General features: G+C 73.2%; 53 protein-coding genes, 1 tRNA gene and 1 pseudogene. 15 read left to right on the forward strand and 40 right to left on the reverse strand.

Annotated features, from left to right (window positions below; translation table 11 throughout):
- Positions 1-99: 99 nt before the first annotated feature.
- Positions 100-174: transfer RNA gene (locus AB0K65_RS23245), tRNA-Val, on the forward strand.
- 54 nt (positions 175-228) lie between these two features.
- On the opposite strand, the gene AB0K65_RS23250 is transcribed toward AB0K65_RS23245, so the two are convergent.
- The 4 genes from AB0K65_RS23250 to AB0K65_RS23265 form a co-directional block, all read right to left on the reverse strand.
- Positions 229-516 (reverse strand): zf-TFIIB domain-containing protein, encoded by a 288-nt coding sequence (locus AB0K65_RS23250; RefSeq protein WP_361847457.1) that lies wholly within the window; start codon positions 514-516, stop codon positions 229-231.
- A gap of 40 nt (positions 517-556) precedes the next feature.
- Positions 557-1447, reverse strand: a complete 891-nt coding sequence (locus AB0K65_RS23255; RefSeq protein ID WP_365719646.1) for an aminoglycoside phosphotransferase family protein — start codon at positions 1445-1447, stop codon at positions 557-559.
- Between the two features lie 275 nt (positions 1448-1722).
- Complete coding sequence (locus AB0K65_RS23260) at positions 1723-1890, reverse strand: hypothetical protein (RefSeq protein ID WP_365719474.1); 168 nt, start codon at positions 1888-1890, stop codon at positions 1723-1725.
- Positions 1891-2078: 188 nt separating this feature from the next.
- Complete coding sequence (locus AB0K65_RS23265) at positions 2079-2312, reverse strand: hypothetical protein (protein ID WP_137990476.1); 234 nt, start codon at positions 2310-2312, stop codon at positions 2079-2081.
- 195 nt (positions 2313-2507) lie between these two features.
- Between AB0K65_RS23265 and AB0K65_RS23270 the strand changes: the two genes are divergently transcribed.
- The gene (locus AB0K65_RS23270) at positions 2508-3668 is read left to right on the forward strand and encodes a serine/threonine-protein kinase (RefSeq protein WP_365719476.1); all 1161 of its coding nucleotides are present in this window, start codon (positions 2508-2510) and stop codon (positions 3666-3668) included.
- Between the two features lie 83 nt (positions 3669-3751).
- On the opposite strand, the gene AB0K65_RS23275 is transcribed toward AB0K65_RS23270, so the two are convergent.
- From AB0K65_RS23275 to AB0K65_RS23310, 8 genes are all read right to left on the reverse strand, one after another.
- On the reverse strand, positions 3752-4570 hold the full coding sequence (locus AB0K65_RS23275; protein WP_365719478.1) for an RNA methyltransferase: 819 nt from the start codon (positions 4568-4570) through the stop codon (positions 3752-3754).
- Positions 4571-4658: 88 nt separating this feature from the next.
- Entirely contained in the window at positions 4659-5891 is a 1233-nt protein-coding gene (gene cobA, locus AB0K65_RS23280; RefSeq protein ID WP_365719480.1) for a uroporphyrinogen-III C-methyltransferase, read from the reverse strand.
- Positions 5892-6145: 254 nt separating this feature from the next.
- A complete protein-coding gene (gene cobT / locus AB0K65_RS23285) occupies positions 6146-9901 on the reverse strand; it encodes a nicotinate-nucleotide--dimethylbenzimidazole phosphoribosyltransferase (RefSeq protein ID WP_365719482.1) in 3756 nt (1251 codons plus the stop codon).
- A gap of 304 nt (positions 9902-10205) precedes the next feature.
- Entirely contained in the window at positions 10206-11492 is a 1287-nt protein-coding gene (gene cbiE / locus AB0K65_RS23290) for a precorrin-6y C5,15-methyltransferase (decarboxylating) subunit CbiE (RefSeq protein WP_365719484.1), read from the reverse strand.
- An 85-nt stretch (positions 11493-11577) separates the two neighbouring features.
- On the reverse strand, positions 11578-12213 hold the full coding sequence (locus tag AB0K65_RS23295) for a GNAT family N-acetyltransferase (protein WP_365719486.1): 636 nt from the start codon (positions 12211-12213) through the stop codon (positions 11578-11580).
- Positions 12214-12378: 165 nt separating this feature from the next.
- The gene (locus AB0K65_RS23300; protein ID WP_365719488.1) at positions 12379-13239 is read right to left on the reverse strand and encodes a MetQ/NlpA family ABC transporter substrate-binding protein; all 861 of its coding nucleotides are present in this window, start codon (positions 13237-13239) and stop codon (positions 12379-12381) included.
- A gap of 83 nt (positions 13240-13322) precedes the next feature.
- The gene (locus AB0K65_RS23305) at positions 13323-13991 is read right to left on the reverse strand and encodes a methionine ABC transporter permease (protein ID WP_365719490.1); all 669 of its coding nucleotides are present in this window, start codon (positions 13989-13991) and stop codon (positions 13323-13325) included.
- Complete coding sequence (locus AB0K65_RS23310; RefSeq protein ID WP_365719492.1) at positions 13988-15040, reverse strand: ATP-binding cassette domain-containing protein; 1053 nt, start codon at positions 15038-15040, stop codon at positions 13988-13990. The genes AB0K65_RS23305 and AB0K65_RS23310 overlap by 4 nt, the downstream gene beginning before the upstream one ends.
- A 632-nt stretch (positions 15041-15672) precedes the next feature.
- Here AB0K65_RS23310 and AB0K65_RS23315 point away from each other — a divergent pair.
- Positions 15673-16035 carry a hypothetical protein gene (locus tag AB0K65_RS23315; protein ID WP_365719494.1) on the forward strand — a complete coding sequence of 121 codons (363 nt, stop codon included), beginning with the start codon at positions 15673-15675 and terminating at the stop codon, positions 16033-16035.
- A 2-nt stretch (positions 16036-16037) separates the two neighbouring features.
- Positions 16038-16460 carry a hypothetical protein gene (locus AB0K65_RS23320; RefSeq protein WP_365719496.1) on the forward strand — a complete coding sequence of 141 codons (423 nt, stop codon included), beginning with the start codon at positions 16038-16040 and terminating at the stop codon, positions 16458-16460.
- A gap of 51 nt (positions 16461-16511) precedes the next feature.
- On the opposite strand, the gene AB0K65_RS23325 is transcribed toward AB0K65_RS23320, so the two are convergent.
- From AB0K65_RS23325 to AB0K65_RS23335, 3 genes are all read right to left on the reverse strand, one after another.
- Positions 16512-16994 carry a GNAT family N-acetyltransferase gene (locus AB0K65_RS23325; RefSeq protein WP_365719498.1) on the reverse strand — a complete coding sequence of 161 codons (483 nt, stop codon included), beginning with the start codon at positions 16992-16994 and terminating at the stop codon, positions 16512-16514.
- A 17-nt stretch (positions 16995-17011) separates the two neighbouring features.
- Positions 17012-17617, reverse strand: a complete 606-nt coding sequence (locus tag AB0K65_RS23330; protein ID WP_365719500.1) for a sigma-70 family RNA polymerase sigma factor — start codon at positions 17615-17617, stop codon at positions 17012-17014.
- Between the two features lie 277 nt (positions 17618-17894).
- A complete protein-coding gene (locus tag AB0K65_RS23335; protein WP_365719502.1) occupies positions 17895-19076 on the reverse strand; it encodes a glycerophosphodiester phosphodiesterase in 1182 nt (393 codons plus the stop codon).
- A gap of 211 nt (positions 19077-19287) precedes the next feature.
- On the opposite strand from AB0K65_RS23335, the gene AB0K65_RS23340 reads away from it, so the two are divergent.
- The gene (locus AB0K65_RS23340) at positions 19288-19959 is read left to right on the forward strand and encodes a lysophospholipid acyltransferase family protein (protein ID WP_365719504.1); all 672 of its coding nucleotides are present in this window, start codon (positions 19288-19290) and stop codon (positions 19957-19959) included.
- A gap of 152 nt (positions 19960-20111) precedes the next feature.
- Here AB0K65_RS23340 and AB0K65_RS23345 read toward each other — a convergent pair whose 3' ends face one another.
- Both AB0K65_RS23345 and AB0K65_RS23350 read right to left on the reverse strand, forming a co-directional pair.
- A complete protein-coding gene (locus AB0K65_RS23345; RefSeq protein WP_365719506.1) occupies positions 20112-21656 on the reverse strand; it encodes an MFS transporter in 1545 nt (514 codons plus the stop codon).
- Positions 21653-22204, reverse strand: a complete 552-nt coding sequence (locus AB0K65_RS23350) for a TetR family transcriptional regulator (RefSeq protein ID WP_365719508.1) — start codon at positions 22202-22204, stop codon at positions 21653-21655. Before AB0K65_RS23350 ends, AB0K65_RS23345 begins: the two co-directional genes overlap by 4 nt.
- Before the next feature lie 85 nt (positions 22205-22289).
- Here AB0K65_RS23350 and AB0K65_RS23355 point away from each other — a divergent pair, with 85 nt between their 5' ends.
- Positions 22290-22799 (forward strand): HAD domain-containing protein, encoded by a 510-nt coding sequence (locus AB0K65_RS23355; RefSeq protein ID WP_365719510.1) that lies wholly within the window; start codon positions 22290-22292, stop codon positions 22797-22799.
- Positions 22800-22815: 16 nt separating this feature from the next.
- Here AB0K65_RS23355 and argH read toward each other — a convergent pair whose 3' ends face one another.
- Positions 22816-24243 (reverse strand): argininosuccinate lyase, encoded by a 1428-nt coding sequence (gene argH, locus AB0K65_RS23360; RefSeq protein ID WP_365719512.1) that lies wholly within the window; start codon positions 24241-24243, stop codon positions 22816-22818.
- 234 nt (positions 24244-24477) lie between these two features.
- Between argH and AB0K65_RS23365 the strand changes: the two genes are divergently transcribed.
- The 3 genes from AB0K65_RS23365 to AB0K65_RS23375 are packed head-to-tail and all read left to right on the forward strand — an operon-like array spanning position 24478 to position 27266.
- Complete coding sequence (locus AB0K65_RS23365) at positions 24478-25839, forward strand: hypothetical protein (protein ID WP_365719514.1); 1362 nt, start codon at positions 24478-24480, stop codon at positions 25837-25839.
- A 43-nt stretch (positions 25840-25882) separates the two neighbouring features.
- On the forward strand, positions 25883-26479 hold the full coding sequence (locus AB0K65_RS23370) for a pyridoxamine 5'-phosphate oxidase family protein (protein ID WP_365719516.1): 597 nt from the start codon (positions 25883-25885) through the stop codon (positions 26477-26479).
- A 37-nt stretch (positions 26480-26516) separates the two neighbouring features.
- A complete protein-coding gene (locus tag AB0K65_RS23375; protein ID WP_365719518.1) occupies positions 26517-27266 on the forward strand; it encodes a L,D-transpeptidase family protein in 750 nt (249 codons plus the stop codon).
- 7 nt (positions 27267-27273) lie between these two features.
- Here the strand turns inward: AB0K65_RS23375 and AB0K65_RS23380 are convergent, their stop codons facing one another.
- The 6 genes from AB0K65_RS23380 to AB0K65_RS23405 form a co-directional block, all read right to left on the reverse strand.
- Positions 27274-27810, reverse strand: coding sequence for an arginine repressor (locus AB0K65_RS23380; protein WP_365719520.1), 537 nt, complete (start codon positions 27808-27810; stop codon positions 27274-27276).
- A 7-nt stretch (positions 27811-27817) separates the two neighbouring features.
- Entirely contained in the window at positions 27818-29017 is a 1200-nt protein-coding gene (locus tag AB0K65_RS23385; RefSeq protein ID WP_365719522.1) for an acetylornithine transaminase, read from the reverse strand.
- The gene (argB, locus tag AB0K65_RS23390) at positions 29014-29916 is read right to left on the reverse strand and encodes an acetylglutamate kinase (protein ID WP_365719523.1); all 903 of its coding nucleotides are present in this window, start codon (positions 29914-29916) and stop codon (positions 29014-29016) included. The genes AB0K65_RS23385 and argB overlap by 4 nt, the downstream gene beginning before the upstream one ends.
- Positions 29913-31079, reverse strand: coding sequence for a bifunctional glutamate N-acetyltransferase/amino-acid acetyltransferase ArgJ (gene argJ, locus AB0K65_RS23395; protein WP_365719525.1), 1167 nt, complete (start codon positions 31077-31079; stop codon positions 29913-29915). The genes argB and argJ overlap by 4 nt, the downstream gene beginning before the upstream one ends.
- Before the next feature lie 180 nt (positions 31080-31259).
- Positions 31260-32288 carry an N-acetyl-gamma-glutamyl-phosphate reductase gene (argC, locus tag AB0K65_RS23400; protein WP_365719527.1) on the reverse strand — a complete coding sequence of 343 codons (1029 nt, stop codon included), beginning with the start codon at positions 32286-32288 and terminating at the stop codon, positions 31260-31262.
- 75 nt (positions 32289-32363) lie between these two features.
- Positions 32364-33548 carry an MFS transporter gene (locus AB0K65_RS23405; RefSeq protein ID WP_365719529.1) on the reverse strand — a complete coding sequence of 395 codons (1185 nt, stop codon included), beginning with the start codon at positions 33546-33548 and terminating at the stop codon, positions 32364-32366.
- A gap of 125 nt (positions 33549-33673) precedes the next feature.
- On the opposite strand from AB0K65_RS23405, the gene AB0K65_RS23410 reads away from it, so the two are divergent.
- On the forward strand, positions 33674-34054 hold the full coding sequence (locus AB0K65_RS23410) for a metalloregulator ArsR/SmtB family transcription factor (RefSeq protein ID WP_365719531.1): 381 nt from the start codon (positions 33674-33676) through the stop codon (positions 34052-34054).
- Positions 34051-34791: a DUF2071 domain-containing protein gene (locus AB0K65_RS23415; RefSeq protein WP_365719533.1), complete on the forward strand. Its 741-nt coding sequence runs from the start codon at positions 34051-34053 to the stop codon at positions 34789-34791. The genes AB0K65_RS23410 and AB0K65_RS23415 overlap by 4 nt, the downstream gene beginning before the upstream one ends.
- A gap of 26 nt (positions 34792-34817) precedes the next feature.
- Here AB0K65_RS23415 and AB0K65_RS23420 read toward each other — a convergent pair whose 3' ends face one another.
- The 4 genes from AB0K65_RS23420 to AB0K65_RS23435 form a co-directional block, all read right to left on the reverse strand.
- Positions 34818-35993, reverse strand: a complete 1176-nt coding sequence (locus AB0K65_RS23420; protein WP_365719535.1) for a methyltransferase — start codon at positions 35991-35993, stop codon at positions 34818-34820.
- Positions 35994-36192: 199 nt separating this feature from the next.
- On the reverse strand, positions 36193-36768 hold the full coding sequence (locus tag AB0K65_RS23425) for a histidine phosphatase family protein (RefSeq protein WP_365719537.1): 576 nt from the start codon (positions 36766-36768) through the stop codon (positions 36193-36195).
- A gap of 83 nt (positions 36769-36851) precedes the next feature.
- Positions 36852-37301, reverse strand: a complete 450-nt coding sequence (locus AB0K65_RS23430; protein ID WP_365719539.1) for a GNAT family N-acetyltransferase — start codon at positions 37299-37301, stop codon at positions 36852-36854.
- 211 nt (positions 37302-37512) lie between these two features.
- Complete coding sequence (locus tag AB0K65_RS23435; protein ID WP_365719541.1) at positions 37513-38949, reverse strand: PLP-dependent aminotransferase family protein; 1437 nt, start codon at positions 38947-38949, stop codon at positions 37513-37515.
- On the opposite strand from AB0K65_RS23435, the gene AB0K65_RS23440 reads away from it, so the two are divergent.
- Both AB0K65_RS23440 and AB0K65_RS23445 read left to right on the forward strand, forming a co-directional pair.
- Positions 38948-39943 carry a DMT family transporter gene (locus AB0K65_RS23440; RefSeq protein WP_365719543.1) on the forward strand — a complete coding sequence of 332 codons (996 nt, stop codon included), beginning with the start codon at positions 38948-38950 and terminating at the stop codon, positions 39941-39943. The two genes, AB0K65_RS23435 and AB0K65_RS23440, sit on opposite strands and share 2 nt — an antisense overlap.
- A 141-nt stretch (positions 39944-40084) precedes the next feature.
- A complete protein-coding gene (locus tag AB0K65_RS23445; protein ID WP_365719545.1) occupies positions 40085-40279 on the forward strand; it encodes a DUF1918 domain-containing protein in 195 nt (64 codons plus the stop codon).
- Positions 40280-40321: 42 nt separating this feature from the next.
- On the opposite strand, the pseudogene AB0K65_RS23450 reads toward AB0K65_RS23445, so the two are convergent.
- A pseudogene (locus tag AB0K65_RS23450) lies at positions 40322-41431 on the reverse strand (family 10 glycosylhydrolase); the annotation flags it as partial.
- Positions 41432-41652: 221 nt separating this feature from the next.
- Between AB0K65_RS23450 and AB0K65_RS23455 the strand changes: the two are divergent.
- Complete coding sequence (locus tag AB0K65_RS23455; protein ID WP_365719547.1) at positions 41653-42513, forward strand: 3-hydroxybutyryl-CoA dehydrogenase; 861 nt, start codon at positions 41653-41655, stop codon at positions 42511-42513.
- A gap of 105 nt (positions 42514-42618) precedes the next feature.
- On the opposite strand, the gene AB0K65_RS23460 is transcribed toward AB0K65_RS23455, so the two are convergent.
- The 10 genes from AB0K65_RS23460 to infC form a co-directional block, all read right to left on the reverse strand.
- Entirely contained in the window at positions 42619-43149 is a 531-nt protein-coding gene (locus AB0K65_RS23460; protein WP_365719549.1) for an NUDIX domain-containing protein, read from the reverse strand.
- A 51-nt stretch (positions 43150-43200) separates the two neighbouring features.
- A complete protein-coding gene (locus tag AB0K65_RS23465; protein ID WP_365719551.1) occupies positions 43201-44541 on the reverse strand; it encodes a transcriptional regulator in 1341 nt (446 codons plus the stop codon).
- 269 nt (positions 44542-44810) lie between these two features.
- Positions 44811-45887, reverse strand: coding sequence for a PP2C family protein-serine/threonine phosphatase (locus AB0K65_RS23470; protein ID WP_365719553.1), 1077 nt, complete (start codon positions 45885-45887; stop codon positions 44811-44813).
- A 316-nt stretch (positions 45888-46203) separates the two neighbouring features.
- Entirely contained in the window at positions 46204-48717 is a 2514-nt protein-coding gene (pheT, locus tag AB0K65_RS23475) for a phenylalanine--tRNA ligase subunit beta (RefSeq protein WP_365719555.1), read from the reverse strand.
- A complete protein-coding gene (gene pheS, locus AB0K65_RS23480) occupies positions 48717-49844 on the reverse strand; it encodes a phenylalanine--tRNA ligase subunit alpha (RefSeq protein WP_365719557.1) in 1128 nt (375 codons plus the stop codon). Before pheS ends, pheT begins: the two co-directional genes overlap by 1 nt.
- 135 nt (positions 49845-49979) lie before the next feature.
- Entirely contained in the window at positions 49980-51104 is a 1125-nt protein-coding gene (locus AB0K65_RS23485; RefSeq protein WP_365719559.1) for an ATP-binding protein, read from the reverse strand.
- A gap of 82 nt (positions 51105-51186) precedes the next feature.
- Positions 51187-52026 (reverse strand): RNA methyltransferase, encoded by an 840-nt coding sequence (locus AB0K65_RS23490; RefSeq protein WP_365719561.1) that lies wholly within the window; start codon positions 52024-52026, stop codon positions 51187-51189.
- Between the two features lie 179 nt (positions 52027-52205).
- On the reverse strand, positions 52206-52592 hold the full coding sequence (rplT, locus tag AB0K65_RS23495) for a 50S ribosomal protein L20 (RefSeq protein WP_125652405.1): 387 nt from the start codon (positions 52590-52592) through the stop codon (positions 52206-52208).
- A 105-nt stretch (positions 52593-52697) separates the two neighbouring features.
- The gene (gene rpmI / locus AB0K65_RS23500; protein WP_019884943.1) at positions 52698-52892 is read right to left on the reverse strand and encodes a 50S ribosomal protein L35; all 195 of its coding nucleotides are present in this window, start codon (positions 52890-52892) and stop codon (positions 52698-52700) included.
- A 123-nt stretch (positions 52893-53015) separates the two neighbouring features.
- A complete protein-coding gene (gene infC, locus AB0K65_RS23505) occupies positions 53016-53738 on the reverse strand; it encodes a translation initiation factor IF-3 (RefSeq protein ID WP_365719648.1) in 723 nt (240 codons plus the stop codon).
- 319 nt (positions 53739-54057) lie between these two features.
- Between infC and AB0K65_RS23510 the strand changes: the two genes are divergently transcribed.
- Positions 54058-54426 carry a DUF1844 domain-containing protein gene (locus AB0K65_RS23510; protein ID WP_365719564.1) on the forward strand — a complete coding sequence of 123 codons (369 nt, stop codon included), beginning with the start codon at positions 54058-54060 and terminating at the stop codon, positions 54424-54426.
- A 175-nt stretch (positions 54427-54601) separates the two neighbouring features.
- Here AB0K65_RS23510 and AB0K65_RS23515 read toward each other — a convergent pair whose 3' ends face one another.
- A complete protein-coding gene (locus AB0K65_RS23515) occupies positions 54602-55342 on the reverse strand; it encodes an SseB family protein (protein WP_365719566.1) in 741 nt (246 codons plus the stop codon).
- Positions 55343-55359: the final 17 nt, after the last annotated feature.

Raw genomic sequence — 55359 nt, forward strand, 5'->3', positions numbered from 1 at the left:
AGCGGGAGAGCGCTTCCCTGACACGGAAGAGGTCACTGGTTCAATCCCAGTATCGCGCACGCAGCACAACACCTGGTTCCGGATGTCCGGGACCGTCCCGCGCGATTAGCTCAGCGGGAGAGCGCTTCCCTGACACGGAAGAGGTCACTGGTTCAATCCCAGTATCGCGCACCACACGAAGCCCCCGGCCGCCTCTCGGCGCCGGGGGCTTCCGCGTTCCGCTCCCCGTCAGGAGGAGAAGAGCATGCGACCGAAACCGCGCTGGCGGTAGTGACCACCGTGGTGCCCGCCGTGGTGCGGGGCGCCCCAGGCCGGGGCGGCGGGGGCGGGCTGCGCCGGGTAGGCGGGCGGGGCGGGGGCGGGCGGAGCCTGCTGGACCCACTGGGACTCGAGGCGGGTCAGGGCCTCCAGCTCGCCGTAGTCCAGGAATATCCCGCGGCAGCCGCTGCACTGCTCGATCTGGACGCCATTGCGGTTGTACGTGTGCATCGCTGCATGGCACTTGGGACACTGCATGCTCGGCTCAACTCCCTGCCGGTCGAATGGTGGCTTCACTCTAGGGGGACGCAGGCGGGGGCAACTCGGTTCGGAGTGAGCCGATTCGGACACAGGTGTCGATCATCACTTCCTCGACCTCGTCGAGGGGCCGCTCCTCGGCGGTGGACTTGGCGACCGCGAGAGCCGCGGTCTGGACGGTCAGGGCGCGAGCGGGGACGTCCAGTCGGGGCCACGGGTCCTCGGGGGTGACGGCCGGGCCGCCGGCGGCCCCGTACGCGCCGAGGAAACGGGACCAGACGTCCGGGGGGAGGATGCCGGCGGCGAACCAGGCCGCCGGGCGGGCCAGGTCCCAGGCCGGGTCGCCCACGCCGACGTCGTCGATGTCGATCAGCCGCCAGGGACTCCGGGGGACGCCCGGGGCGCGGACCAGCTGGCCGAGGTGGAAGTCGCCGTGGCAGAGGTGTCCGGCGACGGGTCCGCAGCTCGCGGGCAGGGTGTTCCAGGCACGCAGCACCGCCCGGGTCGCCGGGTGCCGCCCCGCCGCGCGCATGCGCTCGACGGCCAGGGCCACCTTGACGGGGGCGCGCATGGGCGGGAGACCGGCGGGGGCGGGTGTGCGGTGCAGCAGGGCGAGGAGCCGGGCCGCGTCCTCCCAGGGCGCCGCGTCGGGATCGGCCGGGTCGACGGGGAGGCCGTAGGGCCAGGCGGTGACGGGACGGCCGTCGACAGGAGCGCCGTCGGCGGGCGCGGGGGTCGCGAGGGGAGGGAGCAGGACCTCGCGGAGCAGGACGTCCGCCGCGACCGCCATCCGCGCGTCATGCGGCGGGCCCCCCGTGCCGGGCGCGTGCGCCTTGACGACGACCCCGCCGTGCCGGACGACGGTGCCGTCCTCCCGGTCGGCGAGAACGCCCTCGGGACAGGCGCAGACGGCCGGGGCCGCGCGGGCCAGGTGGCCGGGGTGGGCGGTGGCGCGTGCGAGGGTGCGCAGCAGGGAGAGGTCGTGGGCGTGCACCCCGGGAGCGTACGCCGCGGCCGGGCCGGCGCGGCGGGGAGAGCCCCGCGCGCCTTCCGCCCCCCCCGGCCGGGTCCCGTCGGGAAAGCGCGAGGGCCGGTCAGCTCCCCAGCTGACCGGCCACACGCTGCCGTCCGCCGCACCCCCGTCCCCACGGGGTTGTTGGCCGGATGTCCCCGACCCGGGCCGCTCTCCCGGGTCCGAGGCGCCGTTCAGCGCCCCAGCATCACGCCCACGGACGACGCCTGTGTGACCACCGCGTCCCAGCCGCCGAAGACGACCACGAGCAGGGTCGCGAGAGGGAGGACCATGGCGGTCGCCACCAGGGGGTGGCGACGGCCCGAAGGACGGGTGTTCATCCGCGGTGCCGTGTACGCCATGGGTCCTCTCCTGTCGTGTCTGACAGCGGCGGGTGTCTGACCTCGGGGGACGAGTACTGCACCCGCCGCTTGACCACAACATTAGGGACCGGGCACCGCCGGGACGTCATGCCCGCGTACCGACTTCCGGGCCTCCCGGAGGATGACCCGCCCCCTCACCGCGTACTCCCCTGGGTGGAGACGCCTCCTCAGGACTGAGGGTCTTCCCTGAGGGGCACCGGCTGCTCGACCAGGGCGAGGACCCGGCTGGCCATGAAACGGGCGGTCCGGACGACCACGCCGGTGCGGGTGACTTCGCTCACTTCCACCACCCCTCGGCGGACCGCCGTCTCCACCCTCCGGCCCGCCCGGCTTGCCACCACTTCGTACGTCCGTGTCGTGTCCCCCGCGTCCACGACTATCTCCACGCGATCACCCTTCATCGAGCCAATCCCCCTTCTGTGACCGGACATTGGGAAATCCCATGGCTTCGTCCGCGGCCGTTGGCCGCGTTCTGACCACCCCTCAAGTGTCCCCCTCAGCACTGACAATCGATCCGTCCGGGAGGGCGCGGCCTATGAGCACACCGGGGCGCCAATACGTAAGCTGTGCCACGTCGAACGGACGAGGGGACGGACATGGCGATGATGCGGCTCCGGCGCGAGGATCCGCGGATCGTCGGGTCGTTCCGGCTCCACCGCAGGCTGGGCGCCGGCGGGATGGGGGTCGTCTATCTCGGCTCCGACCGGCGGGGACAGCGCGTCGCGCTCAAGGTGATCCGGCCGGACCTTGCCGAGGACCAGGAGTTCCGCTCGCGCTTCGCGCGCGAGGTGTCCGCCGCCCGGCGGATCCGCGGGGGCTGTACGGCCCGCCTGGTCGCCGCCGACCTGGAGGCCGACCGCCCCTGGTTCGCCACCCAGTACGTCCCGGGCCCCTCCCTGCACGACCGGGTTGCCGAGGAAGGCCCGCTGCCGGCCGCCGACGTCGCCGCGATCGGGGCCGCGCTCTCGGAGGGCCTCGTCGCCGTCCACGAGGCCGGGGTCGTCCACCGGGACCTCAAGCCGTCGAACATCCTGCTGTCTCCCAAGGGCCCCCGGATCATCGACTTCGGCATCGCCTGGGCCACCGGCGCCAGCACCCTCACCCATGTGGGCACGGCCGTCGGCTCCCCCGGGTTCCTCGCGCCCGAGCAGGTGCGGGGCGCGGCCGTCACCCCGGCCACGGACGTGTTCTCGCTCGGCGCCACCCTCGCCTACGCGGCGATGGCGGACTCACCCTTCGGGCACGGCAGTTCGGAGGTCATGCTCTACCGCGTGGTGCACGAGGAGCCGCAGCTGCACGGCGTACCGGACGCCCTCGCCCCGCTCGTACGGGCGTGTCTGGCGAAGGATCCGGAGGAGCGTCCCAGCACCCTCCAGCTGTCCATGCGGCTGAAGGAGATCGCCGCGCGCGAGGCGCAGGGTCTGCCCGCCTCGCGCCCCCCGGCGCAGCGGGAGCGCACGGAGCAGTCGACGGGAACGGGCAGCCGGCCCACGGAGCGGTACACCGAGCGGGGGACGCAGGGCGGGCAGGCGCAGGGCCCGGCGTCGCGGCCGTCCGGTCCGCGCACGGGCGGCAGGCAGGCACCGCCGTCACGGCCGAACAGCCGCTCGACGGCGTCCCGGCCCGGTGCCCGGTCCACGTCCACGGGCCGCAGGCCCGCCAACCCGCGGCTGCTGCGGCAGCGGCTCTTCGTCTTCGTGGTGGTGACGCTGGTGGTCGCCCTGGGTATCGCCGCCGCCCAGGCCCTCCAGGGCTGAGGCGCCCGGCGGGGTCCCGGAGGGCGTCCCGTCGGCCGCCGCGACCCCGGCGCAGCCGGCACGACAGGACACGGCGACCCGGTTCAGTCCTGGGGGCGCCCGCTCGCGACGGCGTAGAAGGCGACCGCTGCGGCCGCGCCCACGTTGAGCGAGTCGACCCCGAGGGCCATCGGGATGCGCACCCACTCGTCGGCGGCGCGCAGAGCCTGCGCGGACAGGCCGTCGCCCTCGGCGCCGAGCATCAGCGCCGCCCGCTCCAGCTTGTGCGGGGCGGCCGCGTCGATCGGGGACGCCTTCTCGTCGGGGGTGAGCGCGAGCAGCCTGAACCCCGCCTCGCGGACCGCCTCCAGCCCCCGGGGCCACGTCTCCAGGCGGGCGTACGGGACGGAGAAGACCGCGCCCATGGAGACCTTCACCGAGCGGCGGTACAGCGGGTCCGCGCAGTCCGGGGAGAGGAGCACCGCGTCCATGCCGAGCGCGGCGGCGCTGCGGAAGATGGCGCCGATGTTGGTGTGGTCGTTGACCGACTCCATGACGGCGACCCTGCGGGCCGTGCGCAGGAGTTCCTCGGCCGTGGGCAGCGGCTTGCGCTGCATGGAGGCGAGGGCGCCTCGGTGCACGTGGTAGCCCGTGACCCGCTCGGCGAGGTCCGGCTGTACGGCGTACACGGGCGCCGGGACCTCGTCGATGACGTCGCGCATGGCGTCGACCCACTTGGCGGAGAGCAGCATCGACCGCATCTCGTAACCGGCCTGCCTGGCCCGGCGGATGACCTTCTCGCCCTCGGCGATGAAGAGACCCTCGGCCGGCTCGCGTCTGCGCCGCAGCTCGACGTCGGTCAGGCCGGTGTAGTCGCGCAGGCGCGGGTCGTCGGGGTCGTCGATGGTGATGAGTTCGGCCACGAGGTGATACTGCCTTGTCCGGGGTGTGGTGCCAATGTGTGCGGCGGGGGCGTGCGGAGGGGCGCGGGCGGCGGCCCGCCGCGCCCGGTCACCGCACGAGCTTGTCCGGGCCCTCGCCGACGACCTCGCCGATGACGATGACCGCGGGCGGCCGGACCTCCTGGGTCCTGACCGTCTCCGCGACCGTGGCGAGCGTCGCGTCGACCCGGCGCTGGGCGGCCGTCGTGCCCTCCTGGACCAGGGCGAGCGGGGTCCCGGGGTCCTTGCCGTGGGCGACGAGCGCCTCGGCGATCTTCCCGATCTTGTCCACGCCCATGAGGATGACCAGCGTGCCGGTCAGCTTGGCCAGCGAGGCCCAGTCGACCAGGGAGCGCGGGTCGTCGGGGGCGACGTGCCCGCTGACGACGGTGAACTCGTGCGCGACACCGCGGTGGGTGACCGGGATGCCGGCCGCGCCGGGGACGGAGATGGAGCTGGAGATGCCGGGGACGACCGTGCACGCGATGCCCTCGGCGGCGAGCGCCTGGGCCTCCTCCATGCCGCGTCCGAAGACGAACGGGTCGCCGCCCTTGAGGCGCACGACCGACTTCCCGGCCTTGGCGTGCTCGATGAGGGCGTTGTTGATCGCCTCCTGGGCCATGAACCGCCCGTAGGGGATCTTCGCCGCGTCGATCACCTCGACGTGCGGCGGCAGTTCGTCGAGCAGGTCACGCGGTCCGAGGCGGTCGGCGATCACGACGTCGGCCTCGGCGAGCAGCCGCCGGCCGCGGACCGTGATCAGGTCCGGATCGCCGGGGCCGCCGCCGACGAGGGCGACGAAGGGGGTACGGGCGCGGTGCTGCGGGGCCGCCAGGGAGCCGTCCCGCAGGCCCTCGACGATCGCGTCGCGCACGGCGGCGGAGCGCCGGGGGTCGTGGCCCGTGAGCACGGCGACGGTCACGCCCTCGCTGCGGCCGGTGGCCGGGGTCCACGCGGTGGCGGCCTCGGCGTCGTCGGAGCGCACGCACCAGGTCTTGGTCCGCTCGGCCTCGGCGGACGCGGCGGCGTTGGCGGCCGGGTCGCTGGTGGCGACGAGCGCGTACCAGGCGTCGGCGATGTCGCCGTCCTCGTAACGGCGCCGGACCCAGGTGATCTCGCCGGCCTCGGCCATGGCCTCGACGGACGGGGTCGCGGACGGGGAGACCAGGGTGACGTGGGCGCCGGCGGCGATCAGGGCGGGGAGCCTGCGCTGGGCGACCTGGCCGCCGCCGAAGACGACGACGCGGCGGCCGGAGAGGCGCAGTCCGACGGGGTAGGCGGGGTGCTCGGCGTGCTCGGCCATGGGCGTGCGGCTCCTCGGGAGGGGCGGGGCGTGTGCGGGGCCGCTGCGGCGGTGAAGCGGCGGGTGGAGCGGGCGGGTGCGCCGGCTGCGACGGTGAAGCGGCTGGTGGCGCGGCGTGTGTTCGACCTGGGCACACGATATCGGTCACCGGGGATGCGCGGCCTGTGACCCTTGTCCCTCCCCCGGTGCGGGGCCCTCGTTCCGCCGGGGAACGAGGGCCCGCACGCGCGGCCGGCGCGACCGGCCGGCGGCGGCTACTTCTCCGTCACGCCCGCCGAGTCGAAGGTCGCGACCTCGTGCATCGCCCGGGCGGCGCTCTGGACGATCGGGAGGGCCAGGAGCGCGCCCGTGCCCTCGCCGAGGCGGAGGTCGAGGTCGACCAGGGGGCGCAGACCCAGCTTGTTCAGGGCCGCCACGTGGCCCGGCTCGGCGCTGCGGTGACCGGCGATGCAGGCGGCCAGGGACTCGGGGGCGATCGCCCGGGCCACCAGCGCGGCCGCGCCCGTCGAGACGCCGTCGAGGACGACGGGCGTGCGCAGCGACGCCGCGCCCAGGATGAGGCCGACCAGCGCCGCGTGCTCCAGGCCGCCGACCGCCGACAGGACGCCGATCGGGTCCGCCGGGTCCGGCTGGTGGAGGTCGAGGGCGCGGCGGACCACGTCCACCTTCCGCGCGTGCATCTCGTCGTTGATGCCGGTGCCACGGCCGGTGACCTCGACCGGGTCGACGCCGGTGTACACGGAGATCAGCGCCGCCGACGCCGTCGTGTTGGCGATGCCCATCTCACCGGTCAGCAGCGCCTTGTTGCCGGCGGCGACCAGGTCCCGCGCGGTCTCGATGCCCACCTCGATCGCGGCGAGCACCTCCTCCCGCGTCATCGCGAGACCGGCGGTGAAGTCGCCCGTGCCCGGGCGGACCTTGCGGGGCAGCAGCCCCGGCGTGGCCGGCAGCTCGGAGGCGACGCCGACGTCGATGACGCAGACCTCGGCGCCGACCTGGTTGGCGAAGGCGTTGCACACAGCGCCGCCGCCGAGGAAGTTCGCGACCATCTGGCCGGTCACCTCCTGGGGCCACGCCGTGACGCCCTGGGCGTGGACTCCGTGGTCGCCGGCGAAGATGGCGACGGCCGCGGGCTCGGGGATCGGCGGCGGGCACATCCGGGACAGGCCGGAGAGCTGAGCGGAGATGATCTCCAGCATGCCGAGGGCCCCGGCCGGCTTCGTCATCCGCTTCTGCCGCTCCCACGCCTCGCCGAGCGCCTTCGCGTCCAGGGGGCGGATGGTGGAGATGGTCTCCTGGAGCAGGTCGTGCGGCTCCTCGCCGGGCAGCGCGCGGCGGCCGTACGTCTCCTCGTGGACGACCCAGGACAGCGGGCGGCGCTTGGCCCAGCCCGCCTGCATCAGCTCGGGCTCCTCCGGGAACTCGTCGACGTAGCCCACGCACAGGTACGCGACGACTTCGAGGTGCTCGGGCAGGCCGAGGGCGCGGACCATCTCGCGCTCGTCGAAGAAGCTGACCCAGCCGACGCCGAGGCCCTCGGCACGGGCGGCCAGCCAGAGGTTCTCGACGGCGAGGGCGGAGGAGTAGGGCGCCATCTGCGGCTGGGTGTAGCGGCCGAGGGTGTGCCGCCCGCCCCGGGTGGGGTCGGCGGTGACGACGATGTTGACCGGGGTGTCGAGGATGGCCTCGATCTTCAGTTCCTTGAACTGCTTCGCGCGGGCCTTGGGCAGCGACTGGGCGTACGCCTCGCGCTGGCGCTGGGCCAGTTCGTGCATGCTCCGGCGGGTCTCGGCGGAGCGGATGACGACGAAGTCCCAGGGCTGGGAGTGGCCGACGCTCGGGGCGGTGTGGGCGGCCTCCAGGACGCGCAGCAGCACCTCGTGCGGGATCGGGTCCGAGCGGAAGCCGTTGCGGATGTCGCGGCGCTCGCGCATGACGCGCAGGACGGCCTCGCGTTCGGCGTCGTCGTAGCCGGGGGCCGGGGTGCCGGCGGAGACGGGAGCCTCCTCGTGGCCGGCCTCGGCCTGGGGCTCCTCGGCCTGAGTGCGGGGCTCCGCCTCGGACGCGGCCTCGACGTCGGCCTCGGGCGCGACCACGGGCGCGACGTCGGCCTCGGGCGCGGGCTGGACCTCGGGCGCGGGCGCGACCTCGGGCGCGACCGTCGTCTCGGCCGCCGGCGCGGCTTCGGCGTCCGCTGCGGCCTCGGCCTCGGGCAGGGCTTCCGGCGCGGTCTCGGCCTCGGCGTCGGCGCCGGGCTCCTGCCCGCCCGCGGTCACGGGGGCGGCCACCGCGTCGGCCACGGACGCGGCCTCGGTTTCCGGAGCGGCCGCTGCCACGGGCGCGGGCTGCTGCTGCGCATCGGCCGACGGCCCGGGCCCGGCCGCGGGGGCGGCCGGGGCATCGGTCTCCGCCTGCGGCTCGGCCTCGGCCGGGAGCTCCTCCGGCGCGGGCTCGGGGGCTTCCGGGGCGCTCTCCGCGACGACCTGCTCGGGCGTCGGCTCCGAGTCGGCGACGGTCTCGACGACCTGCGACGGCTCGGACGCGGTCTCGGCGGCGGACGCGGGCACGGTCTCGACGACCTGCTCGGGCTGCGCTTCGGCGGCCGATGCGGGCACGGCCTCGGCGACCGGCTCGGACGCGGTCTCGACGGCCTGCTCGGGCTGCGCCTCGGCGGCCGTCTCCGGCTCGGACGGGAGGACGGGAGCGGCCGCGGGCGCGCTTCCGTCGCGCGGCGCGGGAACGGTCGCCAGGGGCTCCTCCGCCTGCGCCTCGGCGATGTCCCCGGGCTCGGCCGGCTCGGCCTCCGCGACGGCGGCCGTCTCCGCCGCCTCGGCGGGCTCCCCGACGGTCTCGGGAACGGGCGCGGCCTCGGGCGTCATCGCCGTCCCCGCCGCCGGCGTCGGTGCGAGGTGGGGCGTGGTCGGCAGCGTGCCCTCGACCGGAACGAACTGGCCGACCGTTTCTGCGGGCGCGACGGACTGCGGGGGCTGCGGGTCCCACGGCACGGCGCCCTGCGGCGGGATGTCGCCGATCTGCGGGCCGGCCTGCGCGGCGGGCCGCTCCTGCGCGTCCTGGGGGATGTCGAGGTACTCGAGGCCGGTCGTCTGCGGGCCGTCCGTGGAGACCGGCATCGGGCCGGGCGCCGTGGCGGCCATCGCGGCCGGGGCGGGCTCGGGGGCGGGCGCGGCGGCCGGGGAGCCGGCGGGACCGCGGTCGGCCAGCGAGCGCACGACTCCCCCGGTGTTGTCGGGGACCGGCGGACCCATGTGCAGCGGGCGGCGGGCGGGCGGCGGGGTCGGAGCGGCGGCCGGCGGCGGCATGCGGACGCCGCCGAGGTCGACGGAGCCGGAGTCCCGGCCGGCCGCCTCGTGGGCGCCGGTGTCCAGGATTCCCGGCTCGTAGCCGTGTTCCGTGGTGACCTGCGAAACCGGCACGCCGTGGGCCGGGGTGCCGAACCCTTCGGCGGAGACGGTGAGGCCGTGCGCGGGGGTGGCCGGGCCTTGGGCGGCGTACGGAGCGCCGTGGGCGTCGGCCGCCTGGCCGTCCGCGAGGGGGACGCCGTGCGCGGGCGTGGCGACTCCGTGGGCCGGTGCGCCCTGGCTCGCGAAGTGCCCGGACGTCTCGTCGGTCGGGACGCCGTGCGCCGGGGTGGACGGGTGGATCTGCCCCTGCTGTGCGGGCGGGACCTGGCCCATCGGCGACTGGGCCGCGAGCGCGTCGGCGAGCGGCCCGGCCAGCGGGTCGGTGAGCGGGTCCACCATCGGCGGCTGCCCCGACGTCTGGGCCGGGGCGTGCGGCGGCACGGCGACCGGCGGCGCCGCCACGGCGCCCGGCTGGTGCTCGCTCCACGCGCCCTGCGCGCCCGGCATCAGCAGGAGGTCGTCTTCTTCGGCTGCGCTCTCGGAGGGGTCCAGGAAGGTGTACGCGGCCGGGGCGGGGATGCCCGGCTGCTCGACCGTGCCTGCGTTCTCCGGCAGCCCCTCGCCCGGGACCTGGCCGGTGTCCGTCATGCGTACCCCTCGCCCATCGCTTGTGCTCCTTCAACCTGCGCCCGTCGACAACAACGAGCGTGCGCGTCGCGCGGCACGAATGACGCGCGGACACCCAAGCATTGTCGCGGCCTTCGGCCATCGTGGCAGGCAGATCCGCCACGGTGCGCTGTGGACTGCGCCACGTCGCGCGTCCCCCTGTTGCGTCCTCCCACGTGAGCGGCTCAAAGCCGCCGCTCTGTGCGGACATGGGCGAACAAAGCACCGAACGTCCTGGGGCGGTACAACGATCGGCCAGCCTACCTGGCCCTGCGCGGGCACTCGATCACGGGGCGCGATCGATCCTGCGGCCGGAGAGCAGGAACACGACCGAGCGTTCGCGTTCGGTCCAGTCGCCCGGGTCCAGGTCGACGCTCTGGAGCAGGGCGCACTCGAGGGTGTACCCGCCGTCGGAGAGGGCCGCGCCGAGGGCCTCGGCCTCGTCGCGGGTGGAGGCGTGGGTGACGATCCGTTCCGGCCTGCGGTCGGTGCAGGCCGTCACGACGGGGGCCCCGCCGCCGCCGATGCGTACGACATCGGGTTCGGGAAGTCGTTCCAGTACATGCGGGGCGCGGCCCGCGACGACGTGGAGCTGGACGCCGGAGCGCCGGGCGGCGGCGTCGGCGCGGGCGCAGGCGGCCGGGTCGGCGTCCACCGCGATCACGGCCGCCCCGAAGCGGGCGGCCTCGACGGAGAGCGCCCCGTCGCCGCAGCCGATGTCCCAGACGAGGTCGCCGACGCGCGGGCCGAGGCGGGCGAGCTGGGCGGCGCGCAGCGTGGGGGTCGCTCCGTTGCCGGCCCGGCGCGCGGTCCCGGCGTCGCTTCCGCTTCCCTTGCCGGTACCGGTTCCGCTTCGGGTTCCGGTCGCCCCGCCCTGGCCGTACTCCTCGTCGTCCGCGGCGGGCAGGGCCCAGCCGCGTACGGCCGGAGTCTCGTGACCCATGAGCCAGCCGCTTCCCTGACCGGTGGTGGATCCGCCGATGACGATGACGACGTTGGGGTCCCGCCAGGCGTGGTCGGCGGCCTTGTCGGAGGTCAGGACGCTGACCTGTTCCCGGTCGGTGCCGAGCGCCTCGCAGATGACGAAGGTGCGGTGGACGCCGTCGAGGAGGAGGGCGAGTTCGGCGGGTCCGGCTCCGGGCGAGGTGAGGACGGCGACCTTGGGGTGGGACCGGCAGACGTTGACCGCGCGGCGCAGGGTGCGCTGGTGGGCGACGACGATCCGGGCGTCGTCCCAGGGCATGCCGGCCCGGGCGAAGGCGGCGGCGACCGAGGAGACCGCCGGGACGACCTCGACCTCCAGGCCGTGCTCGGGGGCGCGCAGGGTGCGGACGACGCCGAAGAAGCCGGGGTCTCCGTCGGCGATGACGACGGCGCTGCCGCGGTGGCCGGCGATGCGGCGGGCGGCGAGGTCGACGCTGCCGAGGCGGATGCGTTCGGCGCCCGGGGGGACCTCCGGCAGGGCGAGGTGGTGGGCCGCGCCGGCCACGAGGGTGGCGGCCGAGAGCGCGGACCGGGCCGCTGCGGTGAGGGGCGAGCCGTCCCAGCCGATCACCGTGACCCGGTCGGCCATCGTCGTGTCTCTCCTGAGGTGTGTCGCCGCCGGTCGGCGGAGGTGTCGGGGAAGGTGTCGAGCGTACCCGGCGTCGTCCGCCGGCTCAGCTCCAGTCGGCGTACGAGGAGTATCCGGCCTCGGCCATCTGGTCGGCGACGCCTTCGAGGTCCTCGGGGAGGAGGCCCCACACGATGAAGTCGGTGCGCAGGTCGGTCCAGCCGCCGTCCTCGGTGCGGGTGCGGGCTATGCACGCGTTCCGCAGGACGCCCTCGCTGATGCAGCCGATCTTCTGCGCGACCTGCTGGGAGGCGGTGTTGTCCGCCGCCGTGCGCAGTTCGAGGCGCTCGAACCGCTGGTCGCCGAAGAGCCATTGGGCGGTGGCGAGCGCGGCTTCGGAGGCGTAGCCCTCGCCGCGGGCCCAGGGCGCGATGATGTAGGACAGCTCGGTGGAGCGGACGCGCCAGTTGGTCTTGCCCAGTTGGATCACACCGACCAGGCGCTGGGTGAGGAATTCGGTGACGGCCAGGTCGATGCCACGGCCGGCGGCGCGCTCGGTGGGCGCGTACTCGTTGATCCAGGTGAGGGCGGCCGCTTCGGTGAACGGCTGGGGCACCGCGGTCCAGGCGGCCACCAGTTCGTCGTTCATCATCTCGGCCAGAGCCGGGGCGTCGGCCTCCTCGAGCGCGCGCAGCACCAACCGGTCCGTGCTGATGGAGATGTCCGGAAACGTGGTAGTCATGCGCAGCTCCATGCCGAGGACCGTCCGAATCGACCGTGAACGCACAGCATGCAGCATGCAGCCGTCGGTGCGCATGGCCGGGTCCGCTGTGGGCGAGGGGCGACGAAGGCCCCGCGCACCGGACGGGATGCGGGGGCCTTCGTCACAAGGATCGTACGGCGGGCCTTACTTGGCGACGGCTCCGAAGGCCGGGACGACCGCGCCGTTCTTGTAGGTGTCCTCGATGTACTTCTTCACCTCGGGCGAGTTGAGGAGCTTGGCGAGCTTCTGCACGCGGGCGTCCTTCTCGTTGCCCTCCTTGACGGCGAGGAAGTTGGCGTAGGGGTTGCCCTCCGCCTTCTCCAGGGCCAGGGAGTCGGTGGCCGGGTTGAGCTTGGCCTCGATGGCGTAGTTGCCGTTGACCACCGCGGCGTCCACGTCGTTCAGGGCGCGGGGCACGGTTGCGGCCTCCAGCTCCTTGAACTCCAGGCCCTTCTTGTCGGTGATGTCGGAGAGCTTGGCGTTGGACCCGACGCCGTCCTTGAGGGTGATCAGACCGTTGTCGGCGAGGAGCTTGAGCGCCCGGCCGCCGTTGGTGGTGTCGTTGGGGACGGCGATGGTCTGGCCGGCCTTGATGTCCTTGAGGTTCTCGACCTTCTTGGAGTAGAGGCCGAGGGGCTCCAGGTGGACGTTGACCACCGGGACGATGTGGGTCTTGTTCTTCAGGTTGAAGTCGTCGAGGTACGGCTTGTGCTGGAAGAAGTTGGCGTCGACCTGGCCGGACTCGGTGGCGGTGTTCGGCAGGACGTAGTCCGTGAACTCCTTCACCTCCAGCTTCAGGCCCTCCTTCGCGGCGAGCTTGTCCTTGACGAACTCGAGGATGTCGGCGTGCGGCGTCGGGGACGCGGCGACGACGAGCGGCTTGTCGGCGGACGCGGCCGGGTCCTTGGACGAGGACGGGTCGGAGGCCGTGCCGCAGGCGGTGAGACCCAGGGCGAGCGCGGCGGTGGCGACGATACCGGCGGTGAGCTTGATGTTCTTACGCACGAAGAGTGCCTCTTTCAGGTGGTGCGGTGGACGCCTGGACAACAAGTCCGGGCTTTTTCTTCGAAAGGACGAAGTCTGGGTGTCTACGCGGTGCGTCCCCGGCGGGCGAGGAGCCGTACGGCGAGGTCGCCGATGACCTGGACGACGGTGACGATCGCGATCAGGACCACGACGGTGACCAGCATGAACTGGGTGTCGAAGCGCTGGTATCCGTAGGTGATGGCCTTGGAGCCGAGCCCCTCGCCGCCGACCGCGCCGGCCATCGCGGAGTAGCCGACGAGCACGATGACGGTGGTGGTGACACCGGAGACGAGCGAGGGCAGGGACTGCGGGAGCAGCACCTTGCGGATGATCGTCGGAACCGATCCGCCCATGGACTGGACGGCTTCCACGAGGCCGTGGTCCACCTCGCGCAGGGCGGTCTCGACGAGGCGCGCGAAGAAGGGGATGGCGCCGATGGCGAGCGGCACGATCATCGCGGTGGGCCCGATGAAGGTGCCGACGACGAACGTGGTGAAGGGGATCAGGGCGATCAGCAGGATGATGAACGGCAGCGAGCGGCCGATGTTCACGATCACGCCGACGACCTTGTTGACCACCGTGTTCTGCAGCAGTCCTCCCTTGTCCGTGAGGACGAGGAGGATCCCGAGCGGCAGCCCGCCGAGGACGGTGACGACGGTGGCCCACAGGACCATGTAGAGCGTGTCGACGGTGCCCTGCTCCAGCAGGGGCTGCATCTCCGACCAGGTCACTTGGCACCTTCCTTGACCAGCGCGGGCGCCGCCTCGGGCGCCGTGTCCTCGTCGACGACGTCGACCTGGAGGCCCTGCTCGCGCAGGAAGCCGACCGGGACGACGTTCTCCTCGTACCGTCCGGGGAGTTCGATCCGCATCCGGCCGATCTGCTTGCCGCCCACGGTGTCCATCGCCGCCCCGAGGATCGAGATGTCGACGTTGTACGTACGGGAGAGCTGGGAGATCACCGGCTGGGTGGCGGCCTCGCCGTGGAAGGTGACGTCGACGACCGTGCGGTCGGGGCCGGTGGCGGCGCCGCCGACCGGGAAGAGCTCGGCCGCCAGCTGGGAGCCGGGGGTGGCGAGAAGTTCGCCCACGGTGCCGGACTCGACGATCCGGCCCTTCTGCATCAGGGCGGCGGAGTCGCAGATCGTCTTGACGACGTCCATCTCGTGCGTGATCAGCAGGACGGTGAGGCCGAGCTGCCGGTTGAGGTCGCGCAGCAGCTGCAGGATGGAGCGGGTGGTCTCCGGGTCGAGGGCGCTGGTGGCCTCGTCGGAGAGCAGCACCTTGGGTTCGCCGGCCAGGGCACGGGCGATGCCGACGCGCTGCTTCTGACCGCCGGAGAGCTGCCCGGGGTATGCCTTGGCCTTGTCGGCGAGGCCGACCAGGTCGAGGAGTTCCAGGGCGCGGCGCGAGCGCTCGGCGCCGGAGACTCCGAGGATCTCGAGCGGCAGCTCGATGTTGTCCTTGACCGTGCGGGAGGACAGGAGGTTGAAGTGCTGGAAGACCATGCCGATGCTGCTGCGCGCCCGGCGCAGGTCCTTGCCGGCACGGCGGCCGCGAGCGGCCAGCGCGGTGAGGTCGACACCGTCGACCGTCACGGTGCCGGAGGTGGGGCGCTCCAGGAGGTTGACGCAGCGGATGAGCGAGGACTTGCCGGCGCCGCTCTGGCCGATCACGCCGTACACCTCGCCCTCGCGGACGTGGAGGTCGACGCCGTCCAGAGCGGTGACCTCGCGGCCTCGCGACTCATAGACCTTGGTCAGGCCCGAAGTGGTGATCACAGGGGTTTCCGTCACTGTCGAGTGCGCGGCGCGGGGTCCGCCGGGCACGGGGCATTCGTCGTTCGGACAGTCAGGCGCAGATCGGCTGGTTTCGGCGGGTGGCCGGGAGGCAGCTCGTGCGCGGGGCAGGGCACGGTCCGGCGCCGGATGGCGGGCGGATCGGCTCGACCGTCGGGTCTCGCTTCGGGGCGCGAGGCTCAGGCGGGGGCCCTCAGAAGGCGCACATTCGACACATACAACGAGCACCGGGCGTGCTGATCGCCTCGGTCGCAAGGGTGCGGCTGCTCGTCGTGGTCATGGCTGCAAGTAAAGCACGCAGGCGTTCGACACCCTTCAGGGTGTCCGAATAGCGGACGTGAACGTCACAGCATGCGGACGGAAGCAGGCCCCGTCCGCCCTGGGCGGCACCCGGCCGCGCCGCCCGTGGCCTGCGGGAACGCCTTAGCCCGCACGATCACGGCGCCCTCGGCCCGCCGCAGCGGGCGGGGCGCGCTGTGGTCAAGACCACGGTCATCTCCGGGCGCCCGGAGCGGTGCCCTGACGGCGGCGACCAGGTGCTCGGGGAGCCGGCGCGCGGGGATGCTCGGGGGGTGCGCGCGGCGGGTCTTTTGGACCGTAATACCCTCGGGCCCATGCTTGACGCCCTGACGGTCGCGGTTTCGGTGGCCGCGCTCGCCCTCGCCGCCTGGTGCGGCTTCGCCGCCTTCCGGGACCAGCCGACCAAGGACTGGCACTTCATCGGCATGGCCGTGGTGACCGTCCTCGCGCTGGCCCAGCTGGTGGTCGGCATCGCCCGGCTGGCGGGCGGCGAGAAGGCCGACGAGGGTGCGACGATCTTCGTCGCGTACCTGCTGGGGGCGCTCTGCGCCGTACCCGCGGCCGGTTTCATGTCGCTCGCGGAGCGGAGCCGGTGGGGTTCGGCGACGGTGGCGGCCGGCGCGGTCGTGCTCGCGGTCCTGGAAGTGCGCCTCTTCGACATCTGGACGGTGGACTGACCATGAGCGTGACGCGTGAGAACCGGACGCGGACGCGGCTCGTCCAGGGCCCCGGGATGCTGCTGGTCTGGCTGTACGGCGTGATGTCGGTGGGCGCGGTCTCGCGCTCGATCTATCAGATCGCGACCGAGTTCGACCGGGCGCCGCTCGCGTACGCGCTCTCGGCGGTGGCCGCGGTGGTGTACGCGTTCATCACCTACACCCTGGTGCGCGGCGGGGACACCGCCCGCAAGGCGGCGCTGGTGTGCTGCGCCGCCGAGCTGGTGGGCGTGCTGACGGTGGGGACCTGGACACTGCTCGACCCGTCCGCGTTCCCGGACGCCACGGTCTGGTCGGACTACGGCTACGGCTACATCTTCATTCCCGTCCTGCTGCCGGTGTCCGGGATCTGGTGGCTCCGCCGCTCCCGGGCCGCGTCCGTCTGAGTCCGGCGGCCGCCCGGGCGGGGCGACCGCCCGACCCGCGCTCGGGACGGGTCAGGCGGCCTTCTCCAGCGTCACGAGCGTGAGGCGCGGCCCGATCTCCCGGGTGCCGACGGCTTCGTACCCCTTGCGGCGGTAGAGACGCAGGTTCCCGTCGCTGCGGTGACCGGTGAAGAGCTGGAAGCGCTTGGCGGCGGGGACCGGGTCGCCGGCGAAGTGGCTTTCGATGGCGTCGAGCAGACGCCCGCCGAGCCCGTGGCGCCGCAGGCGCGGATGGACGATCAGCTTGGCGATCAGGACGGTGCCGGCCTCGTCGGCCCGGCCGCGTACGGAGGCGACGATCTCGTCCCCGAGGCGCGCCACGAGCGCGTGCCCTTCGGCGAGTTCGGCCCGCAGCGCGTCGAGCGTCTGGGTCAGCGGCTCGATGGACCAGTCGCCGTACAGCTCCGCCTCGCTCTGGTAACAGAGGTACTGCAGCTTGAGTATGTGCTCCGCGTCCTGCGCGTCTGCCGCTGAGATGGTCACGCTCATGCCCATGTGCGCACGCCTCCCGCTCACCTGGTCCGCCGGTCGGTTTCCCGCACCCTTCCCCTCGGGCGAGGCGCGGGAACCTCTGCCGCCAGCATTCTGCGCAAACATCCCAGGCACCGGGAACGCATCGGCCCCAGACTGCCCTGTGAGATACCCAACTCTCCTGCGATTTCGCGGTAGGTGGGGTCGGCGGGGTCGAGCATCGCGGTGAGCAGGCGGGGGCAGTGGCCGGGGGTACGGCGGACGGCGGCGCGCACGACGCGGCGCCGTTCGGCCACGAGCGCGGAGCCCTCGGGCGAGGCGTGGGGGTCGACGGCGTACGGCTCGGCGGTGTGCGGATCGGTGGTGTGCGGCCCGGCGGTCTCCTCGCCCTGAGGGGAGGGCTCGCCGTAGGGGCGCTCGCGCAGCGCGGCGCGACGGGCGCGGCGGGCCTCGGCGCGGACCGCCCGGCGCAGCCAGTCGGCGGGACGCTCGGGGGCCGCGTCGTCCTGGAGCCGCTCCAGGAGCTTGAGCCAGACGGCCTGTTCCAGGTCGCCCGGCTCGACACCGGCGGCGGGGGCCTCGGCGCGCGACTCGGCGGCGAGGAGGGGGGCGAGGGTGCGCAGGAGGTGCGGCTCGGGGAGGGTCATGCCCGCGACGATGCCGTGCGGGCGAGGGACGGTTGCGGAGCCGGGCGCAAACCACCCGGTCGGGGGTTCCGGCGGCGCGCCATGGTCGTGATCGCCGCCGGGTGGCGCGCCGCCCTCGTGGTTCCCCCGCATGCGCACGTCGTGGTTCCCGCCGGATGCCGCCGCCCGGGGCGGCTGCCGGCGCCCTGATGGCGCCACCGGCGACGGGCCCGGAGGCGGACGGCGTGGCGCCGTCGGCCAGGGGCCCGGAGCCTGACCGGGCGGCGCCACCGGCGAGTCAGCTCGCGGTGACGTCCGCCGCGGCGAGGAGGGCCGTGTCCGGGTTGTCGGAGAAGACGCCGTCGATGCCCGTCGCCAGATACGCCTTCAGGGCGCCGAAGGCGTCTCCGTAGGCGTTCGGGTCCGTGCCCCGGCGGAAGTCCGCGGGCAGGAAGGCGTTCTCGTTGCGCTGGGTGTACGGGTGGAGGATCAGCCCGCGCGCGTGGGCGTCGCGCACCAGGGTGGTCGGGGTGCCCAGCCGGCCCCCGGCGTCCCGCGGGATGACCAGGTCCAGGGTGGGGCCGATGCCCTGGGCGTACGAGGAGATCCAGCGCAGGCCCTCCGGGGTGACGAGGTCGGCGACCGTGCGGGGGTCGCCCGCCGCGACGAAGTCCCAGGGGCGGCTGCTCGCGCCCGAGAGCAGGACCACGCGCGGGGAGTCGACCAGCTTGGCGAGCCGCTGGACGCTGCTGGGCTCGAAGGACTGGAGGAAGACCGGCGAGTCGGCACGGTGCCGTCCGTACCGGCGCAGCAGCTTGGCGAGCCGCTCCTCCAGGCCGAGGCCGAGGGAGCGGAAGTAGGAGGGGTGCTTGGTCTCGACGTGCAGCCACACCTGCCGGCCCCGGCGGCGCCCCTCCCGCTCGGCCCAGCGCAGCACCTCCTCGAAGGTGGGGATCTCCCAGCGGCCGTCGTAGAGGGTGTTCTCCTGACGGGTGCCCGGAATCCGCTCCTTGGCGCGCAGGGTCTTCAGCTCGGCGAGCGTGAAGTCCTCGGTGAACCAGCCCGTGAAGGAGGTGCCGTCGACGGACTTGGTGGTCCTGCGGGAGGCGAACTCCGGGTGGTCGGCGACGTCGGTCGTCCCGGTGATGTCGTTCTCGTGACGGCATACGAGGTGACCGTCCTTGGTGGGGACGAGGTCCTGCTCGATCACGTGGGCGCCGAGGTCGAGGGCGAACTGGTAGGAGCCCAGGGTGTGCTCGGGGCGGTAGCCGCTGGCGCCGCGGTGGGCGATGACGGTGGGGACGGGAAGGGAGCGGTAGCCGTGACCCCTGCCCCTGGCCCCGGCGGCGTCCGCGGTTGCGGCGGCGTACGCGGTCCCGGCGGGCAGGACCGCCGAGGCGCCCAGCACGGCCGCTCCCGCCACTCCGGCCGCTCCGAGGACCGTCCGCCGTGCCGGGGTCCGGTCTGCTCCCTGTGTCATGAAGGCTCCTCCAGTGTGATGTCCCGCACCTGTCAATCGTGGTCCCGACCGTAGGCAGTCATCCCTTACCTGCGGCAGATGCTGGTCGAACATGGCGGAAACACGCGTCAACACTGCGTATCCGGTCCGTGAACCCGATGTGCGCACCGCGGTGACCCGCGAGTATCGTCGCGACCTGCACCGACCACCCGTCCCGACACCGGAGGAACCGTTGTCCCGTCTCGCACTCATCAAGGCAGTGCTCGGACCGATCCTGCGCCTGATGTTCCGTCCTCGTGTGGAGGGCGTCGAGAACATCCCCGGGACGGGTCCGGTGATCCTGGCGGGCAACCACCTCACGTTCATCGACTCGATGATCATGCCGATCTGCACGGACCGCCCGGTCTTCTTCATCGGCAAGGACGAGTACGTCACGGGCAAGGGCTTCAAGGGCCGGCTGATGGCCTGGTTCTTCACCAGTGTCGGCATGATCCCGGTGGACCGTGACGGGGGCCGCGGCGGTGTCGCGGCTCTGATGACGGGGCGTCGGGTGCTGGAGGAGGGCAAGATCTTCTCGATCTACCCGGAGGGCACCCGCTCCCCCGACGGCCGGCTGTACCGGGGCCGTACGGGCATCGCGCGCCTGACCCTGATGACGGGCGCGCCGGTGGTGCCGTTCGCCATGATCGGTACGGACAAGATCCAGCCGGGCGGCTCGGGGCTGCCGCGTCCCGGGCGGGTCACGGTCCGGTTCGGCGAGCCGATGGAGTTCTCGCGGTACGAGGGGATGGACCGCGACCGCTATGTACTGCGGGCGGTGACGGACTCGGTGATGGCCGAGGTCATGCGCCTGTCGGGCCAGGAGTACGTGGACATGTACGCCACCAAGGCGAAGGCGGCGTGACGCCGGTCCGCACGGTGTGAGACGAGCGGCGCCCCCGCACGGCGAAGGCCGTACGGGGGCGCCGCCGCGTTTCCGGGGCCCCGGCGCGGGCCGGGCCCGGAGCGCGAGAGACACCCGGGCGCGGCACGGCGCCCTCGGGCCGCCGGGTGGCGTCAGTGCTCGACGCCGCCCTCCAGCTTCTGGCCCCGCAGGAGGAACCAGGCCGCGACCGCCGTCGCGAGGAGGACCGTCGCTCCCACGCCCGCCGCGATGCGCAGGCCGTCGACGAAGGCCACCTGGGCCGCGGAGACCAGGGCGCTCGCCGTGTCGGGGGCGAGGCCCGCGGATGCCTCCACCGCGCCGCCGAGCGACTCGTGCGCGGCGGCGGCCGTCGCCGCGGGCACACCGGCCGGCGTCGCGAAGCCCTGGTACACGCCGGTCACGATCGAGCCGAGGAGCGCGATGCCGAGCGCCGCGCCCAGTTCGTACGCGGTCTCGGAGACGGCGGAGGCGGAACCGGCCTGCTCCTTCGGGACGCTGGAGAGGATCACGTCGGCGGTGACGGTGAAGGAGAAGCCGGCGCCGAGGCCGACGACCAGCAGCGCCCCTCCGAGGAGCGGATATCCGGTCTCCCTGTGGACCAGCGTGATGACCGCGAGCGCCAGGCCGATGGCGCCGAGGCCGCCGGCGACGACGCCGCGCACCGAGTACCGCCGGGCGTACCGGCCCGCGACCAGACCGGTGACCACGGCGCCGACGGCGGCGGGCAGTTCGGCCAGCCCGGCCTCCAGCGGGTCGCGCCCCTGGACGAGTTGCAGGAACTGGGAGAGGAAGAAGACCAGTCCGGACAGTCCGAAGACGGTGAGCAGGTCGGCGAGGACCGCGCCGGAGAAGCCCCGGTGCCGGAACAGCCGCATGTCGAGCAGCGGCGCGGTCAGCGCGTACTGGCGCCGGACGAAGGCGTGGAGGGCGACGGCTCCGATGACGGCGGCCGCGCCGGCCTCCCACGTCGGGCCGTGCGAGGCGACCTCCTTGACGGCGTAGACGACACCGATGACGCCGACGAGGGAGAGGCCGACGCTGGCAAGGTCCCAGGGACCGGCCACCGGGTTCCTGGACTCGGGCAGCAGCTTGATGCCGACGAGGACCAGCGCGGCCATCACCGGCAGGTTGATGAGGAAGACCGAGCCCCACCAGAAGTGCTGGAGCAGCGCACCGCCGACGACCGGGCCGACGGCCGCGCCGGCCGAGGCGGTGGCGCCCCAGATGCCGATGGCGAGGCTGCGCTCCTTGGGGTCGTGGAAGATGTTCCGGATGAGCGCCAGGGTCGACGGCATCAGCGTCGCGCCGGCGACGCCGAGGAGGGCGCGGGCGACGATCATCATCTCGGGACTGGTGGCATACGCGTTGAGCACGGAGACGGCACCGAAGGCGGTCGCCCCGATCAGGAGCAGCCTCTTGCGGCCGATCCGGTCTCCGAGGGAGCCCATGGAGACCAGGAGTCCGGCGATGACGAAGGAGTAGATGTCGCCGATCCACAGCAACTGCGTACCGGACGGCTCGAGGTCCTCGCTGAGCGCGGGCGTCGCCAGACCGAGCACGGTGGCGTCCACGGCGACCAGCAGGACGGCCAGGACGAGAACCGAGAGCGCGAGCCAGCGGCCGGGGCTCTTCACCTCCGTCCCCGTCGTCGGGCTCAGCTGCTGGGTCCTGCTCATTTCTCCACGCTCCGTCGTGCGCCACCGAGCAGCAGCTCGGTGATCATGTACTGAAAGTCGTTGGTCGCGACCCGTCCGTCCATCACGGACCAGGCACAGGCCGAGACGAGCCCGTAGAGGGCCTCGGTGAGCCAGGCGGGGCTCAGGTCGATCCGGAAGGTGCCCTCCTCCTGGCCGCGCCGGAAGAGGGCGCTGACCCTCGCGTCGAGCCGGGCCCAGCCCTCGTCGACGTCGTCGCCCTCGAAGAGCTGGTTCTCGGTGACGAGGAACGCCAGCAGCTGCGCGTTGGGCTCGGTCGCGGCGACGAGCCGCCGCAGCGCCTCGTCGGCCGGGCCCTCGTCGAGACGTGCGGCGTCGCACGCGGCCTCGAACTCCCGGAGACCCATCGCCTCGAGGGCTCTGACCAGCGCGTCCCGCCCGGCGAAGTGCCGGTGCAGGGTGGCGCGGCCGATGCCGGCGGCCCGGGCGACCTCGTCCATGGTGGCGGTCGATTTCCGGGCGAGCAGGGCGGCGGCGGCGCGGAGCACCTGGGTGCGGTCGACTGACATGAGACAACCATACACCGAATGAGACGCCAGTGTCTCATTCGGTAAATCGACGCCTCCGCTCATGGCGGCCAGGAATGCTGTGACCATGAAGAAGCCGTTGCTGCTGCTCGATGGGGACGGTCCGCTGAATCCCTATGCGGCCCAGCCCGAGCGCCGCCCGGAGGGGTACACCACGCACCGGATGCGACCGGGCGGCTGGCTCGGCAGGAAGCCGCTGCGGGTGTGGCTCGATCCCGCCCACGGCGGCGAGCTGCGGGCCCTCGCCGAGGCGTACGAGCTGGTGTGGGCGACGACTTGGAAGGGCGAGGCGAACCACTGGATAGCGCCGCGACTCGGGCTGCCTGAGCTGCCGTTCGTCGACTGGCCCTCGATGCACGGAAAGGCCCCTCGCGGGACCTTCTGGAAGACGCGGTACATCCTGGAGTACGCGGCGGGGCGGCCGTTCGCCTGGGTCGACGACGACATCACGTCGTACGACCACGCGTACGTGGAGCACCATCGCAGCGCCGCCGCCCTGTTGCTGCGTGTCGACCCCCGGCTCGGGCTGCTCCGGCCGGACTTCGACGCGCTCGCGGAATGGGCGGCGGCGCTGTGACGTGGGACGGGGAGGGCTACTTCCTCGCGGCGGCCCAGGCGTGCTGGATCACCAGGTCCGCCTTGACCTCCACCAGCTGGGCGGCGACCGCGGACGGGGCGGTGCCGCCGCGGCCGTCGCGGGAGGCGAGGGCGCCGGGGACGTTGAGGACGCCGCGCACCTCGGGGGTGAGGTGCGGGGAGATCTTCGCGAACTGCTCGTCCGTGAGCTCGTCCAGCTCCTTGCCGTCCGCCTCGGCGACCTTGACGCACTCGCCGGCGACCTCGTGCGCCACCCGGAACGGCACACCCTGCCTGACCAGCCACTCGGCGATGTCGGTGGCGAGCGAGAAGCCGGCCGGCGCCAGTTCCTCCATGCGCTCCCGGTTGACCGTGAGCGTCGCCATCATGCCGGTGAAGGCCGGGAGCAGGACCTCAAGCTGGTCGCAGGAGTCGAAGACCGGCTCCTTGTCCTCCTGGAGGTCGCGGTTGTAGGCGAGCGGCAGCGCCTTGAGCGTGGCCATGAGTCCGGTGAGGTTGCCGATGAGGCGTCCGGACTTGCCCCGGGCCAGCTCGGCGATGTCCGGGTTCTTCTTCTGCGGCATGATCGACGAGCCGGTGGAGAAGGCGTCGTGCAGGGTCACGAAGGAGAACTCCTTCGTGTTCCAGATGATGATCTCCTCCGCGATGCGGGAGAGGTTCACCCCGATCATCGCCGTGATGAAGGCGAACTCGGCGACGAAGTCACGGGAGGCCGTGCCGTCGATGGAGTTGCCGGCCGAACCGCGCTCGAAGCCCAGGTCCTTGGCGACCGCCTCCGGGTCGAGCCCGAGGGAGGAGCCGGCCAGGGCCCCGGAGCCGTACGGCGAGACGGCCGTGCGGGTGTCCCACTGGCGCAGCCGCTCGGCGTCCCGGGAGAGGGACTGGACGTGGGCGAGGACGTGGTGGGCGAAGAGCACCGGCTGAGCGTGCTGGAGGTGGGTCCGGCCCGGCATGGCCACGTCCGCGTGGGCCTCCGCGAGGCCGACGAGCGCGTCCTGGAGGTCGGCGATGAGGCCGCCGATGATCCGGGCGTGGTCGCGCAAATACATCCGGAAGAGGGTGGCGACCTGGTCGTTGCGGGACCGTCCGGCGCGCAGCTTGCCGCCGAGATCGGCGCCGAGACGCTCCAGCAGGCCGCGCTCCAGAGCCGTGTGCACGTCCTCGTCGGCGATCGTGCCGACGAACGAGCCGTCGGCGACGTCCGCCTCCAGCCGGTCGAGGCCGGCGAGCATCCGCGTCAGCTCGTCCTCGGTGAGGAGGCCCGCCTTGTGGAGCACACGCGCGTGGGCACGAGATCCGGCGATGTCGTACGGCGCGAGCCGCCAGTCGAAGTGGACCGACGCGGACAGCTTCGCGAGGGCCTCGGCGGGGCCGTCGGCGAAGCGGCCGCCCCAGAGCCGGACGTCACCGTTGTTGCTGCTCACAGCTGCTGCTCCTCAGGGCAAGGGTGGAGATGTGCGACCACCTTCCCGGGGTGGGTGGACGACCGGGGAGGCGGCTGTGGAACGACCGGGGGTCGCGCGAGGTCACGCCGGTGGCGGCCTTCGCGGAGGGCCTGACGTTGCGATAGGCATAACTATGCGGTCCTCCGTATGTTCTGTCAATTTCAGGACGGAACATCGGGAGCGCGCACCGGAGGCGACGCCTAGGCTCCCCCCATGCCGAGCAGGGACATCGAGCACGCCGTGGCACTGGCGCAGGGAACACCGATCACCGAGGCGATCGACGTCTTCGACGCGGCCCAGTGGACCGGACTCGACCGCGCGGTCCGGGAGGCGGCCGGGTACCGGCCGTCGAAGCTCCCCTCCTTCGCGTGGGCGATCGATCGTCCCGCCCGCCGGGTGACCTGGGCGTGGGACGCGCCCCTGCCGTCGGTGGACCTGTCACGCCGCCGTGTGCACCCCGCGCCTCCCGAGACCGAGGTCGCCCTCGCCCTGTGCCACCCCGACGGCCGGATACGGCAGGCCGCCCTGCGGCGGGCCAAGGGGCTGCCCGCCCTGCTCCCCCTGATCGCGATCCGTTGCGCGGACTGGGTGGAGCCGGTCCGCGCGGACGCGCGGAGCCTGCTGCGGGCCGCGCTGCCGGGCGTCGGCCACGAGGGGATCGTGGCCCTGGCCGCCGTCGTCCTGCGGATCTCGGGCCGACAGCGCGCGGACGTCGCCCTCGACCTCATGGAGACCGCCCTGGCAGCGGGCCCCGCATCCACGCTCGACGCCGTCCTCGCGAGCGGCGACCGGGCCGTGCGAAGGCTCGGACACCGGCTCGCCGCCGAACGCGGGCTCTTCTCCCCCGCTCGGCTGGCCTCGATCGCCGCCACGGACGAGGACGTGGTCGTCCAGGACCTCTGCGCGAGCGGCGTGCTCGCGGCGGTCGACGTCACCACCGGCGACGACGTCCTCCACCCGCTGCTGCGGTCCCCGTACCCGCGGGTGCGATCGGCCGGTGTGACGGCCTTGCGCCGCGCGGAGCGGCACGACGAGGCCGAGCCCTTCCTCACGGACCGGTCCGCGCTGGTGCGCGCCTGCGCACGCTACGTGCTGCGGAAGGCCGGGACCGACGCCGCCCCCCTCTACCGAGCGCTGTGCGCGGGCCCGGACGTGGCGCCCGGCGCGCCGATCGGGCTCGCCGAGTGCGGTTCGCGGGAGGACGCGGATCTGCTGTGGCCGCTGACCCGCCACCCGCGCGACGGTGTGCGCGCCCGCGCCGTGGCCGGCCTGCGGCTCCTGGAGACCGTGGATCCGGCACGGCTGACGGTGCTGCTCGACGACCCCGCGCCCGGCGTCGTACGGGAGGCGGCGGGCGCGCTCGTCCCGTGGGCGCACCGGCTGTGCCCGGCGGAGCTGACGGAGCGCCTGGCCGCGGACCGGCCACGGCACGTGCGGGCCGGAGCCTTCCGGCTGCTGGCCGCGCGGGGCGGGGAGGCGTACCTGGAGGCGGCGCGGCGGCTGAGCGGCGACCCGGACGCGAGACTGCGGGCGGGCGCGCTCGCGGTGCTGCGGCACGAGGGCACCACCTGGTGAGATGGTGCCGCCCCGCCTCTCCTGACGCGGGAGAATCGGCGGTATGGGAAAAACGCATGAGCGAATAGACGGACGACTCCGTGCCTTCATCGAGGCCCAGCCCCTCTTCTTCACGGCGACCGCTCCGCTCGACGGCGACGGCACCGTCAACCTCTCCCCCAAAGGGCTGACCGGCTCCTTCGCCGTGATCGACGAACTGACGGTCGCCTACCTCGACTTCGCGGGCAGCACCGCCGAGACCGTCGCGCACCTGCGGGAGAACGGCCGCATCACCCTCATGTGGTGCGCCTTCCAGGGGCCGCCGAACATCGTGCGCGTCCATGGGCGCGGCGAGCCCGTGTTCCGTGACGACCCGCGGTGGGAGGGGCTGCTGGCGCACTTCCCGGACATCGACGTCACCCGGCACGGCCTGCGCGCGATCGTGCTGGTCACCGCCGAGCTGATCCGGGACAGCTGCGGGTACGGGGTGCCGTTCATGGCGTACGACGAAGACCGCGACCTGCACGGGAAGCGGTTCGCGCGCGAGGACGACGCCTCGCTGAGCGCGTACTTCGCGAAGAAGGACCACATCGCGTCGAGCATCGACGGGCTGCCCGGGCTGCCCCTCCCGCTGCCGCCGCTCCCCCAGCCGGCCCAGTAGCGTGGCGGTGGGCGGCCGGCGCGCCTAGCGTCGCGCCATGCGCACCCTTCTCGCCGTCGGCGCGGTCGCACTCTGCCTGGCCGCCGCCCCCGTCCCCGCTCCCGCCCCCGTGGCCGGCTCGGTCTCCGGCGCCGTGACGTCCGGCCGGGTCGCGTCGTCCGCGCCGCTGCCCGAGCGGATGGCGGACACCGGCGGCGGGTCGCAGCTGATCACGGCCGAGGCGCCCGGCGCCGCGTCCACCACCGGAACCGTCACCTGGTGGGACCGGCGCGGCGGCCGGTGGGTGCGGACGGGCTCCGCGAGCGCCAGGTTCGGCGCCAACGGGCTCGTGGAGGCGGAACGGCGCCGGCAGGGGACGAGCACGACGCCGACCGGTCTGTTCGGCCTTCCGTACGCGTTCGGCATCGAGGCCCCGCCGTCCGGGACGTCCTACCGCTTCGCCCGCGTCACGGACCGGTCCTGGTGGTGCCAGGACAACGACTCCCGCGCGTACAACCGTTGGGTCGAGGGGCTGCCCCGCGACTGCCGGGCCGAAGAGGCCGAGCACCTCGTCTCGTACGGCGAGCGGTACGCGCACGCCCTGGTCGTCGGCTTCAACTACCGCCACCCCGTGCGCGGAAGGGGCGCCGGGATCTTCCTCCACGTCAACGGCCGCGGCGCGACCGCCGGTTGCGTGTCCGTACCGGCGGACGCGATGCGACAGATCCTGGCCTGGGCCGATCCGGCGCGACGCCCCCACATCGCCATCGGCACACGGGGCGGCCCCACGGCGATCACCCGCTACTGACCCGCCGTCAGCTCTCCTTCTGCGCCAGGCGCAGCAGGTGGTCGGCCAGCCCCTGGCCCCCGGCCGGGTCGCGGGAGATCAGGAGCAGGGTGTCGTCACCCGCGATCGTGCCGAGGATGGCGTGGAGTTCGGCCTGGTCGATGGCCGACGCGAGGAACTGGGCCGCCCCCGGCGGGGTCCGCAGCACCACCAGGTTGGCGGAGGCCTCGGCGGAGATCAGCAGCTCGCCGGAGAGGCGCCGCATGCGCTCCTCCTTGGCGGACTCCCCGAGCGGCGCCTGCGGGGTACGGAAACCGCCCTCGCTGGGCACCGCGTAGATCAGCTCGCCGCCCGTGTTGCGGATCTTCACCGCGCCGAGTTCGTCGAGGTCGCGGGAGAGCGTCGCCTGGGTGACGCTCAGTCCGTCGTCCGCGAGGAGCTTGGCCAGCTGGCTCTGGGAGCGCACCGGTTGCCGGTTGAGGATGTCGACGATCCTGCGGTGGCGTGCGGTACGGGTCTGCGGAACGGACGGCCCGCCGTGCTCGGTTTCCTGCGCGTCGGTCATCGTCGTCTCATTCTCCGGTTCGTCCTTGCCCGTGCACCGCTTCGTCGAGAACGCCGGGAAGCGCCTCCAGGAAGGCGTCCACCTCCGCGTCCGTGATGATCAGCGCCGGCATGAGCCGGACGACATCGGGGGCGGGCGCGTTCACCAGGAGACCGGCGTCCTGAGCCGCCTGCTGCACCTGGGGCGCGAGGGACTCGGTGAGCACGATACCCAGCAGGAGGCCCGCGCCGCGGACGTGGGAGACCAGCGGGTGGCCCAGACCCTCGATTCCGTCGCGGAGCTTCTCCCCGAGGCGCTTGACCTCGTCGAGGATCCCGTCACCGGCCAGGGTGTCCAGGACCGCCAGCCCCGCGGCGCAGGCCACCGGGTTGCCGCCGAACGTCGTGCCGTGGTGACCGGGCTTGAACAGCTCCGCCGCCTCGCCGAAGGCGACCGTGGCGCCGAGCGGCAACCCGCCGCCGAGGCCCTTGGCGAGGGTCACCACGTCCGGGTCGACCCCCTCGTGGGCCTGGTACTCGAACCAGGTGCCACACCGGCCGACGCCCGTCTGGACCTCGTCCAGGACCAGCAGGGTGCCGGTGGCGCGGGTGATCTCGCGGGCGGCCCGGAGATAGCCCGCCGGCGGGACCGCGACCCCGATCTCACCCTGGATCGGCTCGATGATCACGAACGCCGTCTCCTCGGTCACCGCGGCCCGAAGCGCCTCCACATCCCCGTACGGGACGTGCGTGACATCGCCCGGCAGCGGCAGGAACGGGGTCTGCTTGCCGGGCTGGCCGGTCAGGGCCAGCGAGCCCATCGTCCGGCCGTGGAAGCCTCCCGTCGTGGCGACCATGTGGCTCCGGCCGGTCAGCCGGCCCAGCTTGAACGCGGCCTCGTTCGCCTCGGCCCCGGAGTTGCAGAAGAACACCCGCCCCGGCCTGCCGAACAGCTGGAGCAGCCGCTCGGCGAGCGCCACGGGCGGCTCGGCGACGAAGAGGTTCGAGACATGGCCGAGGGACGCGATCTGGCGCGACACGGCCTCCACGACCGCCGGGTGGGCGTGCCCGAGGGCGTTGACGGCGATGCCGCCCACGAGGTCCAGGTACTCCCTGCCGTCGGCGTCCCAGACCCTGGCACCCTCGCCGCGGACCAGGGACAGCCGCGGCGTGCCGTAGTTGTCCATCAGCGAACCCCGCCACCGCCGGGTCAGCTCCGTGTCGGTCATGACTCCCCCTGTCCGTCCGGCACGACCATGGTGCCGATACCCTCGTCCGTGAAGATCTCCAGCAGGATCGAGTGCTGGACCCGGCCGTCGATCACCCGGGCCGTGGTGACCCCGTTGCGCACCGCGTGCAGACAGCCCTCCATCTTGGGGACCATCCCGCTGGACAGCTCCGGCAGCAGCTTCTCCAACTGGCTCGCGGTGAGCCGGCTGATGACCTCGTCGCTGTTCGGCCAGTCCTCGTAGAGCCCCTCGACGTCCGTCAGGACCATCAGGGTCTCGGCGCCCAGCGCCGCAGCGAGAGCCGCAGCCGCCGTATCAGCATTGACGTTGTAGACATGTCCGTCGTCCTGGGAACGGGCGATGGAGGAGATGACCGGGATCCGGCCGTCCTCCAGGAGCGCCTCGATGGCGCCGGTCTCGATGGCGGTGATCTCACCGACCCGGCCGATGTCGACCTGCTCGCCCTCGATGACCGGCATGTGGCGGGTGGCCGTGATGGTGTGCGCGTCCTCGCCGGTCATCCCGACGGCGAACGGGCCGTGCTGGTTGAGGAGCCCGACCAGCTCGCGCTGCACCTGGCCGGCGAGGACCATCCGAACGACGTCCATCGCCTCGGGAGTCGTCACCCGCAGCCCCGCCTTGAACTCGCTGACCAGGCCGGCCTGGTCGAGCGCGGCGCTGATCTGCGGACCGCCGCCGTGCACGACCACCGGCTTGAGGCCGGCATGGCGCAGGAACACCACGTCCTGGGCGAAAGCCGCCTTCAGATCCTCGTCGATCATGGCGTTGCCGCCGAACTTGATGACCACGGTCTTGCCGTGGTGCCGCGTCAGCCACGGCAGCGCCTCGATGAGGATCTGCGCCTTGGGCAGGGCGGTGTGCTTCCGGGTACCGGTCATGAGGAGTACGCGCTGTTCTCGTGGACGTAGTCGGCGGTCAGGTCGTTGGCCCAGATGACGGCCGACTCCGGCCCGGAGGCCAGATCCGCCGTGATCGTGACCTCGCGGTAGCGCATGTCGACGAGATCGCGGTCCTCGCCGACCGAGCCGTTCTTGCACACCCAGACACCGTTGATCGCCACGTTGAGCCGATCCGGATCGAACGCCGCCCGGGTCGTGCCGATGGCGGACAGCACCCGGCCCCAATTGGGGTCCTCACCGTGGATCGCGCACTTGAGGAGATTGTTCCGGGCGATGGACCGGCCCACCTCCACGGCGTCGTCCTCCGTCGCCGCGTTGACCACCTCGATCCGGATGTCCTTGCTGGCGCCCTCGGCGTCCCCGATCAGCTGGCGGGCCAGGTCGTCGCAGACCGACCGCACCGCCTCGGCGAACTCCTCCGCCGCCGGGGCGACACCCGAGGCACCCGAGGCGAGGAGCAGCACCGTGTCGTTGGTCGACATGCAGCCGTCCGAGTCCACCCGGTCGAAGGTGACCTTCGTGGCCCGGCGCAGCGCCGCGTCGAGACCCTCCGCCGGCACATCGGCATCCGTGGTCAGCACCACGAGCATCGTGGCCAGCCCCGGAGCGAGCATGCCCGCGCCCTTCGCCATGCCGCCGACCGTCCAGCCGTCCCTCGTCACCACGGACGTCTTGTGGACCGTGTCCGTGGTTTTGATCGCGATGGCCGCCTTCTCGCCGCCGTGCTCCGACAGCTCCTTCGCGGCCTTCTCCACGCCCGCGAGGACCCTGTCCATCGGAAGCAGCAGCCCGATGAGACCCGTCGAGGCGACGGCGACCTCACCGGCACCGGTCTCCCTGCCACCCGCGCTCAGGACCTCCGCGACCTTCTCGGCCGTCGCGTGTGTGTCCTGGAAACCCTGCGGGCCCGTACAGGCGTTGGCGCCACCCGAGTTGAGGACCACCGCCGTCAGCTCCCCGGTCCCCAGCACCTGCTGGGACCACAGCACCGGCGCGGCCTTGACACGGTTCGACGTGAAGACGCCGGCGGCGGCGCGACGCGGCCCCTCGTTGACCACCAGCGCCAGGTCCGGATTGCCGTTCTCCTTGATCCCGGCGGCGATACCCGCCGCCGTGAACCCCTTCGCTGCGGTGACGCTCACAGTCCAGCTCCGTTCGCTTCTCCGCCCGCGCAGCGCACCGCCGCGGGCCTCATCGTCATCTGCGGCCCGGCGGCAGCGCGCGCGTCGCTCACAGTCCAGCTCCGTTCGCTTCTCCGCCCGCGCGGCGCACCAGCGCGGGCCTCATCGTCATCTGCGGCCCGGCGGCAGCGCGCGCGTCGCTCACGGGGCGACTCCCGTCGTGGAAAGGCCGGTGTCCTCAGGGAGACCGAGAGCGATGTTCATGCTCTGCACCGCGCCGCCGGCGGTGCCCTTGGTGAGATTGTCGATGGCGCTGATCACGATGATCCGGTGCGCGGCCTCGTCGAACGCGACCTGGACCTGAACAGCGTTGGAACCGTGCACCGACGCCGTCGCCGGCCACTGGCCCTCCGGCAGCAGGTGGACGAACGGCTCGTCCGCGAAGGCCTTCACGTACGCGGCCCGGACGGCGTCGGCCGTCACGCCCGGCTTCGCCTTCGCGGAGCACGTGGCGAGGATCCCGCGGGACATCGGCGCCAGCGTCGGGGTGAACGAGACGCCGACCCGCTCACCGGCCACCGCGCTCAGATTCTGGATCATCTCCGGGGTGTGCCGGTGGCCGCCGCCGACCCCGTACGGCGACATCGAGCCCATGACCTCACTGCCCAGCAGATGCGGCTTCAGGGCCTTGCCCGCGCCCGACGTGCCGGTCGCGGCCACGATCACGGCATCCGGCTCGGCGAGCCCGTCGCCGTACGCCGGGAAGAGCGCGAGCGAGACCGCCGTGGGATAGCAGCCGGGCACCGCGATGCGCTTGGACCCCTCCAGCGCGGCACGGGCACCCGGCAGTTCGGGAAGGCCGTACGGCCAGGTCCCGGCATGCGGAGACCCGTAGAACCTCTCCCAGTCGGCGGCGTCCCCGAGCCGGAAGTCGGCCCCCATGTCGACGACGAGGACGTCCGGGCCGAGCTGCTCGGCCACCGCCGCGGACTGCCCGTGCGGCAGGGCGAGGAAGACGACGTCGTGCCCGGCCAGCTCCTCGGCCGTCGTGGGCGCGAGGACCCGGTCGGCGAGCGGAAGGAGATGGGGCTGCAGAGCGCCGAGCCGCTGGCCGGCGTTGGAGTGACCGGTCAGCGTGCCGATCTCCACCTCCGGGTGGGCGAGAAGGAGACGCAGAAGCTCTCCGCCCGCGTACCCGCTCGCTCCCGCGACTGCTGCTCGTACCGTCATCGAAACCCTCCTCCTGGATGGCATGACTATACGCACAGCCGCAGTTTTATGCAAAGCTCCCGAGGTCCGGTCCGCTCATCCGCTCCGTACCGGCCGCCGCAGCAGGTAGACCGCCGCACCGGAGACCAGGGCCGCCATGCAGGCGATGAAGACGAGGCCGGCGCCTTCCAGGCCGATCGGGTCCGACAGGAGGCCGACGCCGATCACCGGTACCGAGATGCCCGCGTACGCCACCACGAACAGGGCGGAGATCACCGCCGCCCGCCGGTCGGGCGGCGAGGCCCCGGCCACCGCGGAGAGGGCTCCGCGGAAGGCCAGCCCCTGACCCGTCCCGCCGACGAGCGCGCTCAGGACCACCAGGGCGAACACGTCCCAGCGCAGCGCTCCCGCAAGGAAGGCGAGACCGGCGAGGAGCCCCGCGCAGCCCAGGGGCAGCGCCCGTGCCCCCGCCCGGCCGACCATCAGCTGCCCGGCGGTCGAGGCGAAGAAGGCCAGGGCGACGACCAGGCCGCTCACCGCGTGGTCGTGCACGTCCAGGGACTGGGCGAGGAACGCCGGGCTCACCGAGGTGAAGACGCCGAAGAGCGCGAACCCGACGAACGCGGCGGTCGCGGCCGGCGCGAAGACCGCCCGGACCTCCGGGGGGAGGCCGAGCCGCTGCGGCCGCACGGTGCTCACCGGCCGCCGCTCCCGCACGGTCTCCGGGAGCCGGAGCAGGACGGCGGCCGACACCGCCACCAGGGCGAGGTGCACGACGAAGGGCAGATGGAGCGGCCAGGGCGCGTACTGCGCGAGCACACCCGCGAGGAGGGGGCCGCAGCCGAGGCCGCCCATGTTCGCGGCGGTGGCCACGAAGGTGGCGCGGGAGACGTCGGCCTTCGGGGCCAGCTCCATGACGTACGCCGTGGCGGCGCCGGTGAACAGGCCGGCGGAGAGCCCTGACAGCAGCCGGCCGGCATAGAGCCAGCCGAGGCCGGTGGCGCACAGGAAGCAGACGGCGCTCACCGCCGAGAACCCCAGCCCCCAGAGCAGCACAGGCCGCCTGCCGACCGAATCCGACGCGTTGCCCGCCAGGAGGAGGACCCCGATGACCCCGAAGGCGTACACGGCGTACACGACGGTCACGATCAGCTCGGAGAAGCCGAACTTCTCCTGGTAGAGGCTGTAGAGCGGGGTCGGCAGCGTCGTCCCGGCCATGCACACGGCGAACACGGCACCGGCGAGGTAGCACCGACGCCGGCCTCGACGATCACGGTCCATGCCGCCGACGTTAACCCCCGGCGGTGCGGGCCGCCGCGCGTCGGCGCCCATCGGACGCACGGTCCTGGGAGAACCGGCCGCACCCTGCCTTTTTAGCTAATTAGCTCATATGCTAAACAGGTGGGGTGAGCGAGCATACCGACGACCCCGAGCGTCACGATCACGGTCGGCGGCCCGAGCCGGAGGCGGACGCCGGCGAGGCGGGCGTCTTCCGCGCGCTGGCCGATCCCACCCGCCGCCAGATCCTCACCGACCTGCGGGACGGCGAGCTGGCCGCCGGGGAGATCGCCCGCCGGTTCTCGATCAGCGCTCCCTCGATCTCCCGCCACCTGGGAGTGCTCAAGGGCGCGGGTCTGGTCGCCGAACGCCGGGACGGCAACCGGATCCTGTACTCCCTCGTGGAGGACCGGCTCGCCACGAGCGTGGGCCGCTTCCTGAGCGCCGTCTGCCCCGAACAGATCGTCCTGCGCCGCACGGCCTGGCGCGACAAGGGAGCCCCTTCATGAGACCGCCGCGGCTGTCGAGCGTCATCGAGCGCCGGCTCCTCGTCAACTACCGGGTCGACCCGGATGTGGCCGCCCGCCTCCTCCCGGCCGGTCTGCGCCCGCAGCTGGTCCGGGGGCACGCCGTCGCCGGGATCTGCCTGCTGCGCCTCGGCTCCGTGCGGCCGTCCTGGGTGCCCGCCGGGATCGGACTGCGCAGCGAGAACGCGGCCCACCGGGTCGCGGTGGAGTGGGACGGCCCCCAGGGAAAGGAGACCGGCGTCTACATCCCGCGCCGTGACACCGCCTCCCGCGTCAACCGCTGGGCCGGCGGCCGGATCTTCCCCGGCGAGCACGGGCACGCGGACTTCGAGGTACGGGAGAGCGGGGACACCGTGCGGGTGGCCTTCGCGACCCGGGACGGCTCCACGCGGGTGGACGTCACCGCCGAGGTCACGCACGGTCTGGCGGACAGCGAGCTGTTCGCCGACCTCGACGAGGCCTCCGCCTTCTTCCGCGACGGCGCCACGGGCTATTCGGCGACGAGCGCGGGGCCGCACCTCGACGGGCTGCGGCTGCACACCGACGCCTGGCGCGTCGAGGCCGGCCGGATCACCTCGGCCCGCTCCAGCTTCTTCGACGATCCGGACCGCTTCCCGCCGGGGAGCGCCGCGCTGGACTCCGTCCTGCTCATGCGGAACGTGCCGGTGCGGTGGCAGCCGCTGCCGGCCCTGTCCCCGGCCGTCTCCGCGGCCTGCTGAGGCGGGGCGGGCACCGGGGGCGGCGGTCAGCCGCGCGCCGCCCGCCCCGCGCCCTTCACGGCCCGCAGCACCACGAACTTCGGGTCGCCCGCGATCACCTCACAGGAGCCGAAGATGCGGCGCAGCGTCACGTGGTAGCCGAGGTGCCGGTTGCCGACCACCCACAGCTCGCCTCCCGGGCGCAGCACGCGCCGCGCGTCGGTGAACATCCGGCGTGCGGTGCGGTCGGTGGTGGCCTGGTGGCTGTGGAAGGGCGGGTTGTTGAGGACGAGGTCCATCGACTCGGCCGCGAGGTCCGCCATGCCGTCCCCGACCAGGAACTCGGCCGTGCGGCCGGCCCCGCCGTGGGCGCGGAAGTTCTCCTCGGCCGAGGCCACGGCCTGGTACGACTCGTCGGCGAAGACCAGCTCCGCGTCGGGCTCGGCGAGAGCGACGGCCAGGCCGACGACGCCGTTCCCGCAGCCGAGGTCCACGACCCGGGCGCGGCCGAGGTTCCCGGGCAGGTGCCGGAGGAAGAAGCGGGTGCCGATGTCGAGGCGGTCGGCGCAGAAGACGCCGGCCTGGTTGACGACGGTCCTGCCCGCGACGACGGGGACGTCGGCGGGCAGCTCGTACCGGTACGGCCAGGGGTTGCCGCCCCGGTCCAGGGAGGCGTCCGGGGTGCAGTGGATCAGCCGGGCCTTCTTGACGGCGAGCGAGGTGCGCGTGGGGCCGAGGATCCGCTCGAACAGCCGGAGCGTGGAGGTGTGGATGTCCTTCACCATGCCGGTGCCGACGACCACGGTCCCCTCGTGCACGGCGGGCGCCAGGCGGTGCAGCTGGTCCTCCAGGAGCCCGAGGCTCTTGGGCACCCGGACCAGCAGGACGTCGACGCGGGCGGGCGGAAAATCCTGCGTGGTCAGCAGCCGGACCGCCTCCGGGGCGGCGCCCGAGCGGGCCAGGTTGGCCGCCGTCGCCCGCCGGCCGAGGTAGGAGTCGCCGATCTGCACCAGCTCGGCGGGGTGCCGGGCGGCGAGCGCGGTGACGAGAGCGCCCCAGCGGTCGCCGACGACGGCGACCGTGCCGGACAGATCGGTCTCCGCCTCGGCCAGGTGCCGCAACAGGTACTCGTCGGAGGCGTCCCAGGCGCGGAGGGCGTCGCGCGGGTCCTCGGGGAAGCGGGTGAGCGGGAACGTGCCCCATGACGTGGTCAAACGGTTCATCGTGGTCTCAGGCTAGCCGGTCGACCGCGGGCTCCCCGACGGCGACCGCGCCGCGCGCCGGCCCACGGGCCGCGGGAGATGCGTACGGGCCGCAGCGACGGCACGGACCTCGCGGCCGGCCACACGCCGGTGAGGGGCCCCGCACCGCTGCTGGGGCGTGTTTCGAAAGCCCCACTTGCCCCGCGACGCCTGACACGCCCTAGCCGACGGCCGCCTGCAGGTGCAGGTGCCACAGTCCGGGGCGGCCGGTCAGGGTGACCGTGGACAGGGGGCGGACGTCGACGTTCCAGTACGTGGCGGGCGGCGCCTTCAGGGCGTAGACCAGGGCGGCCCGGACGACGGCGGGTTCGGCGACCGCGACGATGGCGCCGTCGTCGGCGGGGCGGGTGTCGAGCCAGCCGCCGACGCGGGAGATGAAGGACAGGAGGGTCTCGCCGCCGTGCGGTGCGGTCCGCGGGTCGGCGAGCCAGGCGTCGACGGCGACCGGGTCGAGGGCGGCCACCTCGGCGAGGGTGAGTCCGCGCCAGCGGCCCATGTCGCAGTCGCGCAGGGCGGGCTGGGCGAGGGGCGCGTAGCCGAGAGCCGCGCCGGTGGCGCGGCTGCGGGGCGTCGGGGAGCAGTAGCGCAGCTCCGCGGCGCCGAGGGGGATGAGGGCGTGCGCCGCGAGCTGCACCTCGTACCAGCCGGCCTCGTCGAGCGGCCGGTCGTCGTCGAACCGTTCGGCGAGCAGGGAGGAGCTGCGCGCCGCTGCGACGAGCGTGACCCGAAGACCCATGGCCGCGATCGTGAGGCCGGAAGCCGGGCAGGTCAAGGGGGCATATGCGCCGCGTCGAACGGACCGGAAAGGCGGCCTGGGGGTCAGTTCAGACCGAGAGCCATCCACATGTCCGGTTCCTCCAGCGGCTCGAAACCGACCTTCTGGTACACACCGTGCGCGTCCGCGGTGGCGAGCATGATGCGCCGCAGGCCGAGCGGGGCCAGGTGGTCGCGCACGGCGGTGACGAGGGCGGTGCCGAGGCCGGTGCCTCGGGCCGGCCTGTCGACGTAGACGTCGCAGAGCCAGGCGAAGGTCGTGTGGTCGGTGACGACGCGGGCGTACGCGGCGATCTCGCCGGTCCCGCGGTGGTAGGCGGCGAAGTTGAGCGAGCCGGCGATGGCCCGGTCCTGGGTCTCGCGGGGGCGGCCGGTCGCCCAGTAGGTGTCGGTGGAGAGCCAGTGATGGATCCGCTCGGCGTCGAGCCGGGCGGGGTCCGTGGAGATCTCGTAGGCGCCGTGCGTGAGCGGGTACGAGGGGGCCGGGTCGGTCATGAGGCAAGGCTTCCAGACCTCTCGGACGGCTGTCATTCCCTTTCCGCGCCCACTCACGGGCGAGGGCCTTCCACCCCCGGCTCACGGGCGGGGCCCTCCCCTCCGGCTCATGGGCGGGGCCCTCCCCCTCGCTCACGCGGGGCCGACTCTCCGGTCGGCTCACGGCGGGCTCCTCGCCGCGCCTCACGGCGTGAGTCCCTCCTCGGCCGCCTCACGGGGTGAGTTCGTCCACGGCGGCCCGCAGCCGCCGTACCCCCTCCGCGATCTCCGTCGACCCCGCGACCCCGGCGAAGCTGAGCCGGATGTGACCCGCGGGTGGTTCGGCGCAGAAGTAGGGGCGGCCGGGTGCGACAGCGACACCGGTGCGCAGGGCGGTGGCGTGCAGCGCGGGCTCGGGGAGACCGTCGGGGAGACGGAGCCAGAGATGGTAGCCGCCGGACGGGATGTGCGGCAGCGCCAGTTCGGGGAGGTGGTGAGCGAGGGCGCCGGTCATCACGTCGCGGCGGCTCTTCAGCTCCTGGGACACGGCACGGAGATGACGGTTCCAGGCGGGCGATCCGACGAGTTCCAGGGCGGCCTCCTGGAGGGGGCGCGGAACGAAGAAGCTGTCGACGACCTGGATGGCGCGGAGCCGCTCCAGGACGGGGCCGCGTGCGGCCAGGGCGCCCACGCGCAGGCTCGGGGAGGTCGCTTTGGTGAGCGAGCAGACGTGGACGACGACGCCGTCGGGGTCCTCGGCGGCCAGGGGTGGGGGCAGTGGCCCGGCGTCCTCGTGGACGAGCCGGCGGGCGAAGTCGTCCTCGATGACGAAGGCCCCGGCCGCGCGCGCGATCCGGACGACGTCGCCGCGCCGCGGGCCGCCCAGGACGGCGCCGGTGGGGTTCTGGAAGAGCGGCTGGCAGACGAGGACCCGGGCCCCGGTGGCCCGGAAGGCGGCTTCCAGCAGCTCGGGGCGGACCCCGTCGGCGTCGGCGGGGACGGGGACGGGCCGCAGACCGGAGGCGCGGGCGACCGCGAGCATGCCGGGATAGGTGGGCGATTCGACGAGGACGGGGCTGCCGGGCGGGGCGAGGGCGCGCAGGGCGGTGGTGATCGCCGACTGGCCCCCGGCGGTGATGAGGATCTCGGCCGCCGTGACGGTGCCGCCGATCTCGCGGGCGAACCACTGGCGCAGTTCGGGGAGGCCGTCGGTGGGCGGCCGCCCCCAGGCGCCCGGACGGCGGCCCGCGCGGGCCAGAGCGGCGGCCATGGCGCGTTCGGGCTGGAGCGAGGGGTGCAGATAGCCGCCGTTGAACTCGACCACTCCGGGCGGGGGCGGGGAGAGCGTGACCAGGACTCCGGAGGCGTCGACGGCCCGGGGCACCAGTTCCGTGGCGGTGTCCGCGCTGAGCGTGACCTCCTGCCAGGAGGTGTCGCCCGCGACCGGGGTGGGTGTGCGGGGTTCGGCCCGGAAGGCGCCGGCTCCGGGGCGGGTGACGACGAGGCCCTCGGCGGCGAGCTGGGCGAGGGCGCGGGTCACGGTCACCGGTGAGACGCGGTAGCGCTCCACGAGCGCACGGCTCGACGGCAGCTTTCCTCCGGGTGAGTAGCGGTCGAGCTCGCTTCTCAGTGATTTCACCAGTTCGCCCACGCTGCTACGCTCGTGCATGACAGCAAAGAATAGCGCTACTCCCCTTCGCCGGATAGCGGTTCGCACCTCCGCCAGGGTCGCGTCGACCGCCACCCCTCCGCAGGAGGGTGCGACCGCCGTCTCGGCCGGTGGCGCCACCGGTCCGGCCGCCTCCCCGCCGGCCCGGGGCACGCTCCTCGCGGCCCTGGGTGTGATCGCGTTCTCGCTCACCTTCCCCTCCACCGTCTGGGGCCTGGAGAGCTTCGGCCCCTGGTCGCTGGTGGCCCTGCGCTCCACGCTCGCCGCGCTCATCGCGGGCTACTTCCTGCTCGCGCGCCGGGTGCCCCTGCCGGAGCGGCGCCACTGGGCGGGGCTCGCGGTCGTCGCCGGCGGTGTGGTCGTCGGCTTCCCGCTGCTGACCTCGCTCGCGCTGCAGTCGTCGACCACCTCGCACGCCGCGGTGGTCGTCGGTCTGCTGCCGCTCACCACGGCCGTGTTCGCCGCCGTCCGCACGGGCCGCCGGCCCTCCCGGACGTTCTGGGCCGCGGCCCTCGCCGGAGCGGCGGTCGTCATCGCCTTCACGCTCCAGCAGAGCGGCGGCGCCCTGTCCGCCGGGGACCTGTACCTCTTCGGCGCCCTGCTCGTCTGCGCCGCGGGCTATACGGAGGGCGGCCGGCTCGCGCGGGTCATGCCCGGCTGGCAGGTCATCGGCTGGGCCCTGCTCCTCTGCCTGCCGCTGATGGCGGTCGGTTCGGTCGTCGCCCTCCGTCTGGAACCGGTCCGGCTGACCGCCCACGGCGTCATCGGCCTGGTGTGGGTGGCCGCCGGTTCGACCTTCTTCGGCCTGTACGTCTGGTACCGGGGCATGGCCGCCATCGGCATCCCCAAGGCCAGCCAGCTGCAGCTCGCCCAGCCCTTGCTGACCCTGGTCTGGTCGGTGTCCCTGCTCGGTGAGCGGCTCGCCCCCGCCGCGCCCGTCGCCGCCGGCGCGGTCCTGGTCTGCATCGCGGTGACCCAGCGGACCAGGGAATGACCGGCCGGCCGGCGGGGCGGCACCGACAGGACAGCCGAGGGTGACGCAGGTCACAATGGCGGGGAGGGGCTCCGTCATGAAGCCCCGCGGGGCGCGAGATGCCCGAGAACCCGAGAAGCCCGGCCGCGAGGAGGCCCCCGGATGCAGGCGAGCGTGGGCGACAAACTGCTGATGCACGGCCGGACCGTCGGTCAGCACGACCGTACGGCCGAGATCACGGAGGTACTGGGGGACAACGGCACTCCCCCGTACCGCGTGCGATTCGACGACGACGGCCACGAGGCCCTGATGTCACCGGGCCCCGACTCCGTCGTGCGTCACCACGAGAAGACCTGAGAGGTCCCTCGACACCTTGAGAAGCCCCCGAGACGCCGAGAGTCAGGACGCGGGCGCGGCGGAGGCCCCCCGGTCGGGGTAGTGGTCGCGCACCACGGCGGTCATCGCCCCGCGCGGGTCCGCCGCGACCTCCTTCGCCGCGAAGAAGCAGTGGCCGCCGACCGACGCGTACCGCTCGGCGAGCGTCAGGTGGCGGGACAGTTCGTCGGCGTCCCGCCACTCGGCCGCCTTGTAGAGCGCTTCCCCGATGTAGAGACCGACGCCGGTGTCCCGCACCACCGCGTCCCACCACGGCAGCAGCTTGGCGTAGTCGACGGCGTTGTGGCCGATGTTCCAGTACAGCTGCGGGATCACGTGGTCGATCCAGCCCTCCCGGATCCATCTGCGCGTGTCCGCGTGCAGGTCGTCGTAGGTCTGCACCCCTCCGCGGGTGTCCGATCCCTCCGGATCGGTGGCGGCGTTGCGCCAGACCCCGAAGGGACTGACGCCGAAGGCGACGCCCTCCCGGAGCTCCTTGATCCGCGCGGCCGTCTCGGAGACGAGCAGATCGATGTTGTTCCGCCGCCATGAGGCCTTGTCCGGGAAGTCCCCGCCGTACCTCTCGTACGCCGGGTCGTCGGCGAAGTCCTCGCCGGCCACCGGGTACGGGTAGAAGTAGTCGTCCCAGTGCACGGCGTCGACGGCGTAGCGCCGCACCGCGTCCAGCATCGCGTCCTGGACGAAGCGGCGGACCTCGGGGAGGCCGGGGTCGTAGAACAGCTTGCCGCCGTAGGGCAGGACCCACTCGGGGTGCCGCCGGGCGGGGTGGCCGGCCGCCAGCCGCGAGGGGTCCGTGTGATGCGCCACACGGTAGGGGTTGAACCAGGCGTGCAGTTCCAGGCCCCGCCGGTGGGCCTCCTCGACGGCCGTGCCGAGGGGGTCCCAGCCCGGGTCGCGGCCCTGGACGCCCGTCAGGCACCCGGCCCACGGCTCGTACGACGAGGGCCACAACGCGTCGGCGCTGGGGCGGACCTGGAGGACGACGGTGTTCAGGCGGCGCTCGACGGCCGTGTCGAGATGGGCCAGAAGCTCCGTGCGCTGCGCGTCGGCGGACAGACCTCCGCGAGAGGGCCAGTCGCGGTTGGCGACCGTGGCGATCCACATGCCGCGAAAAGCCTTCCTGCCGCCCGTCGCAGACCCCCTCGTGCCGTTAAGACCCATATGTCACCCCTCCGGTGTCGGCCACGTCACACGTGCGCGGACAGAGCATGCCCGCCCCGGACGATCGATCATCCGCTCAACCGGAGTAACGTCGTGGGGTCGAGGCGGACGCACCGGAATCACACGGGGGCCCGCCGCCAGAGAAGAGCGAAAGGCACGAGGTGACGGACTCCATGGCCGACATTGAGCGCGTCGGAGTGGTGGGCTGCGGCCAGATGGGCGCGGGCATCGCGGAGGTGTGTGCCCGCAGCGGCCTTGAGGTGATGGTCGCCGAGACCACCGGCGAGGCGCTGGAGATCGGCCGCACGCGGCTCTACAACTCGCTGGGGAAGGCCGCCGAACGCGGCAAGATCAGCGAGGAGGAGCGCGACGCCACGCTGGCGCGGCTCAGCTTCACCACCGACCTGGGCGAGTTCGCCGACCGGGACCTCGTGATCGAGGCCGTCGTCGAGAACGAGCAGGTCAAGACCGAGATCTTCCAGGTGCTCGACCAGGTGGTGACCCGGCAGGATGCCATCCTGGCGTCCAACACCTCCTCGATCCCCCTGGTGAAACTGGCCGTGGCGACCTCGCGGCCCGACGCGGTCATCGGCATCCACTTCTTCAACCCGGCGCCGGTGCAGAAGCTCGTCGAACTGATCCCGGCCCTCACCACGTCCGAGGGCACGATCAGCCGTGCCCAGGCCATGGTGGAGAAGGTGCTGGGCAAGCACGCCATCCGCGCCCAGGACCGTTCGGGCTTCGTGGTGAACGCGCTGCTCATCCCGTACCTCCTCTCGGCGATCCGGATGTTCGAGTCCGGCATCGCGAGCCGTGAGGACATCGACAACGGCATGGAGCTGGGCTGCGCCCACCCGATGGGACCGCTGAAGCTGGCCGACCTCATCGGCCTGGACACCGTCGCCTCCGTCGCGGACTCGATGTACGCGGAGTTCAAGGAGCCGCTGTACGCCGCTCCCCCGCTGCTCCAGCGGATGGTGGACGCGGGCCGGCTCGGCCGCAAGACCGGTTCGGGCTTCTACCCGTACGCCTGAGCACGTCCCCGCACCCGACCGCACGGCCCGTACACCCGCACGGGTACGGGCCGTCCGGCTCCGGGTGCCCCCGCTCCCCCGGTCCCGCTCTCCCCTCCCCGGCGGTCAGCCGATCCGCAGGTGGTGGAGCATCAGCAGTGCGGCGGCCATGTTGGCGGCCGGGACCTCGCCCCGGGCGATCATGTCGGGGACCAGCTTGAGGGGTATCCAGGCGCGGCGCGAGGACTCGAAGGCGTCCTCGGGCGGGCCGATGTACGTGGCGCGCTCGGCCCAGTAGAGGTGGTGCCGGGCGTCGGTGAGGCCGTTGGACGGCTCCACGGTCAGGAGATGGCGCAGGGGCCCGGGGCGCCAGCCCGTCTCCTCCTCCATCTCGCGGGCGGCGGCGGCCTCGGGGTCCTCGCCGTCCTCGACCACACCGGCGGCCAGTTCCCAGCCCCAGCTGTCGGTGATGAAGCGGTGGCGCCACAACATCAGCACCTCGTCGGCCTCGTTGACGGCGGTCGCCACCGCGACCGGGCGGAGCCGGATCAGATAGTGGTCGAGGCGACGGCCGTCCGGGAGCTCGACGTCCGCGAGGTTCACCCGGAACCAGCGGTTCTCATAGACCGGTTGTTCGCTTAGTTTCGTCCACTGCACGTTTCTGCCACCTTCCGATTGGTCGGTGGCAATATGGCAGCAGTCGGGGGCTCACAGGGGAACGCGCAGGGCTCCATCGATGAGGTCCGCCGCCTCCCGCGCGTCCGCGCAGTCACTCGCGAGGAGATGTTCCCGCACCAGCCGCAGCCGGTCCCGCAGGCGCTGCGACTCCATCCCCCGGGCGCCCTCGGTCATCTCCCTCGCCGTCCGCGCCGCCTCGTCGGCCTCCCCCTGCCGCAGCTCGATCTGGCAGAGCATCGCCAGTCGGTGGACCCTCCCCCGGTCGTGGGCCGGGGTCCCCACCGCCGCCTGCGCGTGCTCCCGCGCCGCCGGGAGATCACCCAGACTGAGCAGCGCCTCGGCCACCTGCACGTTCACCAGCCCGGGCTGGACGTAGCCGGTCTCGGCCGGCTCGTGGACGGGACAGATCCGCTCCGCCTCCGCCTCCGCCCGCCGTATGCACGCCAACGCCGCCGTCCCGTCCCCGAGATGGGCGTACGCCTTCGCCTGCATCGCGGAGAGGTCGGCGGCCAGCGCCGGAGTGATCTGCCGTCCGGCCGACCGCAGCGCCGCCTCGGCGAAGGCCACCGCCTGCCGGTACTCCCCCATGAACAGCGACTGGTTGACCAGCAGCGCCACCACGTACGCGCCGAGCCCCCGGTCCCCGCTCGCCTTCGCGAGCCGCAGCGCCTGGTGGAAGTAACGCTGGGCGAGCCCGAGCGCGTCGGAGTCGTACGCGCAGATCCCGGCCACCGCCACCAGGCCGCCCGTGGCCCGGTGCAGTTCCCGCCCGAGGCCGTCGCTGTACGACCCCCGCAGCAGGGGCGCCGTCGCGGAGTTGAGGAAGCCGACGATCCGCACCCGGGTCGCCACCCCGCCCGCCTTGCGGTACATCTGCTCGTAGTGCGCCCGGGCCGCGCGCAGCATGGCGACGTCGGCCATCGACACCCGGGTCAGCCCGTCGCGGGACACGTCGGCGTCCTCCGGCGGGTTCTCCCACTCCCAGACCGGCATCACCGCGGGCGTACCGGTGACGGCCGGGGCGCCGAGCAGGTGCGGCCGCTGCTGTTCGTCGGAGCGCCACAGGGCGGCGGCCCGCTCGACGAAGCCCGAGAGCGGCGAGCCGAGGGCCGGGGCGGCGGCGCCGGGCACACCGAGGCCGATGTCGTCCAGGGTGACCGCGCGCCGCAGCCGTACGGCGAGTACCTCGCAGATCAGGTCGGGCACCTGCCCGCGTGGCCGCTGGCCCTTCAACCACCGCCCGACGGCGGTGTGTTCGTATCGCAGGGCGAGGCCTCGCGCGCGGCCCGCCTGGTTCACCTGGGCGGCCAGGCCGGCGTTCGACATGCCCGCTTCGTCCAGCAGGGCGTCGAGGAGGCTGTTGGGCAGCATGGCCCCTCCGGTGGCTCGGTGGCGCTCAGACTAGTGGAGGGCGGTTTCGCACGGGGTGTGAACGAAGTGCCCGTTTCTCCCGTCCGCGCGCTCTGCCGCCGTACGTCCCGGACCGGTTGACTGAATGCCTCGCCGCAAGGCGACCGGGCCGCCGGCTCCCCCTCTTACAGTGCGGTGGCCCGTCACGCGCCGCCCGTCCTGCTGATCTGCCCGACACTCCGTGGCAGGGCGGGTGGCGCCGCCGGCCGAACCCGCCGCCCGCCGGTCGCTCACCGGTGGGGGGAGGGTGCGGACCGGGTACGGCGCAGCCCGGGTTCGGCGGGCTGCGCCGGCACCCGGGCCCGGTCGTTGCGGACCACCAGCAGGGCCACGTCGTCGGCGAGCCGGCCGCGGGTATGCCGCAGCAGCGCGGTGTGCACGCGCTGGACCAGGGCGGCGGGCGGCACGGGTGCGTCCAGGACCGCCTGGGCGAGGACGGCCTCGAGGCCGAAGAACCGGCCGGCCCGGTCACGGGCGTCCTCCGCCCCGTCGGTGTGCAGGAAGAGCGCCTCGCCCGGGAGGAGGCGGGTGCAGGCGTACGGGGTGAGGTCGGCCGGTAGCGGAAAGGCGCCGAGCGGGGGCAGCGGGTCGCCGACGGGGACGGCCTCGACGCGGCGGCCGAGCCGGTACGGGCCGGGATGCCCGCAGTCGAGGGCGTACACCTCGCCGTCCGGGCGGATCTCCAGGAGCAGGACGGTGACGAACTCCTCGGCCGCCGGATGCTCCGGCTCGCACCCGGCGCGGGCGGGGTGCTCGTCGCGTGCCCGCTCGCGCAGGTGCCGCGCCAGCGCCCGGTCGAGGCGGCGCAGCACCCCGCCGAGCTCCGGCTCGTCGTGGGCGGCCTCGCGGAAGCTGCCGAGGACGGCGACGACCGCGCCGAGGGCGGCGAGGCCGTGTCCCCGCACGTCGCCGATGACGATCCGCACGCCGTAGGGGGTGGCCACCGCCTCGTACAGGTCCCCGCCGACGGACGCGCCGCGGGAGGCCGAGAGCTGGCCGGCGGCGACGGCGAGACCGTCGAGCCGGGGTGGCGGCGGCCGCAGCAGCACCCGCTGGGTGGCGTGCGCGATGGCGCGGACCCGCTCCAGCTCGCGGGAGAGACCGCGCCGGATGCCGAGGATCAGGCCCGTGCCGACCGTGAAGAAGACGACGCTGGTCGCGATCCGCATGGGCAGCCCCGGCTGCCGGGCCAGCGGACACCCGAGCTTCCAGGTCACGGCGACGAGACCCCAGAGAGTGGGAAGGGCGAGCGGCCTCAGCCGGCGAAGCCGTGAGCCCTCGGAGAGCAACGCACTTGTACGGATCACGCACGGCCTTTCCGGAGGCCCTGCAGCGCCCGAAGGCACTGCGGCGCACAGGTCCGCCCCTGTGGCCGCGTCGATTGTCCCGACGGGACGGGGTGCGGCGGAACACCCTCCGCCCATCTCACCCGAAGGAGTGAGCACCCCCATCGCGCCGCCGCTCACCACCCGGTCCGGCGCCCGCACGCGTGGGCGTCCTCCGGAATCGCGTACGCCCCGGTGTGCGCCGGTGTGCGCCGGTGTGCGCCGGGCGGGGAACACCGGAGGGGGCCGGTCCGGTGTGGGGCACACCGGACCGGCCCCCTCCGGGAACAGTCCGCCGTCAGGCGCCGCGCAGGGTGGCTCCCGTGCGTTCGGCGGCGAGGGAGACGGCCGCGTCGCGTGCGGCGGTGGCCTCCTCGACGGTGAGCGTGCGGTCCGTGGCGCGGAACTTCAGCGCGTACGCCAGGGACTTCTTGCCCTCGCCGAGCTGGTCGCCGGTGTACACGTCGAACAGCCGGATGGCCTCGAGCAGTTCACCGGCGCCGTCGCGCAGCGCGGCCTCGACCGTGTCGGCCGGGACCGCCGCGTCGACGACCAGGGCGACGTCCTGGGTGGCGACCGGGAAGGAGGAGATCCGCGGGGCCTTGAGGGGACCCTCGTTCGCCTGCTCCACCAGGTCCAGGTCGATCTCCATCGCGCAGGTGCGGTCCGGCAGTCCGAGCGCCTTGACGACGCGCGGGTGCAGCTCGCCGCCGTGGCCGACGAGGACCTTCTCGCCGTTGACGACCACGTGGAACGCGGCGCAGCGGCCGGGGTGCCACGGGGCGTGCTGGTCGGCGCTGATGAGCAGCTCGACACCGCTCTCGGCGGCCACCGTGCGGGCGGCCTGGATCGCGTCGGCCCAGTCGGCCGGGCGGCCCTTGCCCCACCAGCCGGCCTGCTCACGGGCCCCGGCGAGGACGACGGCGGCCCGGCGCGGCTGCGCGGGCAGCGCGGCGTTGACGGTGGCGATCTCCTCGTCGGTGGGCCGGCGGTCGACGGGCAGCCGCACGGCGACCCCGGGCCGGTCGCCCGGCCGGAAGACCAGTCCGGTCTCGAAGAGCGCCAGGTCGTGGCTGCCCCGCCCGTCGTTGCGGCGCAGCGCGCCGAGCAGACCCGGCAGCAGCGTCGTACGGAGCGCCGGCTCCTCGTCGGAGAGCGGGTTGACCAGGGTGACCACCCGGCGGCGGGCGTCGTCCTCGTCCAGGCCGAGCTGGTCGAAGACCTGCGCGCCGATGAACGGGTAGCTCAGCGCCTCGACGTAACCGGCGGCGGCCAGCGCGCGGCCGACCCGGCGGTAGGTGCGCTGGCGCTCGGTGAGTCCGCGGCCGGCCGGCGGCTTGGGCAGCGTCGAGGGGAGGTTCTCGTACCCCTCGAGCCGGATGACCTCCTCGGCGAGGTCGTTCGGCTCGTTCAGGTCGGGACGCCACGTCGGGACGGTGACGACCAGCTCGTCCTGGCCGTAGACGTCGCAGCCGATCTCCTGGAGGCGGCGCACGACGGTCTCGCGGCCGTAGCCGACGCCCGCCACGCGGTCCGGGTGGTCCGCCGGCATGGCGACCGTGCGGGGCGCGGACGGTGCGAGGATCTCGGTGACGCCGGCCTCGGCGGTGCCGCCCGCGAGGAGCACGAGCAGGTCGACGGTCCGCTGCGCGGCGGCGGCCGCCGCCTGCGGGTCGACCCCGCGCTCGAAGCGCTTGGACGCCTCGGAGGCCAGCTTGTGGCGGCGGGCCGTGCGGGCGATGGAGATCGGGTCGAAGTGCGCGGCCTCGATGACGACCTCGGTCGTCGCACCGGCGAGGTCGGTGTGGTCGGCGATCTCGGTGTCGGCGCCGCCCATGACGCCCGCGATGCCGATCGGCCCGCGGCTGTCGGTGATGACCAGGTCGGCGGCGTCGAGGACGCGCACGGCGCCGTCGAGGGTGGTGATCTTCTCGCCGTGCTCGGCGCGGCGGACACCGATGGGGCCGTCGAGCCGGGTGCGGTCGTAGGCGTGCAGCGGCTGGCCGAGCTCCAGCATCACGTAGTTGGTGATGTCGACGGCGAGCGAGATCGGGCGCATGCCGGCCTTCTGGAGGCGGCGGCGCAGCCAGATCGGGGAGCGCGCCTCGGGGTCCAGCCCCACGACCGTACGGGCGGTGAAGCGGTCGCAGCCGATGGGGTCGGTGATCTGGACCGGGTAGCCGTACGAGTTCGGCGCGGGCACGTCGAGGAGCGCCGGGTCGCGCAGCGGCAGGCCGTAGGCGATGGCGGTCTCGCGGGCGACTCCGCGCATCGAGAGGCAGTAGCCGCGGTCGGGGGTGACGGCGATGTCGAGGACCTCGTCGTACAGCTCCAGGAGCACGGTGGCGTCGATGCCGACCTCGTGCTCCGGCGGGAGCACGATGATGCCGTGGGTGCCGTCGTCGCCCATGCCCAGCTCGTCGCCGGAGCAGATCATGCCGCGGGAGACCCGGCCGTACGTCTTGCGCTCGGCGATCCGGAAGTCACCGGGCAGCACGGCGCCGGGGAGCGCCACGACGACCTTGTCGCCCTCGGCGAAGTTCCGGGCGCCGCAGATGATCTCCTGGGGCTCGCCGGTGCCGTTGGCCTGGCCGACGTCGACGGTGCAGAAGCGGATGGGCTTCTTGAACTCCGTCAGCTCCTCGATGGTGAGGACCTTGCCGACCACCAGCGGGCCGGTCAGTCCGGCGCCGAGCCGCTCGACGGTCTCGACCTCGAGTCCTGCCGAGATGAGCTTGGCCTGGACGTCGCGTCCGGTCTCCGTCGCCGGCAGGTCGACGTACTCCCGCAGCCAAGAAAGCGGGACCCGCATCAGATCTCCATCCCGAACGGCCGGGTGAACCGGACGTCACCCTCGACCATGTCTCGCATGTCATCGACGTTGTGGCGGAACATCAACATCCGCTCGATTCCGAACCCGAAGGCGAATCCGCTGTACCTCTCCGGGTCGACACCGCAGGCGACGAGCACCTTGGGGTTGACCATGCCGCAGCCGCCGAGCTCGATCCAGCCCTCGCTGCCGCAGGTGCGGCAGGGCCGGTCGGCGTCGCCGACGGACTCGCCACGGCAGACGTAGCAGAGCATGTCCATCTCGGCGGACGGCTCGGTGAAGGGGAAGAAGTTCGGGCGGAGCCGGGTCTTCATGTCGGGCCCGAAGAGCGCCTGGACCATGTGGTCGAGGGTGCCCTTGAGGTCGGCCATGGTCAGGCCCTCGTCGACGGCGAGCAGCTCGATCTGGTGGAAGACCGGGGTGTGCGTGGCGTCCAGCTCGTCGGTGCGGTAGACGCGGCCGGGGCACACGACGTAGACCGGGGGCTCCCGGTCGATGAGCGTGCGGGCCTGCACCGGGGAGGTGTGGGTGCGCAGCACGACACCGGACTCGTCGCCGGTGGTGCCCTCTGGGCCCTGGACGAAGAAGGTGTCCTGCATCTGGCGCGCCGGGTGGTCCGGCACGAAGTTGAGGGCGTCGAAGTTGAACCACTCCGCCTCGACCTCGGGGCCTTCGGCGACCTCGTACCCCATGGAGACGAAGACGTCGGCGACCCGCTCCATGAGCGTGGTCAGGGGGTGGCGGGCGCCGGGCGGGGTGCGGTCGTACGGCAGCGTGACGTCCACCGCCTCCTCGACCAGCACGCGGGCGTCGCGGTCGGCCTCGAGTTCCGCCTGGCGGGCGGCGAGGGCCTTGGAGACGACGCCGCGGGCCTGGCCCACGAGCTTGCCGGCCGCGGCCTTGGCCTGCGGCGGCAGCGCGCCGATCTCACGGTTGGCCAGCGCGAGCGGCGAGGTGCCCCCGGTGTGCGCGGTCTTCGCGTGTGCGAGCGCGTCGAGGTCACCCGCGGCGGCGAAGGCGGCGAGCGCCTCGTCCCGCATGCGCTCGATCTCTTCCGGTTTCAAGGCCTCGACCTCGACCGGGTCGTACGACTTATTGGGTGCGGACATTTCTTCCCGTGCTTCCGTTTGGCTGGCTGGGCGGCCCCGCTCGACGACAAGGGCGCAAACGTGCCAAAGGTCGAGTCTAACGGGGTGCGAGGACGCGAATGAGCCCGTGGGCGGGCCGGGCGGCCGATGATCTCGTCAGGCGAGATAGGCCGGGGCAGCCACGGGCAGGATAAATCGGAACTCGGCGCCGCCGCGGGGGCCGCGGCCGACGGTGATGGTGCCGCCGTGGGCCTCGACGATGCCCTTGACGATGTAGAGGCCCAGCCCGGTGCCACCGCGCTTGCTTCCCCGCCAGAAGCGGGTGAAGACGCGCCCCATCGACTCCTCGGGGATGCCGGGACCTTCGTCGCTCACGGTGACCGCCGTCCCCTTCTCTCCGTCGGTGGTGGCGCAGGTGGGCGCCACCTCGATGGTGACGGTTCCCTCGCCGTGGCGCACCGCGTTTTCCAGGAGGTTGCCGAGGATCTGGTCGATCTTGTCGGGATCGGCCCAGAGATCGGGCAGCCCGGGCCGTACGCGGACGAAGAAGCGGTCGGGGGACTGGCCGCCGGCGGTGTGGGCCTGGATGTGGCGGCCGACGGCGGCGGCGATGTCGACCGGCTGGCGGCGCACCTCGAGCCGGCCGGAGTCGATCCGGGAGATGTCGAGGAGCTCGGCGATGAGCCGGGTGACGCGGTTGGCGTCGGCGTCGACGGTCTCCAGCATGAGGCGCTTCTGGTCGTCGGTGAACCGCTCCCACTTGGCGAGCAGGGTCGCGGTGAAGCCCTTGACGGAGGTCAGGGGCGAGCGCAGCTCGTGGGCGACGGTGGCGATCAGTTCGGCGTGGCTCAGCTCGGTACGGCGGCGGGCCTCGGTGCCGCGCAGGGAGACCACGACCCGCAGGACGGGGCCGGTGGGGTGCCCGCGGACGTAGCGCGCGGAGACGAGGACCTCGCGGCCGCCGGGCAGGAGCAGATTGCGCTCGGGCTGGCCGCGGCGGGTGGCGAGCCCGCCGTAGGGGTCGGTGAGCGTCCACCAGCGGCGGCCCTTGAGGTCCTCCAGGGGCAGGACCTGTTCCAGGGGGGCGCCGAGGGCGTCGTCGCGGGAGACGGAGGTGAGGCGGGCGGCGGCGGCGTTGAAGCAGACGACCAGGCCGGTCGCGTCGGCGACGACGAGTCCGTCGGGCAGGTCGTCGGGGTCGATGCCGGGCCGGTGGCCGTGCTCCGGGGCACGCGGCTCGGAGCCCCGTCCGTCTGTGGGCCTGTCCGTGCCGACCGTCATCCCCGTTCCCCACCCCTCCGTGTAGCGCAGTGGGCCCCCGAGCCCGTCACCCTACTAGGTGGAGGTGACGGAGTGGACCCCCTCAGGCGGTGGTTCGGGGGCGCTGGGCACGCGCGGAGGCGTACAGGCACACGGCGGCGGCCGTCGCGAGGTTGAGGCTCTCGGCCTTGCCGTGGATCGGGACGCGTACGACGGCGTCGGCGAGCGCGCGGGTCTCCTCGGGCAGGCCCCACGCCTCGTTGCCGAAGACCCAGGCGGTGGGTCCCCCCATGGTGCCGGCGTCCAGCTCGTCGTCGAGGTCGTCCTCGCCGGCGCCGTCGGCGGCCAGGATCCGCACCCCCGCGCTCTTCAGACCGGCGACGGCCTGCTCGACCGGGACGCCGACGGCGACCGGGAGGTGGAAGAGGGAGCCGACGGAGGCGCGGACGGATTTGGGGTTGTAGAGGTCGACGGAGGCGTCGGTGAGGACGACGGCGTCGGCTCCGGCGGCGTCGGCGCAGCGCAGGACGGTGCCGGCGTTCCCCGGGTCGCGGACGTGGGCGAGGACGGCGACCAGCTTGGGCCTGGTGGCGAGGATCTCCTCGAACGGCGAGTCGAGGAAGCGGCAGACCCCGACCAGGCCCTGCGGGGTGACGGTCTGGGAGACCTCGGCGAGGACGGCGTCGGAGGCGTGGTGGACCCGGGCCCCGGCCGCGTGGGCGGCGTCGACGATCCCGGCGTACCTCTCGGCGGCCTCGACGGTGGTGAAGAGCTCGACGAGCGTGGGCTCTCCCCCGCTGCCGCGGTGCTCGACGGCCTCGCGGACGGCCTGCGGGCCCTCGGCGATGAAGAGGCGGTCCTTGCCCCGGAAGTTGCGCTTGGCCAGCCGCCGGGCGGCGACGACGCGCGGCGAACGCGGGGAGATCAGCTCGGGGGTGCCCATGGGGTCGGCGGCTCTCTTTTCGTGCGTACGAGAGGGGTGCGAGGCGGGGTGCGGGTGGCGCGGGACGGGGCCGGGCGCCGGGCGGGCGGACCGCCCGGCGTCCCCGGTGTGCCCGGAACGCGCCGGACCCGCAGGCGCGGGGCCTGCGGGTCCGGGCGGAAGCACTGCGGCCTGGGAGATCAGGCGGCGGCCTTCGGGGCGTTGACGTCGGCCGGCAGAGCCTTCTGCGCGACCTCGACCAGCGCGGCGAACGCGTTGGCGTCGTTGACGGCCAGCTCGGCGAGGATCTTGCGGTCCACCTCGATGTTGGCGGCCTTCAGACCCTGGATGAGGCGGTTGTACGTCATGCCGTTCTGGCGGGCAGCGGCGTTGATGCGCTGGATCCACAGCTGACGGAAGTCGCCCTTGCGCTTCTTGCGGTCGTTGTAGTTGTAGACCAGCGAGTGGGTGACCTGCTCCTTGGCCTTGCGGTACAGGCGCGAACGCTGACCGCGGTAGCCGGAGGCCGCCTCGAGGATCGCCCGGCGCTTCTTGTGGGCGTTGACTGCCCGCTTGACGCGTGCCACTTGTTAACTCCTTGTAGCGGGGCCGTGGTTGGACTCACACGACCCGGAAACGAATGGGGCCCGGACTGGGCCGGTGGCTCCCGGTCACCGGGAGCCGGAGATCAGTCAGATGCCCAGCATCTTCTTGATCTTGGCCGCGTCGCCCGGGGCCATCTCGGCGTTGCCGGTGAGGCGGCGCGTCAGCTTGGACGACTTGTGCTCGAGCAGGTGGCGCTTGCCGGCGCGCTCGCGCAGCACCTTGCCGGAGCCGGTGATCTTGAAGCGCTTCTTGGCACCGGAGTGCGTCTTGTTCTTCGGCATCGCGCCGTATCTCCTCGTCAGTGGCGCTCCCCCCGGTGCGGGCACCGGGCGACCGGGAGCGTCAATTCTTGGTGTGGTGGTTCCGGGCGAGGCCCGGGGCTGCCTGGAGGGCAGCCCCTCGGGTCACGCCTCGGGGTTCTCGGCCGGAGCCTCGGCGGAAGCCTCGGTCGCGGTCTCCGGGGCCGGGGCCTCGGCGGACTCGTCGGACGAACCGCCCTGACGCTCCGCCTTGCGCGCGGCCTGGGCCTCGCGCGCCTCGGCCATGGCCTCGGTCTTCTTCTTGTGGGGGCCGAGAACCATGATCATGTTCCGGCCGTCCTGCTTCGGGTTGGACTCGATGAAGCCAAGCTCCTCGACGTCCGAAGCCAGTCGCTGCAGCAGACGGAAGCCAAGCTCGGGGCGGGACTGCTCACGACCACGGAACATGATCGTGATCTTGACCTTGTCGCCCTGCTTGAGGAACCGGACGACGTGACCCTTCTTGGTGTCATAGTCGTGCGGGTCGATCTTCGGCCGGAGCTTCATCTCCTTGATGACCGTGTGCGCCTGGTTCTTGCGCGCCTCACGGGCCTTCATGGCCGACTCGTACTTGAACTTCCCGTAGTCCATGAGCTTGCACACGGGCGGACGGGCGTTCGCCGCGACCTCGACCAGATCGAGGTCGTACTCCTGTGCGAGCTCCAGGGCCTTGGCAAGCGGAACAATCCCGACCTGCTCGCCGCTGGGTCCGACAAGTCGCACCTCGGGAACGCGAATCCTGTCGTTGATGCGGGGCTCGGCGCTGATGGATCCTCCTCGGTAGCACCACGCGACCGCCTGGCGGACGGACGCGCATGTCTGTTTCAGTGAGACCAACCGCGCCGGAACAAGAAAAATGCCCCGGACGGGACACAGGCGGGGCTCCACGGAAATACCGGAGCACCGCCGCGATCAACCGCGGGGCGCACATCGGGCGGCTTCCATCGTCCGTACGGAACGATGGGCGCCGCCTGACCGGTGACCCGCCGCCCGTGAGGGCGGTCAGGTGGGAAGTCGGAGCCTCCACTTGTGGGCCGGGCACACACGTGTCCGGCCGGTCGTTACACAAGGTTAGCACCGACCGCGCCGCTTTGCTAACGGAGGACCCGCGGCACTCCCCCGTCCACCGCGGCTTATCGTGTGGGGCATGAGCGAAACGCCCCACACCGAGTCCGCGGACTCCCCCGACTTCGACGCCATGACCCGCGACATCGCGGAGGTCCCGGCCGTCGAGGTGATCGTGACGGTCGCCGTCAACCTGATGAGCGCCGCCGCGGTGAAGCTCGGGCTCACCGAGGAGGGCGAGGAGCACAAGGACCTCGACGAGGCCCGCAAGCTGATCCACGCCCTGGCGGGCCTGCTCGACGCCGGCGCCACGGAGATCAGCTCCTTCCACGCGGCGCCGCTGCGGGACGGCCTGAAGTCCCTGCAGCTCGCCTTCCGCGAGGCCTCCTTCGTCCCGGACGAGCCGGGCCAGGGGCCGGGCGAGAAGTACACCGGACCGGTGTACGGCTAGGACAGTCGCCAGAGGAGAGGGGCGGGACCCGTCGGTACCGACGGGTCCCGCCCCTTCGTCGTGCGCACGCCATCGGCCTGGGGACGGGCCGCCAGGCGCGCGTCGGCTCCGGCGCGGCCCACGTACCCTGCGATCGCCTCGTCCCTACGCGCTCAGGCTGTGGCCCCCCGCACGCTCAGGCGTCGTCCCTGACGTAGAACGGCTCGCCCGGAGGCGTGGCGCCGGCCGGCAGGAGGGCCAGGTCGAGGCCGCGGACCAGACGAGCCCTCAACGTCTCGTCGGCGGCCAGCAGCCGGGCGACCCGCTGGGCCGCCTCCGCCGGGGCCGCGTCCGGCGCCATGACGAGGGCGAGGGTGCCGTCGGCGCTGCCGGGGCCGAGATGGGCGCGCAGCACGGCGGGCTCCGTGGCGACGGCGGCGCGGACCGCCTCCCGTACCGCCGGGTCCTCCAGCGGGTCCACACTGTGGCGGCCCTCCGCGAGGGCCAGCAGGGCCGGACCGGTCACCTGGTAGGGCACAGGTCCCGCCAGGTCCAGGACGAGCGTGTCCGCCTTCTCGTGCGCGGCCGCCTGGAGCGCCTGGTGGAGCGGTACGGCGACGGGGCGGGCGGCCGGATCCCACAGGGCCAGGGAGGCGAGCGAGGTGAAGGCGGGCAGCGCCCGGCGGTCGCCCGCGGTCAGGGTGGGCACGGCCATGTCGCTGGTCTTCTCGCGGCGCAGCCCCGTCTCGGGGTCCTCCTCGACCTCGCCGAGCACGGCCACGACGGGCACGAGCAGGCGCGCGTCCCGGAGCGCCCGGAGGACGGGGCCGTGGGCGGTTCTGTCCTCCGCCCACGCCGCGAGGGCCTGGGCGAGCCGCGGGTCGGCGGTGCCGTCGTCGTCGGAGAAACCGGGGTCAGGGATGTTCTTGAGCGCCACGCGACGAGCCTAGCCGC

The organism is Streptomyces sp. NPDC053755, from assembly GCF_040677675.1.
Classification (GTDB): domain Bacteria; phylum Actinomycetota; class Actinomycetes; order Streptomycetales; family Streptomycetaceae; genus Streptomyces.

What these genes read in the sequence shown, in the direction of transcription:
- AB0K65_RS23250 (WP_361847457.1), bottom strand. Translation starts at nt 516, where the DNA reads ATGCAGTGTCCCAAGTGCCATGCAGCGATGCACACGTACAACCGCAAT.
- AB0K65_RS23260 (WP_365719474.1), bottom strand. Translation starts at nt 1,890, where the DNA reads ATGGCGTACACGGCACCGCGGATGAACACCCGTCCTTCGGGCCGTCGC.
- AB0K65_RS23265 (WP_137990476.1), bottom strand. Translation starts at nt 2,312, where the DNA reads ATGAAGGGTGATCGCGTGGAGATAGTCGTGGACGCGGGGGACACGACA.
- AB0K65_RS23270 (WP_365719476.1), top strand. Translation starts at nt 2,508, where the DNA reads ATGGCGATGATGCGGCTCCGGCGCGAGGATCCGCGGATCGTCGGGTCG.
- cobA (WP_365719480.1), bottom strand. Translation starts at nt 5,891, where the DNA reads ATGGCCGAGCACGCCGAGCACCCCGCCTACCCCGTCGGACTGCGCCTC.
- cobT (WP_365719482.1), bottom strand. Translation starts at nt 9,901, where the DNA reads ATGACGGACACCGGCCAGGTCCCGGGCGAGGGGCTGCCGGAGAACGCA.
- cbiE (WP_365719484.1), bottom strand. Translation starts at nt 11,492, where the DNA reads ATGGCCGACCGGGTCACGGTGATCGGCTGGGACGGCTCGCCCCTCACC.
- AB0K65_RS23295 (WP_365719486.1), bottom strand. Translation starts at nt 12,213, where the DNA reads ATGACTACCACGTTTCCGGACATCTCCATCAGCACGGACCGGTTGGTG.
- AB0K65_RS23315 (WP_365719494.1), top strand. Translation starts at nt 15,673, where the DNA reads ATGCTTGACGCCCTGACGGTCGCGGTTTCGGTGGCCGCGCTCGCCCTC.
- AB0K65_RS23320 (WP_365719496.1), top strand. Translation starts at nt 16,038, where the DNA reads ATGAGCGTGACGCGTGAGAACCGGACGCGGACGCGGCTCGTCCAGGGC.
- AB0K65_RS23325 (WP_365719498.1), bottom strand. Translation starts at nt 16,994, where the DNA reads ATGGGCATGAGCGTGACCATCTCAGCGGCAGACGCGCAGGACGCGGAG.
- AB0K65_RS23330 (WP_365719500.1), bottom strand. Translation starts at nt 17,617, where the DNA reads ATGACCCTCCCCGAGCCGCACCTCCTGCGCACCCTCGCCCCCCTCCTC.
- AB0K65_RS23335 (WP_365719502.1), bottom strand. Translation starts at nt 19,076, where the DNA reads ATGACACAGGGAGCAGACCGGACCCCGGCACGGCGGACGGTCCTCGGA.
- AB0K65_RS23345 (WP_365719506.1), bottom strand. Translation starts at nt 21,656, where the DNA reads ATGAGCAGGACCCAGCAGCTGAGCCCGACGACGGGGACGGAGGTGAAG.
- AB0K65_RS23350 (WP_365719508.1), bottom strand. Translation starts at nt 22,204, where the DNA reads ATGTCAGTCGACCGCACCCAGGTGCTCCGCGCCGCCGCCGCCCTGCTC.
- AB0K65_RS23355 (WP_365719510.1), top strand. Translation starts at nt 22,290, where the DNA reads ATGAAGAAGCCGTTGCTGCTGCTCGATGGGGACGGTCCGCTGAATCCC.
- AB0K65_RS23365 (WP_365719514.1), top strand. Translation starts at nt 24,478, where the DNA reads ATGCCGAGCAGGGACATCGAGCACGCCGTGGCACTGGCGCAGGGAACA.
- AB0K65_RS23370 (WP_365719516.1), top strand. Translation starts at nt 25,883, where the DNA reads ATGGGAAAAACGCATGAGCGAATAGACGGACGACTCCGTGCCTTCATC.
- AB0K65_RS23375 (WP_365719518.1), top strand. Translation starts at nt 26,517, where the DNA reads ATGCGCACCCTTCTCGCCGTCGGCGCGGTCGCACTCTGCCTGGCCGCC.
- AB0K65_RS23380 (WP_365719520.1), bottom strand. Translation starts at nt 27,810, where the DNA reads ATGACCGACGCGCAGGAAACCGAGCACGGCGGGCCGTCCGTTCCGCAG.
- AB0K65_RS23385 (WP_365719522.1), bottom strand. Translation starts at nt 29,017, where the DNA reads ATGACCGACACGGAGCTGACCCGGCGGTGGCGGGGTTCGCTGATGGAC.
- argB (WP_365719523.1), bottom strand. Translation starts at nt 29,916, where the DNA reads ATGACCGGTACCCGGAAGCACACCGCCCTGCCCAAGGCGCAGATCCTC.
- argC (WP_365719527.1), bottom strand. Translation starts at nt 32,288, where the DNA reads ATGACGGTACGAGCAGCAGTCGCGGGAGCGAGCGGGTACGCGGGCGGA.
- AB0K65_RS23405 (WP_365719529.1), bottom strand. Translation starts at nt 33,548, where the DNA reads ATGGACCGTGATCGTCGAGGCCGGCGTCGGTGCTACCTCGCCGGTGCC.
- AB0K65_RS23415 (WP_365719533.1), top strand. Translation starts at nt 34,051, where the DNA reads ATGAGACCGCCGCGGCTGTCGAGCGTCATCGAGCGCCGGCTCCTCGTC.
- AB0K65_RS23420 (WP_365719535.1), bottom strand. Translation starts at nt 35,993, where the DNA reads ATGAACCGTTTGACCACGTCATGGGGCACGTTCCCGCTCACCCGCTTC.
- AB0K65_RS23425 (WP_365719537.1), bottom strand. Translation starts at nt 36,768, where the DNA reads ATGGGTCTTCGGGTCACGCTCGTCGCAGCGGCGCGCAGCTCCTCCCTG.
- AB0K65_RS23430 (WP_365719539.1), bottom strand. Translation starts at nt 37,301, where the DNA reads ATGACCGACCCGGCCCCCTCGTACCCGCTCACGCACGGCGCCTACGAG.
- AB0K65_RS23440 (WP_365719543.1), top strand. Translation starts at nt 38,948, where the DNA reads ATGACAGCAAAGAATAGCGCTACTCCCCTTCGCCGGATAGCGGTTCGC.
- AB0K65_RS23435 (WP_365719541.1), bottom strand. Translation starts at nt 38,949, where the DNA reads ATGCACGAGCGTAGCAGCGTGGGCGAACTGGTGAAATCACTGAGAAGC.
- AB0K65_RS23445 (WP_365719545.1), top strand. Translation starts at nt 40,085, where the DNA reads ATGCAGGCGAGCGTGGGCGACAAACTGCTGATGCACGGCCGGACCGTC.
- AB0K65_RS23455 (WP_365719547.1), top strand. Translation starts at nt 41,653, where the DNA reads ATGGCCGACATTGAGCGCGTCGGAGTGGTGGGCTGCGGCCAGATGGGC.
- AB0K65_RS23465 (WP_365719551.1), bottom strand. Translation starts at nt 44,541, where the DNA reads ATGCTGCCCAACAGCCTCCTCGACGCCCTGCTGGACGAAGCGGGCATG.
- pheT (WP_365719555.1), bottom strand. Translation starts at nt 48,717, where the DNA reads ATGCGGGTCCCGCTTTCTTGGCTGCGGGAGTACGTCGACCTGCCGGCG.
- pheS (WP_365719557.1), bottom strand. Translation starts at nt 49,844, where the DNA reads ATGTCCGCACCCAATAAGTCGTACGACCCGGTCGAGGTCGAGGCCTTG.
- AB0K65_RS23485 (WP_365719559.1), bottom strand. Translation starts at nt 51,104, where the DNA reads ATGACGGTCGGCACGGACAGGCCCACAGACGGACGGGGCTCCGAGCCG.
- AB0K65_RS23490 (WP_365719561.1), bottom strand. Translation starts at nt 52,026, where the DNA reads ATGGGCACCCCCGAGCTGATCTCCCCGCGTTCGCCGCGCGTCGTCGCC.
- rpmI (WP_019884943.1), bottom strand. Translation starts at nt 52,892, where the DNA reads ATGCCGAAGAACAAGACGCACTCCGGTGCCAAGAAGCGCTTCAAGATC.
- AB0K65_RS23510 (WP_365719564.1), top strand. Translation starts at nt 54,058, where the DNA reads ATGAGCGAAACGCCCCACACCGAGTCCGCGGACTCCCCCGACTTCGAC.